Origin of the sequence: Modestobacter sp. DSM 44400, assembly GCF_900107175.1 — a bacterium.
Taxonomy (GTDB): Bacteria; Actinomycetota; Actinomycetes; order Mycobacteriales; family Geodermatophilaceae; genus Modestobacter.
Map to the genome: position 1 here is coordinate 30,170 of NZ_FNOZ01000018.1, position 56,350 is coordinate 86,519.

The 56,350-nt window shown below is 74.6% G+C and carries 55 protein-coding genes, 1 pseudogene and 1 riboswitch; of the genes and pseudogenes, 29 read left to right on the forward strand and 27 right to left on the reverse strand.

The window, feature by feature from the left end; all coding sequences use genetic code 11:
- The 3 genes from BLW04_RS26730 to BLW04_RS12800 all read left to right on the forward strand — a co-directional run.
- On the forward strand, positions 1-387 hold a 387-nt coding region (locus BLW04_RS26730), incomplete at its 5' end, for a hypothetical protein (RefSeq protein WP_217631023.1).
- Between the two features lie 171 nt (positions 388-558).
- Complete coding sequence (locus BLW04_RS12795) at positions 559-2,394, forward strand: dynamin family protein (RefSeq protein WP_091541435.1); 1,836 nt, start codon at positions 559-561, stop codon at positions 2,392-2,394.
- A complete protein-coding gene (locus BLW04_RS12800) occupies positions 2,391-4,244 on the forward strand; it encodes a dynamin family protein (RefSeq protein WP_254781462.1) in 1,854 nt (617 codons plus the stop codon). The genes BLW04_RS12795 and BLW04_RS12800 overlap by 4 nt, the downstream gene beginning before the upstream one ends.
- Positions 4,245-4,639: 395 nt before the next feature.
- Here BLW04_RS12800 and BLW04_RS12805 read toward each other — a convergent pair whose 3' ends face one another.
- Positions 4,640-5,419: an enoyl-CoA hydratase-related protein gene (locus BLW04_RS12805; RefSeq protein ID WP_091541438.1), complete on the reverse strand. Its 780-nt coding sequence runs from the start codon at positions 5,417-5,419 to the stop codon at positions 4,640-4,642.
- Positions 5,420-5,429: 10 nt separating this feature from the next.
- Positions 5,430-6,296, reverse strand: coding sequence for a 3-hydroxyacyl-CoA dehydrogenase family protein (locus BLW04_RS12810; RefSeq protein ID WP_254781464.1), 867 nt, complete (start codon positions 6,294-6,296; stop codon positions 5,430-5,432).
- 106 nt (positions 6,297-6,402) lie between these two features.
- On the opposite strand from BLW04_RS12810, the gene BLW04_RS12815 reads away from it, so the two are divergent.
- The 3 genes from BLW04_RS12815 (at position 6,403) to BLW04_RS12825 (ending at position 9,590) form a co-directional block, all read left to right on the forward strand.
- Positions 6,403-6,828: a PaaI family thioesterase gene (locus tag BLW04_RS12815; RefSeq protein WP_254781465.1), complete on the forward strand. Its 426-nt coding sequence runs from the start codon at positions 6,403-6,405 to the stop codon at positions 6,826-6,828.
- Between the two features lie 138 nt (positions 6,829-6,966).
- Positions 6,967-7,935: a cyclase family protein gene (locus tag BLW04_RS12820; RefSeq protein WP_091541442.1), complete on the forward strand. Its 969-nt coding sequence runs from the start codon at positions 6,967-6,969 to the stop codon at positions 7,933-7,935.
- 8 nt (positions 7,936-7,943) lie between these two features.
- Positions 7,944-9,590, forward strand: coding sequence for an AMP-binding protein (locus tag BLW04_RS12825; RefSeq protein WP_091541444.1), 1,647 nt, complete (start codon positions 7,944-7,946; stop codon positions 9,588-9,590).
- Between the two features lie 453 nt (positions 9,591-10,043).
- Here BLW04_RS12825 and BLW04_RS12835 read toward each other — a convergent pair whose 3' ends face one another.
- From BLW04_RS12835 to BLW04_RS12850, 4 genes are all read right to left on the reverse strand, one after another.
- Positions 10,044-11,738, reverse strand: a complete 1,695-nt coding sequence (locus tag BLW04_RS12835) for an HNH endonuclease signature motif containing protein (protein WP_091541450.1) — start codon at positions 11,736-11,738, stop codon at positions 10,044-10,046.
- A 240-nt stretch (positions 11,739-11,978) separates the two neighbouring features.
- Positions 11,979-12,395: an MOSC domain-containing protein gene (locus BLW04_RS12840; RefSeq protein WP_175484032.1), complete on the reverse strand. Its 417-nt coding sequence runs from the start codon at positions 12,393-12,395 to the stop codon at positions 11,979-11,981.
- Entirely contained in the window at positions 12,392-12,631 is a 240-nt protein-coding gene (locus BLW04_RS12845; RefSeq protein WP_254781466.1) for a hypothetical protein, read from the reverse strand. Before BLW04_RS12845 ends, BLW04_RS12840 begins: the two co-directional genes overlap by 4 nt.
- Positions 12,632-12,760: 129 nt before the next feature.
- On the reverse strand, positions 12,761-14,029 hold the full coding sequence (locus BLW04_RS12850) for an MFS transporter (protein WP_091541459.1): 1,269 nt from the start codon (positions 14,027-14,029) through the stop codon (positions 12,761-12,763).
- A 205-nt stretch (positions 14,030-14,234) separates the two neighbouring features.
- Between BLW04_RS12850 and BLW04_RS12855 the strand changes: the two genes are divergently transcribed.
- From BLW04_RS12855 to BLW04_RS12865, 3 genes are all read left to right on the forward strand, one after another.
- Entirely contained in the window at positions 14,235-15,347 is a 1,113-nt protein-coding gene (locus tag BLW04_RS12855) for a glycerate kinase (protein WP_091541461.1), read from the forward strand.
- A 192-nt stretch (positions 15,348-15,539) separates the two neighbouring features.
- Entirely contained in the window at positions 15,540-17,318 is a 1,779-nt protein-coding gene (locus tag BLW04_RS12860; RefSeq protein WP_254781467.1) for a protein kinase domain-containing protein, read from the forward strand.
- Positions 17,319-17,388: 70 nt separating this feature from the next.
- Complete coding sequence (locus BLW04_RS12865) at positions 17,389-19,269, forward strand: SpoIIE family protein phosphatase (RefSeq protein WP_091541463.1); 1,881 nt, start codon at positions 17,389-17,391, stop codon at positions 19,267-19,269.
- 27 nt (positions 19,270-19,296) lie between these two features.
- Here the strand turns inward: BLW04_RS12865 and BLW04_RS12870 are convergent, their stop codons facing one another.
- Both BLW04_RS12870 and BLW04_RS12875 read right to left on the reverse strand, forming a co-directional pair.
- A complete protein-coding gene (locus BLW04_RS12870) occupies positions 19,297-19,614 on the reverse strand; it encodes a hypothetical protein (protein WP_091541466.1) in 318 nt (105 codons plus the stop codon).
- Complete coding sequence (locus tag BLW04_RS12875) at positions 19,611-20,552, reverse strand: hypothetical protein (RefSeq protein WP_091541469.1); 942 nt, start codon at positions 20,550-20,552, stop codon at positions 19,611-19,613. Before BLW04_RS12875 ends, BLW04_RS12870 begins: the two co-directional genes overlap by 4 nt.
- A 136-nt stretch (positions 20,553-20,688) precedes the next feature.
- Here BLW04_RS12875 and BLW04_RS12880 point away from each other — a divergent pair, with 136 nt between their 5' ends.
- The 4 genes from BLW04_RS12880 (at position 20,689) to BLW04_RS12895 (ending at position 24,991) form a co-directional block, all read left to right on the forward strand.
- A complete protein-coding gene (locus BLW04_RS12880; protein ID WP_091541472.1) occupies positions 20,689-21,972 on the forward strand; it encodes a competence/damage-inducible protein A in 1,284 nt (427 codons plus the stop codon).
- A gap of 173 nt (positions 21,973-22,145) precedes the next feature.
- On the forward strand, positions 22,146-22,535 hold the full coding sequence (locus BLW04_RS12885) for an SRPBCC family protein (RefSeq protein ID WP_175484033.1): 390 nt from the start codon (positions 22,146-22,148) through the stop codon (positions 22,533-22,535).
- Between the two features lie 39 nt (positions 22,536-22,574).
- Entirely contained in the window at positions 22,575-24,203 is a 1,629-nt protein-coding gene (locus BLW04_RS12890; protein WP_091541475.1) for an acyl-CoA dehydrogenase family protein, read from the forward strand.
- Positions 24,204-24,310: 107 nt separating this feature from the next.
- The gene (locus BLW04_RS12895) at positions 24,311-24,991 is read left to right on the forward strand and encodes an NYN domain-containing protein (RefSeq protein ID WP_254781468.1); all 681 of its coding nucleotides are present in this window, start codon (positions 24,311-24,313) and stop codon (positions 24,989-24,991) included.
- Positions 24,992-25,102: 111 nt separating this feature from the next.
- On the opposite strand, the gene BLW04_RS12900 is transcribed toward BLW04_RS12895, so the two are convergent.
- From BLW04_RS12900 to BLW04_RS12910, 3 genes are all read right to left on the reverse strand, one after another.
- Positions 25,103-25,453, reverse strand: a complete 351-nt coding sequence (locus BLW04_RS12900) for a PRC-barrel domain-containing protein (RefSeq protein ID WP_091541478.1) — start codon at positions 25,451-25,453, stop codon at positions 25,103-25,105.
- Positions 25,454-25,552: 99 nt separating this feature from the next.
- Entirely contained in the window at positions 25,553-26,032 is a 480-nt protein-coding gene (locus BLW04_RS12905; RefSeq protein ID WP_091541481.1) for an ATP-binding protein, read from the reverse strand.
- A 92-nt stretch (positions 26,033-26,124) separates the two neighbouring features.
- Positions 26,125-26,466 (reverse strand): STAS domain-containing protein, encoded by a 342-nt coding sequence (locus BLW04_RS12910; RefSeq protein ID WP_175484034.1) that lies wholly within the window; start codon positions 26,464-26,466, stop codon positions 26,125-26,127.
- A 441-nt stretch (positions 26,467-26,907) separates the two neighbouring features.
- On the opposite strand from BLW04_RS12910, the gene BLW04_RS12915 reads away from it, so the two are divergent.
- The 4 genes from BLW04_RS12915 to BLW04_RS12930 all read left to right on the forward strand — a co-directional run bounded on the left by BLW04_RS12915 (position 26,908) and on the right by BLW04_RS12930 (position 30,079).
- Positions 26,908-27,549, forward strand: a complete 642-nt coding sequence (locus BLW04_RS12915; RefSeq protein WP_091541488.1) for an ABC transporter permease — start codon at positions 26,908-26,910, stop codon at positions 27,547-27,549.
- Positions 27,542-28,738 (forward strand): ABC transporter ATP-binding protein, encoded by a 1,197-nt coding sequence (locus BLW04_RS12920; protein WP_091541492.1) that lies wholly within the window; start codon positions 27,542-27,544, stop codon positions 28,736-28,738. The genes BLW04_RS12915 and BLW04_RS12920 overlap by 8 nt, the downstream gene beginning before the upstream one ends.
- Positions 28,735-29,568, forward strand: a complete 834-nt coding sequence (locus tag BLW04_RS12925) for an ABC transporter permease (protein ID WP_091541495.1) — start codon at positions 28,735-28,737, stop codon at positions 29,566-29,568. Before BLW04_RS12920 ends, BLW04_RS12925 begins: the two co-directional genes overlap by 4 nt.
- A gap of 79 nt (positions 29,569-29,647) precedes the next feature.
- Positions 29,648-30,079, forward strand: a complete 432-nt coding sequence (locus BLW04_RS12930; protein ID WP_091541499.1) for a glycine betaine ABC transporter substrate-binding protein — start codon at positions 29,648-29,650, stop codon at positions 30,077-30,079.
- Between the two features lie 73 nt (positions 30,080-30,152).
- Here the strand turns inward: BLW04_RS12930 and BLW04_RS12935 are convergent, their stop codons facing one another.
- Complete coding sequence (locus BLW04_RS12935; protein ID WP_091541502.1) at positions 30,153-31,109, reverse strand: nucleoside hydrolase; 957 nt, start codon at positions 31,107-31,109, stop codon at positions 30,153-30,155.
- A gap of 919 nt (positions 31,110-32,028) precedes the next feature.
- Between BLW04_RS12935 and BLW04_RS12940 the strand changes: the two genes are divergently transcribed.
- Positions 32,029-33,846: a gamma-glutamyltransferase family protein gene (locus BLW04_RS12940; RefSeq protein ID WP_091541506.1), complete on the forward strand. Its 1,818-nt coding sequence runs from the start codon at positions 32,029-32,031 to the stop codon at positions 33,844-33,846.
- A gap of 21 nt (positions 33,847-33,867) precedes the next feature.
- On the opposite strand, the gene BLW04_RS12945 is transcribed toward BLW04_RS12940, so the two are convergent.
- A complete protein-coding gene (locus BLW04_RS12945) occupies positions 33,868-34,974 on the reverse strand; it encodes an aromatic acid exporter family protein (protein ID WP_091541510.1) in 1,107 nt (368 codons plus the stop codon).
- 166 nt (positions 34,975-35,140) lie between these two features.
- Here BLW04_RS12945 and BLW04_RS12950 point away from each other — a divergent pair, with 166 nt between their 5' ends.
- Positions 35,141-37,687, forward strand: a complete 2,547-nt coding sequence (locus BLW04_RS12950) for a SpoIIE family protein phosphatase (protein ID WP_091541513.1) — start codon at positions 35,141-35,143, stop codon at positions 37,685-37,687.
- Between the two features lies 1 nt (position 37,688).
- Here BLW04_RS12950 and BLW04_RS12955 read toward each other — a convergent pair whose 3' ends face one another.
- Both BLW04_RS12955 and BLW04_RS12960 read right to left on the reverse strand, forming a co-directional pair.
- Positions 37,689-38,129 (reverse strand): ATP-binding protein, encoded by a 441-nt coding sequence (locus tag BLW04_RS12955; RefSeq protein ID WP_091541516.1) that lies wholly within the window; start codon positions 38,127-38,129, stop codon positions 37,689-37,691.
- A gap of 210 nt (positions 38,130-38,339) precedes the next feature.
- Positions 38,340-38,876, reverse strand: coding sequence for a DUF1697 domain-containing protein (locus BLW04_RS12960; RefSeq protein WP_091541518.1), 537 nt, complete (start codon positions 38,874-38,876; stop codon positions 38,340-38,342).
- 80 nt (positions 38,877-38,956) lie between these two features.
- On the opposite strand from BLW04_RS12960, the gene BLW04_RS12965 reads away from it, so the two are divergent.
- The 4 genes from BLW04_RS12965 to BLW04_RS12980 all read left to right on the forward strand — a co-directional run bounded on the left by BLW04_RS12965 (position 38,957) and on the right by BLW04_RS12980 (position 42,191).
- Positions 38,957-39,643, forward strand: coding sequence for an ABC transporter ATP-binding protein (locus BLW04_RS12965; RefSeq protein ID WP_091541521.1), 687 nt, complete (start codon positions 38,957-38,959; stop codon positions 39,641-39,643).
- A 7-nt stretch (positions 39,644-39,650) separates the two neighbouring features.
- On the forward strand, positions 39,651-41,213 hold the full coding sequence (locus BLW04_RS12970) for a DUF6297 family protein (RefSeq protein ID WP_091541524.1): 1,563 nt from the start codon (positions 39,651-39,653) through the stop codon (positions 41,211-41,213).
- A gap of 86 nt (positions 41,214-41,299) precedes the next feature.
- The gene (locus tag BLW04_RS12975) at positions 41,300-41,890 is read left to right on the forward strand and encodes a mycothiol transferase (protein WP_091541528.1); all 591 of its coding nucleotides are present in this window, start codon (positions 41,300-41,302) and stop codon (positions 41,888-41,890) included.
- Positions 41,883-42,191: a DUF1905 domain-containing protein gene (locus tag BLW04_RS12980; RefSeq protein WP_091541532.1), complete on the forward strand. Its 309-nt coding sequence runs from the start codon at positions 41,883-41,885 to the stop codon at positions 42,189-42,191. Before BLW04_RS12975 ends, BLW04_RS12980 begins: the two co-directional genes overlap by 8 nt.
- 6 nt (positions 42,192-42,197) lie before the next feature.
- Here BLW04_RS12980 and BLW04_RS12985 read toward each other — a convergent pair whose 3' ends face one another.
- The 6 genes from BLW04_RS12985 to BLW04_RS13010 all read right to left on the reverse strand — a co-directional run bounded on the left by BLW04_RS12985 (position 42,198) and on the right by BLW04_RS13010 (position 46,883).
- Complete coding sequence (locus BLW04_RS12985) at positions 42,198-42,773, reverse strand: thiamine phosphate synthase (protein WP_091541536.1); 576 nt, start codon at positions 42,771-42,773, stop codon at positions 42,198-42,200.
- Positions 42,770-43,615 (reverse strand): thiazole synthase, encoded by an 846-nt coding sequence (locus BLW04_RS12990; RefSeq protein ID WP_091541539.1) that lies wholly within the window; start codon positions 43,613-43,615, stop codon positions 42,770-42,772. The genes BLW04_RS12985 and BLW04_RS12990 overlap by 4 nt, the downstream gene beginning before the upstream one ends.
- Before the next feature lies 1 nt (position 43,616).
- On the reverse strand, positions 43,617-43,823 hold the full coding sequence (gene thiS, locus BLW04_RS12995; protein ID WP_254781469.1) for a sulfur carrier protein ThiS: 207 nt from the start codon (positions 43,821-43,823) through the stop codon (positions 43,617-43,619).
- Positions 43,820-44,932, reverse strand: coding sequence for a glycine oxidase ThiO (thiO, locus tag BLW04_RS13000; protein WP_091541544.1), 1,113 nt, complete (start codon positions 44,930-44,932; stop codon positions 43,820-43,822). The genes thiS and thiO overlap by 4 nt, the downstream gene beginning before the upstream one ends.
- Entirely contained in the window at positions 44,929-45,546 is a 618-nt protein-coding gene (thiE, locus tag BLW04_RS13005; protein WP_091541547.1) for a thiamine phosphate synthase, read from the reverse strand. The genes thiO and thiE overlap by 4 nt, the downstream gene beginning before the upstream one ends.
- Entirely contained in the window at positions 45,543-46,883 is a 1,341-nt protein-coding gene (locus BLW04_RS13010) for a purine-cytosine permease family protein (protein ID WP_091541550.1), read from the reverse strand. The genes thiE and BLW04_RS13010 overlap by 4 nt, the downstream gene beginning before the upstream one ends.
- Positions 46,877-46,986: riboswitch (TPP riboswitch) on the reverse strand. It overlaps the preceding gene by 7 nt.
- 46 nt (positions 46,987-47,032) lie before the next feature.
- Here BLW04_RS13010 and BLW04_RS13015 point away from each other — a divergent pair.
- Genes BLW04_RS13015 through BLW04_RS13025 form a run of 3 tightly spaced genes read left to right on the forward strand, consistent with a single transcriptional unit; the run spans position 47,033 to position 49,954 of the window.
- Positions 47,033-47,629, forward strand: coding sequence for a thiaminase II/PqqC family protein (locus BLW04_RS13015; protein WP_091541553.1), 597 nt, complete (start codon positions 47,033-47,035; stop codon positions 47,627-47,629).
- Positions 47,626-48,249, forward strand: coding sequence for a TenA family protein (locus BLW04_RS13020; RefSeq protein ID WP_091541556.1), 624 nt, complete (start codon positions 47,626-47,628; stop codon positions 48,247-48,249). Before BLW04_RS13015 ends, BLW04_RS13020 begins: the two co-directional genes overlap by 4 nt.
- A gap of 49 nt (positions 48,250-48,298) precedes the next feature.
- Positions 48,299-49,954: a bifunctional 3'-5' exonuclease/DNA polymerase gene (locus tag BLW04_RS13025; RefSeq protein WP_091541561.1), complete on the forward strand. Its 1,656-nt coding sequence runs from the start codon at positions 48,299-48,301 to the stop codon at positions 49,952-49,954.
- Between the two features lie 6 nt (positions 49,955-49,960).
- On the opposite strand, the gene BLW04_RS13030 is transcribed toward BLW04_RS13025, so the two are convergent.
- Both BLW04_RS13030 and BLW04_RS13035 read right to left on the reverse strand, forming a co-directional pair.
- Positions 49,961-51,556: a S53 family peptidase gene (locus BLW04_RS13030; RefSeq protein ID WP_139306835.1), complete on the reverse strand. Its 1,596-nt coding sequence runs from the start codon at positions 51,554-51,556 to the stop codon at positions 49,961-49,963.
- Positions 51,557-51,625: 69 nt separating this feature from the next.
- Positions 51,626-51,829 carry a hypothetical protein gene (locus BLW04_RS13035; protein WP_139306836.1) on the reverse strand — a complete coding sequence of 68 codons (204 nt, stop codon included), beginning with the start codon at positions 51,827-51,829 and terminating at the stop codon, positions 51,626-51,628.
- Between the two features lie 287 nt (positions 51,830-52,116).
- Between BLW04_RS13035 and fabG the strand changes: the two genes are divergently transcribed.
- Positions 52,117-52,872, forward strand: a complete 756-nt coding sequence (gene fabG, locus BLW04_RS13040) for a 3-oxoacyl-ACP reductase FabG (RefSeq protein WP_091541566.1) — start codon at positions 52,117-52,119, stop codon at positions 52,870-52,872.
- Here the strand turns inward: fabG and BLW04_RS13045 are convergent.
- A complete protein-coding gene (locus BLW04_RS13045; protein WP_091541569.1) occupies positions 52,841-53,629 on the reverse strand; it encodes an SDR family NAD(P)-dependent oxidoreductase in 789 nt (262 codons plus the stop codon). The genes fabG and BLW04_RS13045 overlap by 32 nt on opposite strands.
- Between BLW04_RS13045 and BLW04_RS13050 the strand changes: the two genes are divergently transcribed.
- Positions 53,622-54,155, forward strand: a complete 534-nt coding sequence (locus BLW04_RS13050) for a hypothetical protein (RefSeq protein WP_139306837.1) — start codon at positions 53,622-53,624, stop codon at positions 54,153-54,155. The two genes, BLW04_RS13045 and BLW04_RS13050, sit on opposite strands and share 8 nt — an antisense overlap.
- 339 nt (positions 54,156-54,494) lie before the next feature.
- Here the strand turns inward: BLW04_RS13050 and BLW04_RS27560 are convergent, their stop codons facing one another.
- The 3 genes from BLW04_RS27560 to BLW04_RS13065 all read right to left on the reverse strand — a co-directional run bounded on the left by BLW04_RS27560 (position 54,495) and on the right by BLW04_RS13065 (position 55,789).
- A complete protein-coding gene (locus tag BLW04_RS27560; RefSeq protein ID WP_217631024.1) occupies positions 54,495-54,710 on the reverse strand; it encodes a GNAT family N-acetyltransferase in 216 nt (71 codons plus the stop codon).
- Positions 54,711-54,817: 107 nt separating this feature from the next.
- Positions 54,818-55,141, reverse strand: coding sequence for a divalent metal cation transporter (locus BLW04_RS28410; protein ID WP_371327788.1), 324 nt, complete (start codon positions 55,139-55,141; stop codon positions 54,818-54,820).
- Positions 55,142-55,171: 30 nt separating this feature from the next.
- Positions 55,172-55,789 (reverse strand): GNAT family N-acetyltransferase, encoded by a 618-nt coding sequence (locus BLW04_RS13065; RefSeq protein WP_254781470.1) that lies wholly within the window; start codon positions 55,787-55,789, stop codon positions 55,172-55,174.
- 111 nt (positions 55,790-55,900) lie between these two features.
- On the opposite strand from BLW04_RS13065, the pseudogene BLW04_RS13070 reads away from it, so the two are divergent.
- Positions 55,901-56,350 (forward strand): annotated as a pseudogene (locus BLW04_RS13070) (homogentisate 1,2-dioxygenase); the annotation flags it as partial.

Below are 56,350 nucleotides of genomic sequence, written 5' to 3' on the forward strand. Positions count from 1 at the left end.
GTCAGCGACTCGGGCAACGACAACTCCGACAACTCGGACAACTCCACGGACGTCAGCGACTCGGGGAACTCCACGACGGTCCGCGACTCGGGCAACGACAACTCGACGAACGTCAGCGACTCGGGCAATGACAACTCGACCGACAACTCGGACAACTCCACCGACGTCGACGTCCAGGACTCGTTCCAGGACAACTCCGACAACTCGATCGACGACTCGGGCAACGAGTTCACCGACGAGTCCGTGACCGTGCGCGACTCGGGCAACGACTACTCGGACAACTCGATCGAGGACTCGGGCAACGAGTACACCGATGACTCGACCGACATCGACGACTCCGGCAACGACTACTCCACGGAGATCGAGCACAGCGACGTCACCGTCTGATCCAGCGCGATGCCCCGGTGGCGGTTGCCGTAGACGCCACCACCGGGTGAACTGAACGAGGCGCCCGGCTTCCCTCATCCACCTGATGGGGGAAGCCGGGCACTCGGCTGTCCGCGGACTGGCAGGCTGGGGCCCGTACCGACGGCTTGCACTCTAGGAACCTGAGGAGACATGGCGGCATCCCTCGAGCTGCTCGACCGGGCTCTCGGCCTGGCCGGTCGTTGCGACCGACCGGATCTGCACCGCCGGCTGACCGTGGTCAAGGAGCGGGTCCAGACACCCAGCATCCGGGTCCTGGTGGTGGGTGAGCCGAAGCAGGGCAAGAGCTTCCTGGTCAACGCCCTGGTCGGAGCGCCGGTCTGCGCGGTAGGCGACGACGTCGCGACGACGGTGCCGACCGTGGTCCGCCACGGGGACACCCCGGCCGCCGCGCTCGTCTTCCTGCCCCGGGAGGCGAGTGGGGTCACCGCATCGGTTCCCGAGCAGGGCCTGAGCCGGGTGACGGTGCCGCTGGAGCGACTCGCCGGCGAGCTTGCGGGCGGTGCGAGGGCCGCAGACGGATCGGCGCTGGTCCGAGGTGAGGTGCAGCTGCCGCGGAAGATCCTGGCCGGCGGCCTGGAGGTGGTGGACACCGCAGGAGTCGGTGGACTCGGATCGGCCTCCGCCCTCGGGACGGTCGACATGCTGCCGAGTGCCCACGCCGTGCTCGTCGTCTCGGACGCGTCGCAGGAGTACACCGCTCCCGAGATGGTCTTCATCCGTCAGGCCGCAGCACTCTGCCCGAACGTCGCCTGCGTGCTGACCAAGATCGACGCGAATCCCGAGTGGCGGACGATCATGGAACTGGACCGCGGCCACCTCGCCGCGGCCGGCATCCAGGCGCCGATGTTCGCCGTCTCCTCCTCCCTCGAGGTGCTCGCCGTCCAGCGGCAGGACCAGGAGCTGCACGAGGAGTCCGGCGTCGGGGCGTTGGTCAGCTACCTGCGCCGGGAGATCGTCGGCCGGGCCGATTCCCTGGCCCAGCGCTCGACCATGCACGACCTGACGTCGGTGACCGAGCAGCTCGGACTGGCGCTGAACACCGAGCTGACCGCCCTGCAGGACCCGGCCAGCACCGCGGGTCTGCTCGCCGAGCTCGAGACAGCCCGGGCCGGCGTGGACGACCTGCGCCGCCGCTCCTCGCGGTGGCAGCAGTTGCTGACCGACGGTGTCACCGACCTGATGGCCGACATCGATTACGACCTCCGTGACCGGACGCGCGCGGTGACCCGGGAGGCCGACGACGCCATCGAGTCCCATGACCCCGGCCCGCTCTGGGACGATTTCACCGGCTGGATGGACCGCCGCGTGGCCGCGGCGGTGGCCGAGAGCTTCGTCTGGGCCAGCCAACGGTCCGAGTGGCTCGCCGATCAGGTCGTCGAGCAGTTCGCCAAGGACGGCGGTGCGGCCCTGCCCGACCTCTCCATTGGGGACGCCACCGAGATGCTCGGTTCGCTGGTCGAGTTGTCCGACATCGACCGCGGCGTGATGAAGCTGCCGCAACGGCTCCTGATCGGTATGCGCGGCTCCTACAGCGGGGTGCTGATGACCGGCCTGATCACCAGCTTGGCCGGCATGGCGGTGATCAACCCGATCTCGGTCGGCGTCGGCCTGGTCATCGGCAGCAAGGCCTACCGGGATGACAAGCAGCAGCGACGGCAGCGACGGCAGAACGAGGCCAAGTCCGCGGTGCGTCGCCACCTGGACGAGGTCGTCTTCCAGGCCAGCAAGCAGCTGAAGGACCGCCTGCGCTACGTGCAGCGCACCCTCCGGGACATGATCACCGACACGGTCGACGAGATGTCCCGGACCCTGGCCGACGCCGTCAAGGTCGCGCAGCAGTCGGCGAAGGGGGCCGCAGCCGAGCGGGACGCCCGGATGCGGGCGCTGCGTCAGCAGCTGGACCAGATCGAGCGCCTGCGCAAGGACGTCAGCGGGCTGACCGGGAACACGGTCCCCGGCCGGTGACGATCGCGCCCATCGCCGGGGAGGAGGCGACCCTGACCACCGACGTGCGGGCACTGCTGGACCGCGCGCTGCAGGTCTACCGAAACGACCCGGCCGCCGTCACCCGCCTGCGCGCCCAACGCGAACGGCTCGACGAGCCGCTGCGGGTCGCGGTTGCCGGTCGCGTCAAGGCCGGGAAGTCGACCCTGCTCAACGCCCTGCTGGGCGAGCGGCTGGCGCCCACCGACGCCGGCGAGTGCACCCGGGTGGTGACCTGGTACCGACGTGCGCAGACCCCGCGGGTGGTGCTGCACGGCACCGACGGCGACCAGCGCTCCCTGCCGGTCCGGCGCACCAGGGAAGGGCTGCGTCTCGATCTCGCTGGCACGCCCGCCGAGGACGTGGAGCGGCTCGTCGTCGACTGGCCCGCGGCCGGGCTGGCGTCGGCGACCTGGCTGGACACCCCCGGGATCTCTTCGTTGTCGGTCGACATCAGCGCCCGGACCCGGTCGTCCCTGGTGCCCGGTGACCAGCTGCCGGGCGCCGACGCGATCATCTTCCTCACCCGGCAGATGCAACCGGAGGACGTGGCCTTCCTCGCGGCCTTCCAACAGCAGACCGGTGGTGTCGGGGTGCACACCACCACGCTCACCGTGCTGTCCCGTGCAGACGACGTCGGCGCCGGCCGGCTCGACGCGCTGCTTGCGGCCGAGCGGGTCGCCGCGGCCGTGGCGGAGGACCCCGCTGTCCGTGAGTTGACCTCTGCGGTGATCCCGGTCGCCGGTCTGGTCGGACTCGGCGGCCGCACCCTGCGCCAGGCCGACTTCGTCGCCTTGCGCAGTCTTGCCTCCGCCGACCGGGCGGCCGTCGACGGCATGCTGCTGACGGCGGACCGTTTCCGGCGGCCGGAGTCCCCGACAGCGGTCTCTCCGGCCGTTCGGGCCGATCTCCTGGAACGGCTCGGGTTGTTCGGCGTCCGGCTGTCGGTGGCCTTGATCAGAACCGGCGTCGGAAGCGCCGCCACGCTCGCCGACGAGCTGGTGGCGCGCAGCGGCCTGCGGGAGCTGCAGCGGCTGGTGGACGTCACCTTCACCCAGCGCGGTGCGCAGCTCAAGGCCGGCACCGCGCTGCGCACGGTGGAGCGGATCCTCCAGACGACCCCCGCCGAGGGGACCACCGAACTGTGGCGTCAGCTGGAACAGATCTCCAGCGGCGCCCATGACCTGATGGAGTTGCGGATGCTGGCGCAGTCGCGATCGGCCGGCGGTCCCTTCGCCGTCGACGTGCGCGCCGAGGCCGAACGGTTGCTCGGCGCCGAAGGAGACACCGCGGCGGCGCGGCTGGGACTGCCCGAGGGCAGCGACCCGGCCACGCTGCGCCGGGCCGCGGTCGACGCACTCACCCAGTGGCGGGCGCGGTCGGCCGATCCCCTGGTCCGGCGGCCGGCGGCCGACGCGAGCGACATCGTCGCCCGCTCGTGCGAGACACTGCTGGCCGGGCTGGACGGCCTCGGCTCAGCTGCGGAACCGGACGAACCAGGCCCGGGAGCCCCGCAGCGCCAGCGTGACCAGGGCGACGACGAGGAAACCGCCCTGGACGAGGAAGCTCACCCGGTCGACCTCCGCGCCGCCGGCGACGATGCCCTGATCGAGGAGGACGGCGATCAGGCTCAGGAGCCCCCCGCCGGCCAACAGCCAGCGCGCCTTGGACGAGCGGCGCAGTACGAGGACCAGGAACGCCACGGAGACCACGATCAGCCCGCCGGTGCCGGCGAAGAGCCCCCACAAGACGGCGGTCACGCTCGAGTCCAGCAGCTTCGCCGACGCCGTCGGATCCTGTCCGCGCGCCGAGTCGAGCAACCTGAGACGTAGACCGTCGAGGTCGCGCGCGGCCAGGAGCAAGCCGACGATCCCTGCCGCGAAGCTGGCGAGCCACGACCAGACCGACAACCGCAACGCTCCCGGCATCGGTGGTGTCACCCGCGGGCCGGGGGGCTGGAGGTCACTGGTGACCGGAGGGCGCGGGGGCGCAGGCAGCGGCCGCGGGGCAGCAAGGGGGGACGGCGGTAGCCGGTTTGGCTGCGGTCGCCCGGTGGGCGCGGACGTCCCGTCCGAAGCGTCGTGCCGGTCAGTCACGCGATCCCCCTGGAAGCCTGCCGTCGGTATGGGAGCCGGTAGGTCGGTCCGGCCCGATTATGTTCGGCGCGAGACGTGCAGCCGGCCGGTCCACCGGGTTGTACTCCCTCGGTGTGGGGAGGCGCGTCGATTCAGGAGCCGGTGAACTCCGGCGCCCGCTTGGCCAGGAACGCCTCGACCGCCTCCCGGTGGTCCGCCGTACCGCCCAGGGCGGTCTGCAGCCGGGCCTCCAGGGCAAGGGAGTCGGCCAGCGAGTCGGTGGCCGCCGTCGCGAGCACCTCCTTCATCGCCCGGAAGGCCAGCGTCGGCCCCGCGGCCAGCCGGGCGGCCAGCGCGTGGGCCTCAGGAAGCACCTGCTCTGCCGGCACGACGCGGTGCACCAACCCCCACGAGGCGGCGGTCTCGGCCGGGAACGGCTCGGGCAGCAACAGCAGCTCGGCCGCCCGCGACCCGCCGACGCAGTGCACCAGCCGGGACGCCAGCCCGGAGTCGCTGGACAGCCCGATCCCGGCGAACGCGGTCGTGAACTTTGCACCCGCGGCGGCCACCCGCAGGTCCCCGGCGAGTGCCAGGCCCATCCCGGCCCCGGCGCAGGCGCCGTTGATCCCCACCACCAGCGGCACCCGCAGCCCGGCCAGCGCCAGCACCAGCGGGTTGTACTCCTCCTCCACCACCGACAGCGACCCCTCGGCGTTCCCGCGCAGCGACTCGACGTGCTCTCCGAGGTCCTGGCCGACGCAGAAGGCCCGGCCGGTGCCCGTCAGCAACACGGCCCGGACGGCGGGGTCGTCGGCCACCTCGCGCACCAGCGCCAGCAGCTCCCCGCGCAGGACGTGGGACAGGCCCGGTCGCTGCAGCGTGAGGGTGGCGACGCCGTCCGCATCGGTGCGGGTCACGGTTGCTTCGGTCATGGGGAGCTCCTCAGGAGTAGTCGTGGAAGCCGCGGCCGGTCTTGCGGCCGAGCTCGCCGGCGGCCACCTTGTCCCGCAGCAACTGGGGCGGGGTGAAGCGCTCGCCCAGCGTGCCGGCCAGGTACTCAGCGATTGCCAGCCGGACGTCCAGGCCCACCAGATCGGTGGAGCGCAGCGGGCCCATCGGGTGCCGGTAGCCCAGCTCCATCGCCGCGTCGATGGCCTCGGCGTCGGCGACGCCTTCCTCCAGCATCCGGATCGCCTCCAGGCCGAGCAGCACGCCCAGCCGGGAGGAGGCGAAGCCGGGGGAGTCCTTGACCACGACGTCGGTCTTGCCGAGCGCCTGCACCCAGCCGCGGACCACCTCGACCACGCCGGGTGCGGTCTCCGGGGCGACGACGACTTCGACCAGTTTGGAGGCCGGCACGGGGTTGAAGAAGTGCATGCCCAGGAACTGCGCCGGCCGCTGCAGCGCGGCGGCCAGTTCGGTGACCGACAGCGAGGAGGTGTTGGTGGCCAGCACCGCGGCACCGCCGAGGGCGGACTCCGCCGCGGTGAGGACGGCGACCTTCAGGTCGGCCCGCTCCGGCACCGCCTCGACCACCAGCCCGGTGGCGGGGTCCAGGTCGCCGGGGGAGTCGACCAGGGCCAGCCGGGACAGCGCCGTCTCGACGTCCCCGGTCAGCTTCCCGCGGCGGGCCGCCTCCTCCAGCCCGTCCGACACCCGGCCGCGGGCGGCCTCGGCGGCCTCGTCCCCGGCCTCGACCACCTCGACCCGCGCCCCGGTGGCCAGGAAGGACTGGGCGATCCCAGTCCCCATCCGGCCGCCGCCGATGACGCCGACCCGCCGCGGGATCCCGCCCACCTCGTCCGCCACGCTTTCCTCCACCTCGCCGTGACCACCGTTCCCGCCGATCATGTCCTCTGCGTGGTCGCGCGGCGAACGGCACCCCGGCGACCGCCCTCAGACGAAAGGAATCGCCGTGCCATCCGCGACCCCCCGCGACATCGACCCGGCCCGCGTCCAGGCCGTCCTGGACATCCCGCTGCACCGGTTCGTCGGCGTCGAGCTGCTGGACCCGGCGGACCCGCCGGCGGGCATCTGGTTTCCCGTCGGCGTCTCGGCGCAGAACCAGGTGCGCCTGCTCCACGGGGGTGTGGTGACCGCGCTGCTCGACGTCGCGGCCTACCTGGCGCTGCTCCCGCACCTGACCGCCGACGAACACGCCGTCACCCACGACCAGTCGGTGTCCCTGCTCCGCCCGGTGCCCGCCGACCGGCGGGTCGAGGTCGTGGGCACGGTGCTGCGGCGCGGGCGCGCCGTGGCATTCCTGCGCGCCGAGGCGACCGTCGATGGCACGCTCGTGGCCACCGCCCAGGTCACGAAGACCGTCGTCCCGGCCGGCTGACCGGGCTCGCGCTCCCGCAGGGACCCCTGTGACGCACGACACAGCTGGGACTGGTAGAAGTTCACGACACCGACACCGACACCAAGACCGACACCCACGCCCCGCGCAGTGATCGGGGCCCTCTGCCCTGGAGACCCCGTGACCGAGAACCAGACCACCCCTCCGGACCTCATCGACCTGCTCAGGGACGCGCCGACCAACTGGGGCAAGTGGGGTCCGGAGGACGAGGTGGGCGCGCTGAACTACCTCGGCCCCGAGCAGGTGCTCGCGGCGGTGCGGCTCGTCAGTTCCGGCAAGGTCTTCACGCTGCAGCGCCTCATCGGCGACCCGAAGGGCGACCCGGTGTGGCCGGGCCGTACGCCGGCTGAGCGCACCCAGATCCTGGACGAGAGCGATTGGGACGAGGGCGGCAAGGGAGCGGCGTACCCGGGCGGCCTGCACTACGCCGACGACAAGATCAACGCCTTCCTGCAGGGTTCCACGCAGTACGACGCCCTGGGGCACCTCTGGTACGACGGCAAGCTGTGGAACGGCTATGACGCGCGCACCACGGTCGGCGGGCTGGAGAAGGCCAGCGTCGAGCCCATCGCGCAGCGCGGCGTCGTCGGCCGGGCGGTCCTGCTGGACATGGCCTGTTTCCGCGGCAAGAACACCCTGGACAAGGGCGAGACCTTCACCCACGAGGACCTGATGGCCTGCGCGCAGGCGCAGGGCGTGGAGATCCAGAAGCGCGACATCCTCATCGTCCGGACCAACTTCCTGCAGCTGTTCTTCGAGCAGGGCGAGGCCTTCTACGAGGGCTTCAACGAGCCCGGCCTGGTCTACAGCCCGGAGCTCGTGCAGTGGTTCCAGGACATGGAGATTCCCAACCTGGTCACCGACACGATCGCCAACGAGGTGACCACCGACCCCAACAACGGGGTGGCGCTGGTCCTGCACAACGCCCTGATGCGCAACCTGGGCGTGACGCTGACCGAGATCGCCGACCTCGAGCAGCTGGCCGCCGACTGCGCGGAGGACGGGCAGTACACGTTCTTGTACGTCGCCGCCCCGCTGAAGGTCGCCAAGGGCAGCGGTTCGCCGGTCAACCCCGTCGTCATCAAGTAGAGGTCCCGATGAGCGTCTACGACGAGCGGCCATGGCTGGCCCGCTACGGCGACCAGCCGGCCGACTACACCCTGCAGTTCGGCAACGCCCTGGACATGTTCCGGGCCGGGGTGGCCCACGACCCGTCCGCCGTCGCGCTGCGGTACTTCGACGGCAGCGTCACCCGCCAGGAGCTCGACGAGCTCAGCGACGGCCTGGCCAGCGGGCTGCTGGCCAACGGCTTCACCGCCGGTGACCGGCTGGCGGTGTACCTGCAGAACGTCCCGCAGTTCGTCATCGCCATGGTCGCGGCCTGGAAGGCCGGCGGGGTGATGGTCTCGATCAACCCGATGAGCCGGGAGCGGGAGCTGTCCTACCTCCTCAAGGACTCAGGGGCGACGGTGCTGGTCGCGCTGGAGGCGCTGTACGGCGAGATCGGGCGCAGCGTCGTCCCCGACACCGACGTGCGGCTGGTGCTCACGACCAGCGAGCTGGAGTTCCAGACCCGGGCCGACGAGCGGCTGTTCGCCGGGATGACCCGCCAGCGGCACGAGGGCACGACCGACTTCAGCGAGTTCATCGCGGGGCACCGGGGGAAGGTCCCGCCGCCGGTCCAGCTGGCGCCCGACGACGTCGCCTTCCTCACCTACACGTCCGGGACGACCGGGGTGCCCAAGGGCGCGATGAACACCCACCGCAACGTGGTGTTCACCGCGCAGGTCTACCGCGACTGGGTCCGGGCCGGCCAGGACGGCGCGATCTTCGGGGTGGCCCCGCTGTTCCACATCACCGGCCTCATCGGGCACGTCGCGGTGAGCCTGCTGGCCCCGGCGCCGCTGGTACTGGCCTACCGGTTCGAGCCGCAGGTCGTCCTGGACGCGTTGCTGGAGCACCGGCCGACGTTCACGATCGGTGCGATCACCGCGTTCACCGCGCTGCTCAACGCACCCGGCTTCACCAGGGACCACTTCGCCTCGTTCACCTCGATCTACTCCGGCGGCGCGGCCATCTCACCGACGGCGGAGAAGGCCTTCCTGGAGGCCACCGGGAAGCAGGTGCACAACGCATACGGCCTGACCGAGACCACCTCGCCGATGACGGTGACGCCGTTCGGCGCCCCGTCGCCGGTGGACCCCACGTCGGGGGCGTTGTCGGTGGGGGTGCCGGCGCCGAACACGATCGTGCGCATCCAGGGCGATGACGGTCAGGACCTCCCGAACGGTGAGGTCGGCGAGATCGTCGCCGACGGACCGCAGGTCGTCGCCGGCTACTGGGGGAAGCCCGAGGAGACCGCCGCGAACCTGCCCGGCGGGGCCCTGAAGAGCGGCGACGTCGGGTTCATGAACCCCGAGGGCTGGGTGTTCATCGTCGACCGCAAGAAGGACATGATCAACGCCTCGGGCTACAAGGTGTGGCCGCGCGAGGTGGAGGACGTGCTGGCCGAGCACCCCGCGGTCCGCGAGTCCGCGGTCGTCGGCGTCCCGGACGAGAAGCGGGGAGAGACCGTCAAGGCGTTCGTGAGCGTCAAGCCCGGCGCCACCGTGACGCCCGAGGAGCTCATCGCGCACTGCAAGCAGCGGATGGCTGCCTACAAGTACCCGCGCAGCGTCGAGCTGGTGGACGAGCTGCCCAAGACGGTCACCGGGAAGATCCTGCGCCGGGAACTGCGCGGCTGAGCGCTCGCTGACCAGCCGCTCCCCGGCCCGTCGACCGAGTGCCCGCGACGGTGACCTGCGGGCGCACCTCACCGTCGCGGCGGTCGCCCACCGGTGAAGGTTCCGCGACAGGCGGCACTTCGCGCGCCGATTCCGCGCCGACTACGGCCTGAGCCCCTGGCGAGTGGCGAGTGCTTGGCCGCTGATCCAACGCTCGGCCGCCACCACGGACACCAAAGCGAGCTCCACCGCCGCGACCGAGTCGCAGGCTGACCGGCCGGTGCGCGGCGACGGGCCCAAAGGCTGATCCAGGTTCGCCATGATGCGTGCGTCCCTGCGCTCCCTGGAGCGCGACCACGCCATCCGCTGGTTGCACGTGGAACAGCTCGCGGAGCACGTTTCCGCGGGCCCGGACGCCGTCCATGCCGGGCCGGACATCGCCGCGGACGGCTGGCCGCCCGTTGGGGCAGGCGGTCAGAACGGCGGTGGATCGTCGGCCGGCGACCCGTGCCCCGCCATGATCGGGGTGAGCAGGAGATCGTCGGGCAGGCCCAGGCCTGGTGGTCGGGTGCTCCGGGTGACGCCGCTGGGGGTGGTCACCTCCAGCCCCCCGTCGGGGCTCATCCGGTAGCTCCAACCGGGCGCATGGGTCTTGATCCGGTGGTGCCGACGACAGAGACAGCACAGGTTGGTGCAGTCGGTGGGACCCCCGTCGTCATGGGGGATGACGTGGTCGATGTCGGTGCGGCCCGCCCGGCGACGGCAGCCGGGATGGCGGCAGGTGTGGTCGCGGGCGTGCACGAACCGCCGCTGCGCGGGAGTCGGTTCATAGCGATCGACCGGCGAGGGGCGGTCCAGCACCGAGCAGCCGCAGGGTTCCTCCGCCGCGGCGTGGTGCGCGGGGGGCTCGGGGCAGCCGCGTCGGGCAAGCCGTTCCAGCTCCGTGCGGGTGACGGTGGCGCGCAGGGCGCCGGTGCGGGGATCGACCAGGGAAATGTCGAGGCTGCCGCCGGACGGCGCCTGCAGCCCGCCGGGGCACAGCGCGTCCAGCTCGGCCAGGAGCTGGCGCAGCTGAGCCGCGGTGATCGGCTGCCCGTCGACCCATCCGGTCTCCGACGATGCGGTCGGACCGGCCCCCGCCGTCATCGGCGCGCCGTCGCGACATCCCGGTCCGGACGACTCAGCCGGCTCGGCGCCACCGTCGGGCGGCTGAGCGCCACCACCGGCCGGGCAGGGGCGCAGGCCGCCGAGTGGGGCGAACACGGTCAGGTGGGCGGTGATCGCCTTCCGGGAGGCGTCCCAGGGGCGCAGGATCAAGTCTGCGAGCACGAGGGCCCGCAGCTGGCCGATCGGTCGGGGATCCCCGTCGGCCTTCAGCATCCGGGCGTAGGTGTCGGTCACCTCCCGGCACGCGCTCGCCACCGGGGCCGTCAGGTCGGTGACCAGCTCGGTCATCCCGTCCCGGGTGGCGCGCACCGTGACGTCGGCGTTCCGCTCCGCCCGCTTCCGACGCCGGTCCGCGGCTGCCGCATCGACCTCCAGCAGGGCCGCCGCCGTCCGCTCCCTGAGCAGCGCCGGCAACTCCCCGGCCGCAGCCCGCTCGACCGCCCGGGCCGCCACCTCGGCGATCACCGCAGCGGCGACCGGCCCGCCGGCTCCCACGGACTGGCCGCGCAGCACGCTCACGATGGCCCGGGCCCGTGGCTCGTCGATCCGCCCGTCGGCAAGCGCCTCCCAGACGCCCGGCACCTCTCGGACCATCGCGACGGACCGCTCAGCCAACCCCACGGCTGCGGCCCTCGAGCAGCCCACCAGCAGCGCCAGCTCGTCGGGCAGGAACTCGCTCACCCCGGTCGGCACCCGGTCGGGCACCCAGCCCTCGCCGGCGTGCCCCGGTTGTTCGTCGGTCAGGTCAGCATCGTCCGGACGGCGCGACGTCAACTCCGCCACCACCGCGGCCTCGTACGCCGCCAGCTGCGCCTTGCCCCGTCGCACAGCGGCCAACTCGCCGGCCAGGCCCTGGTCGTCGAAACCCGACGGGTCGAGGAGATCGGTCAGTCGCGACGGCCTCCGCTCTGCCCCTGCCGGCGCATCGCCCGGGTGCTCGAGCGACAGCGGGGCAGCCGGCGACACCGTCACCGTGACCCGGAAACCCACCGCCTCGAACACACCGCAAACCTATGGGAGGGGTACGACGATTCTGGCCGAGATGAGTGCGGCAGCGACAGACTCCGCGTGGGGAGCGGACACCATGGCCGGACGGGTCGAACCAGCGCTGGGCTCCCGGGCAGCAGACTTCTCCCGGGCCGCTGCCGGGAGGACGGGCTCATCCGTTCGGAGCGGGGACGTGGCCGGGCCGACGCCCAACCGGTTCAGCACTGCGTCGTCTGCAGGCACGGCGTTCAGTGGTCAGATCAACCGTGCGGTGTCCCCGCACCGGACGTGCCCACCGCGCGCCACGTGTGCCTGGAGGCCGAAGAGCACGTCGTGGTGTCGAGCGATCGTCTTCAGGATCGGCAACTCCTCGACCTGGCCGGGTACGGACAGGTCGGCCATCCGGCAGCGGGGCATGCCGGGACCCAGGGGTGAGGACCAACTCGTCCCCGAGGGCGAGGTCGCGCCCGTGCCAGCTGTTCTCCACCGGCTCCGGCCCGTGGTCGCCCCGGTGTCCAGCACGACATTGGCCCGGAACCGGCGGGCGTCGATCGGCCGGCCGATCGGCTCGGCGACGCTGGAGGTGGTGATCAGGTGTACCGGGGACTCGTCATGGTGGGGGACGTCGGTCTCGCGCCGGAGCTGGACCGGGCGGCCCAGGACTCGGCTCAACGACTCGTCCGTCGTTGCGTCGCCGGCGCGATGCGCGATGCCGTCCGGGCCGGTGACCACGGGGAACGGGCTGCCGTCGCAGGTGGGCTGGTAGGCCAGTAGTCCGTCGATCCGGCGGAAGCACCGGGTGGTCTTGCCGCTGCCGATGCCGCCGTCTCGGTGTAGACGCCCCAGCAGCGATCGCCGGCAAGGCCTCTTGGGCCGACGTGGACGCTCTCGAGGTCCTCACCCTGCAACGACTTGACCGGATAGCGCGTGAGAGATGCGACCGGCCGACCAGCACGGCCGGACGCTAGTCGACGGATGAGGTCCTGGGCGCGCGGCGTCCCGAGCCGACTTCGACCGATCGGCTACGGCCGGGTCGGTCAATCGGCTATGGCCGGGTCGGTCATCGCCGCCCGGCGGAAGCCGGACAGGCGCAGCGCCAGCGCGGTGACCGCGATGCCGGCCGCCCCGATGACCAGCGCCGACCGGGACGACGCGACGCCGGCCAGCACTCCGCCCAGCGGGGCGCCGACCACGATGGCTGCCCGGTTGAGCGAGCGCATGGTGGCGTTCATCCGGCCCTGCAGCCGGGCCGGGGTGACCGCCTGCCGGTAGGACAGCCCGAACGGGCCCTCGGCGCCCAGGCCGAACCCGAAGAGGAACTGCCCCAGCCCCGCCGCCGCGACCACGCCGGCCGTGCCCGGAGCCCAGACGGCGGGCAGCAGCGCCACGACCGTGAAGCCGGCCGCCTGCACGAGCCGACCGCCGGTCAGCGTGCCGGCGAGACCCAGCCGGCGACCGATCCGCGCCGAGGCGCCGGTGCCGAGCAGCACGCCGACGCCGGCCAGGGCCTGGGTCACCCCGAGCCCGACCGCGCCGACGTCCAGTTCCAGCAGTGCGTAGGGAACGTAGACGGTGCCCAGCAGGCCGTTGAACACGAACCAGGCGTGGGTGCTCAGCGCGAGCGGTCGCAGCGTTGGATGCCGGTAGACCCACTGCAGGCCCTCGCGCAACTCGGCCAGCACGGCGGTGGCGCTGCGGACCGACCGCGGTGGGCGGGGATCGTCGAGCGGCGTGGTCAGGATCAGGAGCCCGGACACCAGGTAGGACACCGCGTCCACCAGCACCGCCACGGGCGCGCCCAGCCAGGCGACCAGCCCACCGGCCAGCAACGGCCCGGACGTCTGGGCGACCGCGTCGCTCTGCTGGAGGCGGGTGTTGGCCCGGGGCAGCGCGGCGCGGGGGAGCAGCCGGGGCAGGAAGGACTGGTGGGCGGCGTCGTTGGCCACCGACAGCGCACCGAAGACCAGCAGCAGGACTACGAGCGACCCCACGCCGAGCCGGCCGGTCAGCGCCAGGGCGGGCACCGAGCCGATGACCACCGCGCGCCCCAGGTCGGTGGCAACGAGCAGCGGCTTGCGGCGGACCCGGTCGGCCAGCACCCCGGTGACCAGGCCGAGCACCAGGTAGGGCGCCCACCGGGCCGCGTTCACCCAGCCGACGTCGATCGCCGAGCCGTCGAGGTCGACGACCACGAGGACGCCGATTGCGAGCGACGTGACGTACGTGCCGAAGGCAGAGACGGTGGACGCCGCCCAGAACCGCCGGAAGCCGGGGTGCTGCCGCAGGCGGACGTCGGTCTCAGTCAGCGGTCCGCCGCCGTTCCGATGGGCACGCCGAGCAGCTTTCCAGCCGTTGTGCGCTCATCGTCGCCGGAACGCCCGTCCAGGCGACGACGAGTGCACATCGGCGGCCCCGGTTCGGGTCGCTCAGCCCACCGGCTTGCCGCGCGGCACCGGGACCGGCCAGGCTCGCGGCCATGCCGTTCGCCTCCGCCGCTCCCGACGACGACCGATGAGCAGGCTCCGGGTGGTCATCGCCCCCGACTCCTTCAAGGGCACCCTGGACGCCGCCGCGGCGGCCGACGCGCTGGCCGCCGGCTGGCGCAGTCGCCGTCCGGACGACGAGCTGCTCACGCTCCCACTCGCCGACGGTGGCGAGGGCACCCTCGACGCGCTCGGCCACGACCTGCCGGACGGTTGCTGGCGCACCACCCCGGTGAGCGGCCCCGACGGCCGGCCGGTGCAGGCGGTCTGGCTGCTGCTGCCCGACGGCACCGCGGTGGTCGAGATGGCCCGGGCGGCCGGCCTGCCGCTGATGAACGAACCGGACCCGTTGCACGCGACCACCCGCGGGCTGGGCGAGCTGCTCGCCGCGGCTGTCGCCGACCCCGCCGTCCAGCGGGTGATGCTGACCCTCGGCGGCTCGGCGACCACCGACGGCGGCACCGGTGCGCTGGCCGCTCTCGGAGCCCGGTTCCTCGACGCCGCCGGCGCGGAGCTGCCCGCCGGGGGCGGCGCCCTCGCCCGGCTGGCTTGCGTCGACCTCGCCGGGCTGACCCCGCCGCCGGCCGGGGGCGTGCAGTGCCTGGTCGACGTCACGGCGCCACTGCTCGGGCGGCTCGGCGCGGCCGGGCAGTTCGGGCCGCAGAAGGGCGCCTCGCCGGACCAGGTCGCCGAACTGGACGCCGCACTCGCCCGGCTCGCCGGTCTGTTGGACGGCGACCCGGAAGCGCCCGGCGCGGGCGCGGCCGGCGGCACGGCGTTCGGCTTCGCCGCCTGCTGGGGTGCCGAGTTCGTCAGCGGCGCCGACGCGGTGGCCGCCGCCGCGGGTCTGGACGACGCGCTCGCCGACGCCGACCTGGTGCTGACCGGGGAGGGCCAGTTCGACTCCCAGTCACTGCGCGGCAAGGTGGTCGGTGCGCTCGTCGCCCGGGCCGGCGCGGCGGGGGTGCCGGTTACCGTCGTCGCCGGCCGGGTGGTCGTCGAGGAGGACCTGCCGGTGGCCCGTGCCGTCTCGCTCACCGAGCTGGCCGGGTCCCCGGCGGAGGCGATGGCCGAGCCGGCCCGCTGGCTCGCGGAGGCCGGGACGCTGCTCGCCGAGGGCGCCGACACGCCGCCCGGCTGAGCTCGGGAATGATCGACGCCGGAGGTCCGTCGGTCGAGACGTTGTCCGAACGGTTCCGGACCTGAACTGTCCCGGAACTCCATGTGTCGGCAGGCGGCTGGCAGGGCACCCAGTGCCTGGACGTCCAGCAGGCCAGTGTGGGTCGGCGCTCCGGGCGCGGCGGTCGAGGAGCAAGGGGAAACGACGGACGTGGTGGAGCCCACGAGGACCGGCCTCGGGAACCGCTACGAGCTGCGGGGTCCGCTGGCCACCGGTGGCATGGGCCAGGTCTGGCGTGCGCACGACCGGCTGCTCGGCCGAGCGGTGGCGGTCAAGGTGCTGCGCAGCGAGCTCACCGGCGACCCCCTGTTCCGGGCGCGCTTCCGGGCCGAGGCGCAGCATGCCGCCGCCCTCAGCCATCCCAACATCGCCGCGGTCTACGACTACGGCGAGGTGCAGGCCACCGACGGCTCCGGCGAGTGCCTGGCCTTCCTGGTCATGGAACTCGTCGAGGGGGAGTCGCTGGCGGTCCTGCTCGCCCGTACCGGGGCACTGTCCCCCGACGGCACCCTCGGTGTGCTCCGGCAGACCGCCGCCGCGCTGGCCGTCGCGCATGAGGCGGGCGTCGTCCACCGCGACGTCAAGCCGGGCAACGTGCTGGTCAGCGCGGACGGCACCGTCAAGATCACCGACTTCGGGATCGCCTGGTCGGCCGGCAGTGTGCCGCTCACCCAGACCGGTCAGGTCGTCGGCACCGCCGCCTACCTCTCCCCCGAGCAGGCCGCCGGCAGCCACGCCACCCCGGCCAGCGACGTGTACTCCCTCGGCATGGTCGGTTACGAGTGCCTGACCGGCCACAAGGCGTTCGAGGGCGACAACTCGGTGGCGATCGCGCTGCGCCAGCTGCGTGACAAGCCCGCACCGCTGCCCCCTGAGGTCCCCGAGGGGGTCCGTACCCTCATCGAGCACGCCCTGGTGAAGGACCCGGCCCACCGCTGGCCCGACGGCGCCGCGTTCGTCGCCGCCATCGACGACGTCCGCGCCGGTCGTGCGCTCCCGCCGGTGCAGCACAGCGACACCCTCAGCTTCTGGCTGGTGCCCGGTGGTCCGCTGGACACCGGCGCGACCGCCGAGCGCAGCGGTGGACCGGCCACCTCCGTCGGCGCGGACACCGGTGCGGCCACCGGCACCGGTGCGGGCCGGCCGCGCGCCGTTGTGAGTCCGCCGCCCGTCCGGGCCGGTCAGCGCGTCGGCCGCGTCCTGATCCCGCTGGTGGCCCTGCTGCTCGGCGCCGGCGTGGCCGTCGCCGTCGTCCAGAACCTCGACCCCGGCGGCTCCGAAGTGCCCGTCGCGGCCGCGCAGGTCGCCGCTCCGGCGACCGGCGGCAGCTCCGGCGGTGTGCTCATCGACGCGGACGACTACCTCGGCCGCCCGGTCGACGACGTGGAGGCCGAGCTGACCGCCCGCAGACTGCTCGTCGACACCCAGCCCGTGGTGACCACCGACACCGACCCGGGACTGGTGGTGGCGGTCTCCCCCTCGGGCAACCGGCTCAAGCAGGGCGACGAGGTGCTGGTCAGCTACGCCGTCGCCCCCCGCGACGACGGGGGCGCTCCAGCGGATGCACCGGTCGAGTCGGTGCTGCAGCCGCCGGTCGACCCGACCCGGTCGACCGAGGCCGCGCCGACGACGACGACGACGGTGCCGACAACGACGGCACCGGCTCCGACGCCGACGCCGACGCCGACGCCGACGCCGACGCCGACGGCACCGACGACGACCGCCCCGAGCGACGAGGGCACCGTGAGCGACGGCGCTCCCGGCACCGGGACCGGGACCGCCGGCGGCGGGACCGGGAGCAGCTCGTCGTCCAGCTCCAGTTCCTCCTCGACCTCGTCGTCGAGCGCCAGCGCCAGCAGCGCGACGGCCAGCCCGACGACCGGTTCCGACCGCTCGGCCGGGGCGGGCGCCACCGGCGGTTCGACCGGCTGAGCGGCGCGTGCGCGGCGATAGGGTTCCCGGCGCGGCACCGTGGCGTGCTGCGGACGGGCGCGGAGGGGCCGTGGACAGCCAGCCGAACGGACTCGAGGTCGCGACGCCGGGCGCGGCGGCGACCGACTACGCCGCCGTCTTCTGGGCGATGCCCACGCCCTACCTGGTACTGGCCCCCGACCTGGTGATCGCTGACGCGAACCCCGCCTACCTGGCCACCACCGGCCGCTCGCTGGACGAGATCGTCGGGCGGCCGGTGTTCGACGCCTTCCCCGGCAACCCGAAGGAGGTCGACGCCGACGGTGGGGTGGGGAACGTCCGGGCCTCGCTGGAACGCGCCCGGGACACCGGCCGCACCGATGTCATGCCCGTCCAGGAGTACGACTTCCCCGACGGCGTCGGTGGGTTCACCAAGCGCTTCTGGAGCCTGATCAGCATTCCGGTGCACGACTCCGCCGGCCGCTGCCGGTACCTGCTGCAGCGGGCCGAGGACATCACCGGCTACGTGCACCAGCAGGGCCGTGCGGGCGACCCGGAGGGTCAGGAGGCCTGGCGGCGGCGGGCGCTGGACGTGCAGGCCGACCTCTACGCCCGCGGCGTGGAGCTGCAGGCGGCCCGGAGCGCGGAGGCGGTGACCGCCCGCCGGCTGGCCGCGCTGGCGCGGGTATCGCTGCAGGTCAGTCAGGCAGAGACGGTGCAGGAGCTGATCCGGGTGGTGACCGAGGGCGGCCTCGTCGCGCTCGGCGCACACGGCGGGGCGGTCGCCGTCCCGGCGGGCGATCAGCAGGTCCGGCTGGTGATGAGCGAGGGGCTGCGGCCCGCCGCCGGCGGCGGGGACGGCGTGCTGCCCTGGGACGCCCCCTACCCCGGCTGCGTGGCGGCCCGGACCGGCGAGTTCGTAGTGCTGCCCGACCGGGCGGCGACCGAGGCATTTGCCCCCGAGATGCGCGAGGTCATCGACAGTACCGGCGCGGAGTGCTGGGTGGCGCTGCCGCTGGAGAGCGCCGGACGCCGGCTGGGCTCGCTGAGCGTGGCCTGGACGGCGCCGCGGACGGTCACCGATGACGAGCTGGCCCTGCTCGTCGCCTTCGCCGCTCAGTGCGCGCAGGCCCTCGAGCGGATTGGCACCCGGGAGACCGAGCAGGTGGCGCACGCCGCCGTCCGGGGCATGGCCGAGGCATTGCAGCGCAGCCTGTTCACCGCGCCCCCGGAGCCGGACCACCTGGAGATCGCCGTCCGCTACCTGCCAGCGGCCTCGCTGGCCCAGGTGGGCGGCGACTGGTACGACGCCTTCCTGCTGGAGGACGGCCGGACGGCACTGGTGATCGGCGACGTCACCGGCCACGACAGCTACGCCGCCGCAGCGATGGCCCAGGTCCGCAACGTGCTGCGGGGCGTCGCGCACAGCAGGCGGGACAGCCCGGCGGCGGTTCTCTCCGCCCTGGACCGGGCGATGCGCGACCTGGAGGTGGGCACGCTGGCCACTGCGGTGCTGGCCACCGTCGAGCAGGGCCGGGACGAGGCGGCCGAGGGGCTGCGGGTGCTGCGCTGGTCCAACGCCGGGCATCCGCCGCCGATGATGGTGGAGACCGACGGCACGGTCACCGTCCTGGAGTGCGAACCGGACCTGCTGCTGGGCGTGGACCCCGACGTGCCCCGAGCAGACCACGAGGCGGTGCTGTTCCCGGGCGCAACGGTGCTCTTCTACACCGATGGGCTGGTCGAACGCCGCGACGCGACCTTGGACCAGGGCATCGCCTGGCTCAGCGGCGCGCTGGCGCAGTGCGCCGGTCTACCGCTGGAGGAGGTGGGCGACCGGCTGCTCGGGGAGCTGGCCGGCTCGGTCGAGGACGACGTCGCGCTGCTGGCCCTGCGCGCCCACCCGGAGGACCGGCCCCGGCCGCCGTCGGCGGGCAGAACCCGCGTTCCCGAGGGGCACACCGCCACCTGACGAGGTGATCTGGGCGTCGTGCCGCGGTCAGCGGCCGGGCAGCACCCGGCGGCCGTCGGCGCGCAGACCGGCCACGAGGCAGAACACGGCTGCGGCCAGCGCGAGCCGGCCGGGGCTGGGTGAGACCCCGCCGACCACCACCCCGGCCGCAGCGACGAGGACGGCGACCGGCAGCAACCGGTCCCGGCCCCGGGTGAGCCCCAGCCCGACCAGCCCGACCGCGGCCACGATGGCCACCCGCGCCGGCGCGGCGGTGCCAGCTGCCAGGGCCGACCAGGGCAGCCCCAGCGAGAGGGCGCCGAGCGCCCCGGCCGCGGCGAGCCACCCGCCGAGGCGCCGACTCATGCGCCGGGACCGCTGCCCGGTCCGGCCTGGGCGCGGCCCGGGGCCAGCCACACCGCGGCGGCGGCGAGCGCCAGCCCCGCGCTGAGCAGGAAACCGCGGTCACTGGCCACGAGCGGCAGCGCGACCAGCACCCAGAAGGCGGCCAGCCCGATCACCGCGCCCAGGCCGATGTGCCACGTCGTCCCGGGGCCGGGTGCGCCCGGCAGCCAACGGGCGACCAGGGGCAGCAGGGCGACTACGGCGGCAACGGTGGCGAACGCCGACCAGGTCGGCACCACTGACCACAGCGAGGCGTTGCCGAAGTCCCGCGCGAGCCCCAGCTCGAGCAGCACCAGGCCGAGGACCCCGAGTCCCAGGCCGGCGAACACCGCCCGGTGCTCGGCCGCCCCGCCCGGCAGGCCGCCGGTCAGCTTCGCGCCCAGCCGCTTGGCGTTGTGGCCGGTGCGTGAGGGGCCGCCCTCGGCCGGACCGGCGGCGGGCAGTTGGCCGGTGGTGGTGGCCGCGCGGCTGCCGGCCGGCGGGGGAGCCGACGTCCCGAACCCGGGCACGAAGTCGACTGGGCCGGTGGCCCGGGCCGACCACGCGGCGTCGGGCGCCGGCTCCTGCGGCGCGGCCGGCTGCGGCCACACCTGCTGCTCGGGCGGGACCGGCTGCGGACGGAAGGACGGCGGTGACATCTGCGCCGGCGGAACGGGTGGCGGCGGGGTGGTCGCCGGCCCCGGGGCGGGTGCCGGTGGGGCCGTGTGCGCGCCGCCCGGATGCCAGCTCGCCTCGGTGCTGAAGGCGGGCCCGGGGGGCGGCGGAGCGGGTGCCGGTGCGGCGGGCGTCACCGGCGCCTGCGGCTGGACCACCGGGATCTGCTGGGTGCGCGGGCCCTGCGGCTCGCTGGGCTGCTGCGCCGGCTGGTCCTCCGGACGCGGCGGGTGCGGCTGGCTCATGGCGCCACCGTAACGGCGCGGCCGCCCGGGGCCGTGCACGTGCGCGAGGCCGCGCCGGTCTGGACCGGTCCGTGCGGGTCCGCACCGGTCCTGCGCCGGTCTGCCACGTACCCGCCGGCGACCTAGGGTTCGGTCCGTGACAGTGCGCGCAGGGATCGTGGTCACCGGCACCGAGGTGCTCACCGGCCGGGTCAGCGACCGCAACGGCCCCTGGCTGGCCGAGCAGCTACGCACCCTCGGCGTCGACGTCGGATCGGTGGTGGTGGTCGGCGACCGCCCCGAGGACCTGCGGTCCGCGCTGACGTTCCTGGCCGGCAGCGGGCTTGATCTGCTGGTGACCAGCGGCGGCCTGGGGCCCACGGCCGACGACCTCACCGCCCAGGTCGTCGGCGACGCGCAGGGCCGCCCGTCAGCGGTCGACCCAGCTCTGGAGCAGCGGATCGGCGCGATCGTCGAGCGGCTGGTGGCCCGCCGGGGGTGGCGGACGGACCCGGCGTCGACCGCGGCCGGGGTGGCCAAGCAGGCCCGGGTGCCCGAGGGAGCCACCGTGCTGGAGCCGGTCGGCACCGCTCCCGGCCTCGTCGTCCCGGTCGCCGCGGGTCGCAGCGGACCGCCGGTGGTGGTCCTGCCCGGCCCGCCGACAGAGCTGCAGGGCATGTGGCCCGCCGCGGTGGCCGCAGCCCCCGTCCAGGCGGTGCTCGCCGGGGCGACCGAGCTGCGGCAGGAGACCCTGCGGTTGTGGGGCACGCCGGAGTCCGAGCTCGCTGCGACGCTCCGCCGGGTCGACGACCAGGTCGCCGGGCTGGAGATCACCACCTGCCTCCGGGACGGCGAGCTGGAGATCGTGACCCGGTTCGGCCCGGACGCCGCCCCGGCCTACGAGCGGCTGACCGCGGCGGTGCAGGCGGACTTCGGCGACACGCTCTTCAGCACCGGCCCGTCCGTGGACGACCTGGTCGCCGGGGCGCTGACCGACCGGGACTGGACGGTCGCCACCGGCGAGTCGTGCACCGGCGGCCTGCTGTCCTCCCGGCTGACCGCGCGGGCCGGCTCCTCGGCGTGGGCGCTCGGCGGGGTCACCGCCTACGCCAACTCGGCCAAGCAGGACCTGCTCGGCGTGCCGGCGGCCACGCTGGCCGAGCTCGGCGCGGTCAGTCCCGAGGTGGCGCTGGCGCTGGCCGAGGGCGCGCGCCAGCGGTTCGGCGCGGACGTGGGCGTCGGGATCACCGGCATCGCCGGACCGGGCGGCGGGACGGCGGACAAGCCGGTGGGCACCGTGCACCTGGCGGCGGTGGGGCCCGAGGGGCGGGCGGCCCGCTCGCTCGTCGTCCCGGGGTCCCGCGACGCGGTGCGCCAGCGGACCACCACCGTGGCCGTGCAGCTGCTGCGTCAGCTGCTGCTGGGCGGCCCGCCGGCCTGAGCGTCGTTGCACGTGGAACCCGCGCCGTCCCGTTCCGATTGTGTTCCTCCAGCGTTCCGGTTTCCCGGGGCGTTCCGCTGGTCATTCCCCACGTGGCCGGGATCATTCTCGGGGGCGGATCCCGGCCGACCCGCCCGGGTGTCGTCCGGCACCCGGGTGGGCACCACCCACCCGTGACGACGCTGACGCTGCACGCGACCGGTGCCGCCACACCGGCCGAGGCCTGGGACCGCTACGCGGTCTTCGCCCGGTGGCCGGGGTGGTCGCCGCAGATCACCGCGGTGGACGCCGACGCCGACCGCATCACCCAGGGGGTGACCGGCCGGGTGCGGGGACCGCTGGGCGTGGCGGTGCCCTTCGTCGTCGACGAGGTGGATGAGGCGTCGCGGCAGTGGACCTGGTCGGTATACGCCGGACCGGTGCGCCTGCAGCTCACGCACTGGGTGTCCGCCGGGCCGGACGGCGGTGCGACGACCGGGCTGCGGGTGCGCGGCGCCGCCCCGCTGGTCGCCGGGTACGCCCCGCTGGCGCTCGTCGCCCTGAAGGGGCTCGTCAGCGCCTGAGGGAGAGCTGGGCGCCGGCGCCTCTCGTACCGTGCGGCCATGAGCACCACGCACGAGGTGACCAACCAGGCACCCCCGCTCATCGGGCACGACCCGATCGCCGGCGACGCCGCCCTCGCCGAGGCCTGCCTGTGGCACGCCGACGCCGCCACTCTGGCCTCCTTGGCCGACCTCGGCCGGCTGGCCGGCAGCGAGCAGGCGCAGGAGTGGGGCCGGCTGGCCAACGAGAACCCGCCGCGGCTGAAGACCCACGACCGCTTCGGCCACCGGGTGGACGAGGTCGAGTTCCACCCCGCCTGGCACGAGCTGATGGGCGCCGCCGTCGGGCACGGCCTCGCGGGTACTCCCTGGGCCGAGGCGGCTGCCGGCGACCGACACGCCCACGTCCGCCGGGCGGTCGGCTACGTCGGGTGGACGCAGGTCGAGATGGGGCACGGCTGCCCGGTGACGATGACCTACGCCGCCGTCCCTGCGCTGCGCCGCGCACCGGACCTCGCCGAGGCGCTCGAACCCGGCCTGACCAGCCGCACCTACTCCTGCGGCCTCGCCGACCCGGCCGGCAAGGCCGGACTGGTCGCCGGCATGGGCATGACCGAGAAGCAGGGCGGGTCGGACGTGCGGGCCAACACCACCCGGGCGACCCCGAACGGCGACGGCAGCCACTCGCTGACCGGCCACAAGTGGTTCACCTCGGCCCCGATGAGCGACCTGTTCCTGGTGCTTGCCCAGACCGCCGACGGGCTGTCCTGCTTCCTGGTGCCGCGGGTGCTGCCGGGCGGGCAGCGCAACGTCTTCCGGCTGCAGCGGCTCAAGGACAAACTCGGCGACCGGTCCAACGCCTCCTCCGAGGTCGAGTTCGACGGAACGACGGGCTTTCTGGTCGGTGAGCCGGGCCGCGGCGTCCCGACGATCATCGAGATGGTCAACACCACCCGGTTGAACTGTGTGCTCGGCTCGGCGGCCACGATCCGGGCCGCCCTCACCCAGGCCCTGCACCACACCCGCCACCGGTCGGCGTTCGGCGCCCTGCTGGTCGACCAGCCGCTGATGCAGAACGTGCTCGCCGACCTGGCGCTGGAGAGCGAGGCCGCGACCGCGATGGGTATCCGGCTGGCCGCGGCCCAGGACGCGGGGGAGGCCGACTTCCTGCGGCTGGCCGGCGCGGTGGCCAAGTTCTGGGTCTGCAAGCGCACCCCTGGCACGGTGGCCGAGGCGCTGGAGGTGCTCGGCGGCAACGGCTACGTCGAGGAGTCCGGCCTGCCCCGGCTCTACCGGCAGGCGCCGCTGAACAGCGTCTGGGAGGGCTCGGGCAACGTCATCGCCCTCGACGTGCTGCGCGCCCTGGGCAGCCGTTCGGCCGCCCTGGCCGCGGTCACCGCCGAGCTGGAGCTAGCCCGCGGTGCCGACCCCCGCTTCGACGCCGCGGTCGCCCGACTCGGCGCCGAGCTGGCCGACCCCGACCAGCTGCCGATGCGCGCCCGGCGGATCGCCGGGCAGCTCGCACTGTGCCTGCAGGGGTCCCTGCTGCTCCGGCAGGCACCGGCCGCGGTCGCCGACGCCTTCTGCGCCAGCCGGCTGGACGGCGACTGGGGTGCGGTCCTGGGCACCCTGCCGGCCGGAGTGCCGGTGCGCCGGCTGGTCGACCGGGCCGCCGTCGTCCCGGCCTGACGGTGGGCGCGCTGACCGACCGTGGCCGCCGCGGCGCCCGGCGGGCGACGGCCCCGGCCGGGCCCCCGCGGCCCGGTACGGCTTCCCCCGACCGGCACACTGGGCCGGTGACCGAGACCCTGGAGCCCGGGACCCTGCCTGCGGACGGGTACGGCGAGCCGGCCCTCCTCGGCGACCGATCCGCGCTGGACCTGCTGGTCTGGGACGCCCCGAACATCGACATGACCCTGAGCAACGTCATCGGCGCGCGCCCGACCGCCGCCTCCCGGCCGCGGTTCGACGCGATCGCCGCCTGGTTCGTCGACGGGGCCGGCGACGCCGAGGTCGAGGCCTGCGTCTTCGCCAACGTCCCGCCGCAGAACGCCACCTCGCTGCAGCGCTGGGTGGAGGCACTGCGCAGCTTCGGTTACGCCGTGTTCGCCCGGCCCAAGACCCAGCCCGACGACGACATCGACCAGTCGATGCTCGACCACATCAGCGTCCGGACGCACAGCCACGAGCTGCGCCGCTTGGTCGTCTTCTCCGGCGACGGGCGGAACTTCGCCGAGCCGCTGGAGGACCTCGCCCGGTCCGGCACCGAGGTCGTCGTCGTCGCGTTCAGCGAGGTCGCCGGGTACGCGATCAGCTCGGAGCTGATCCGCTTCATCGACATCGAGGACGTTCCCGGCGCTTTTGCAGCACCGCTGGACCGGGTGCGGCTGGACGCACTGCCCGTGGACGGCGCGTGGCTGCGGCCGACCAAGAGCCTGCGCGACGCCGCCGGCGTCTTCACCGCCCGACGGGGCTAAGTACCGCTGGCCGCCTCCGGCCCCGTCCGGGGCTTCCCTGAGCGTGCGAAGGGCTGCGGGGCGGGGTCCTTCTGCCGAACTTGCGAGGGGTGCGGAGGAGGCGGTCCTTTTCTAGCGGCGGGCCAGCCGCCGGACGCCGCTGGGGGTGTAGGGCAGCGAGTAGTGCGCGAACACCTCGGGCTCGCGGTCGGCGGTCAGCTCACCGTCGGTGTCGATCGACGGGGCGTCCTTGACCAGGTCCTTGCCGACGGTGACGCGCAGGTGGTCGGGGGCCACGGTGGCGCCGGTCAGCGGCACGAAGGTCAACTTGTGCCGGCCGATGATGCCGGTGGTCACCGAGGCGAAGAACGGCTCGTCGGTGGTGGTGTCGACGTAGATCGCCTCCAGCGTGCCGATCTTGCTGCCGTCGGGGTCGACGACGTTCGAGCCTCGCCAGTCGCGGATGTTCTTGGCCGGGAACACGGGCACTCCTTCGGTGGGGGACAACTGGTCTCCCCGGTGCCCCCGCCGGGCGACGGGCAACCCTCGCGGGTCGGCGTCGTCGCGGAGCGCTCCCCTGCCTCAGTCGTTGACCGACGAGCTGCGCGGCCGCGGCACCGCCGCGACCTCCAGGCCGGAGGGCAGGGACGCCCACACGTGCTTGCGCCCGTCTTCGCTGGTCCACCCGAAGTCCAGCGACAGCTGCGCGACCATGGGCAGGCCCATGCCGCCCAGCGCCGGGTCGCGGTCGACGGCCGGCTTCGGCGGGCGGTCGGGCGCCTCGTCGCTCAGCACGATCAGCCAGCCCGCGGCGTTGGCGACGATGACCGCCTGGACGGCGCCGCCGCCGTGCCGCAGCGCGTTCGACGACAGCTCCTCGAACACCAGCAGCAGGCCCTCCCGGGCGTCCTCGGTGGAGCGGGACGCCAGGGACGGGTGCGCGAGCCGGGCCCGGAGGTCCATCCGCACGCGCGAGGCGTCGTGGACGGTGGGCAGCTCCCACCGCCAGACGTCGCCGCGCTCGGAGGGGACCGGCGCCGACGGCCAGACCAGTCCACTCACAGGGCCTCCCTCGCCGGGGCGGTGTCTCCGCCGGGGACCATGGTGGCGGACGACGCCCGGGCGTGCAGCGCGTGGGGGTCGCGCGCGCCCCGTCAACGCCGCGGCGGCTGCTCCGGCCCGTCCGCGCCGGTGGGCATCCCTGACACGTCGAGCCGGTCGAGCAGCCCGGTCAGCTCGAGTGGACCGGTGACGACCCGGCTGGTGGCCACGACCCGGACGTGCTTGCCGGCGGCCTCGGGGTGCTGGCCGAGCCAGACCAGCGCGGTGACCCCCGCCGAGCCGAAGAACGTGACCCCCGACAGGTCGAGGGTGAGCAGCCGGTCGGTCCGCCGCAGGGCCCGCAGCAGGGTGTTCTGGAGCAGCGGGTTGCTCGCGGCGTCGAGCATGCCCGTCACCGCCGCCACCACATGGCCGGGCTCCGGTCCCTTCGCCACGGTCACCTCGAAGGGTGCCGCGTCGCCGTCCGGTGCAGAACTGTCCGTGCTGATGAGTCCTCCCGTGCCGGCGGCCGCCCGCCCCGTCCCCGTCGTCGAGGGTGCCTGCTGGCCGGTCCAACGGGCACCCATGATCCCCGGCAGCCCTCCGCAGCGGGCTGCCGAGCGGGACGGTCCGTCACGACATCGTCGTGTTCGTGGACTGCCCCTTGTGAATCTTCTGTGGCACGGTGTCCTCCGGTCGCCAGGTGGCCGGTCGCCTCAGGGGTGGCCCGAGGCCGGGGACGGCCCGCGGCGTCCCCGCCCTGTGCGGGTAGTTCTGACAACCCGCACACCGGCAGGGATCCCCGGGGCGCCCGTGCGCCGCGGGACGAGTGCGCCCGGCGACCAGTTGGGTGCCCGGTCGCACGGACCGGGTGCTGGAGGAGAGGACGTGCGCCGATGTGGGACTACCTCGTCGACCGGCGTGGGCTGATCGCCTTCCAGGCGGTGCAACACGTCAGCCTGGTGGTCCAGTGCGTCGTGCTGGCCACCGGAATCGCGATCGGCGTCGCTGTGCTGTCCTACCGCAGCCCACGCATCTCCGGATTGGCCAACGGTCTCTCGGCGATCGGGCTGACCATCCCCTCGTTCGCCCTTCTTGGCCTGCTGCTGGCGCCCTTCGGTTTCGGCATCACCCCGGCGGTCATCGCGGTCGTCTTCTACGCGTCCCTGCCGATCCTGCGCAACGCCGTCGTGGGTCTGGCGGGCGTGGACCAGTCGTTGGTGGAGTCCGCCCGCGGGATCGGGATGAGCAGGCTGGCCACGCTGGTCCGGGTCGAGCTCCCGCTGGCCTGGCCGGTAGTCCTGGCCGGCGTGCGGGTGTCCACCCAGATGGTGATGGGCATCGCCGCCGTCGCCGCCTACGTGCTCGGGCCCGGCCTCGGCAGCCTGATCTTCTCCGGACTCTCCCGGCTGGGCGGCGCGAACGCGCTGAACGCCACGCTCGTCGGGACCATTGCGATCGTCCTGCTGGCCCTCGTCCTGGACGTGGTGCTCGTACTGGTCGGTCGGCTGACCACCTCGAAGGGCATCCGTGTCTGAGACCATCGCCGAACGCAGCGACGAGCGGCCGGGCAGTGGCCCGACCGCGGAGGCACGCCACGTCAGCGGGGTGTCGATCCGGCTGGACGGCGTCACCAAGCAGTACCCCGGACAGCGCACTCCCGCCGTCGATGCGGTGAGCCTGGAGATCCCGGCCGGGCAGATAGTGGTGTTCGTGGGGCCGTCCGGCTGCGGCAAGACGACGCTGCTGAAGATGCTCAATCGGCTCATCGAGCCCAGCGGCGGCACGATCTACCTCGGCGACGAGGACGTGACCGGGCAGAACGCCGACCAGCTGCGCCGCCGGATCGGGTACGTCATCCAGGCCGACGGGCTCTTTCCGCACATGACCGTGGGCACCAACGTCGGGCTGGTTCCGAAGATGCTCAAGTGGGGCAAGGAACGGGTCGCCGCCCGCGTCGACGAGCTGCTCGACCTCGTCGGCCTGGACCCGGAGACTTACCGGGACCGCTACCCGAAGGAGCTGTCCGGCGGGCAGCAGCGGCGGGTCGGCGTCGCCCGGGCCCTCGCCGCCGACCCGCCGGTGCTGCTCATGGACGAGCCGTTCGGCGCGGTCGACCCGATCACCCGGCAGCGGCTGCAGGACGAACTGCTGCGGATCCAGGAGGAGCTGGGGAAGACGATCGTCTTCGTCACCCACGACTTCGACGAGGCCGTCAAGCTCGGCGACCGGATCGTGGTCTTCGACGTCGGGGCCCGCGTGGTGCAGTACGACACACCCGAGGCCATCCTCGCCGACCCCGCCGAGGACTACGTCGCGGACTTCGTGGGCGCCGGCGCGACGCTCAAGCAGCTGACCCTCACCCGCGTCGGCGACGTGGAGCTGCGGCAGCCGCAGGTGGCCCGGGTCGGCGAGGACTCCGCGCCGGTCGTCCGCCGCGCGCAGGCGGCCGGTGACCAGTACGTGGTGGTGACCGACCGGCGCGGCCGGCCGATCAGCTGGCCGTCGCTGGCCGAGCTGTCGCGGACCTCGACCGTGCCCGACACCGTCGACGAGCACCTGCCGGTGGTCGGCCTGCACTCCACCCTCAACGACGCACTGGACACGATGCTCGCTGCCAGCCAGGGCGGCGTCGTCGTCACCGGCCGGGACGGCGTGGCCGGGGTGATGGTGGTGGAGACCGTGATGGCGGCCATCCAGCAGACCCGTGGCGAGGCCCAGGGATGACGGCGCCCATGCCCGCGGGGGCCCAGGCGTACCCGGAGACCGAGACCGACGACCCGCAGGCCGCGGTCCAGACCCGGAGCCGGGCCCGTTCGGCGTCCGGCCGCGGCGGATGGCGGGGCCTGCTGGTGCAGCCGGTCCTTATCGCGGCCGGCACGCTGGCCTTCGTGCTCTGGCGGGCCACCGCCGAGCTCAGCGACACCGAGACCCGTCAACTGGGCTGGAGCGCCCTCGGTCGCAACATCGTCGACCACCTGCAGCTGACCCTGGTGGCCGGCGTCCTGGTGCTGGCCATCGGCATCCCGCTCGGGGTGCTGCTCACCCGCGGTCCCTTCCGCCGCGCGACGCCGCTGGTGCTGGCGGTCGCCAACACCGGTCAGGCGGCGCCGGCGATCGGGCTGTTCGTGCTGCTGGCCACCTGGCTCGGCTTCGGCTTCGGCTTCCGCTCGGCGGTGGTCGCCCTCGTCCTCTACACGGTGCTCCCGGTGCTCCGGAACACCATGGTCGGCCTGGAGGGGGTCGACGCCCGGCTGGTCGAGGCCGGACGGGGGATGGGCATGAGCGCCCTCGCCGTCCTGTTCCGGGTCGAGCTGCCGCTGGCCGTGCCGGTGATGCTGGCCGGCGTGCGCACCGCGCTGGTGCTGCTGGTGGGCACCGCCACCCTCGCCACCTTCATCAGCGGCGGGGGCCTGGGACTTCTCATCACCACCGGGGTCAACCTGTCGCTGGACGCCCTGCTGGTCAGCGGCGCGGTCCTGGTGGCGTTGCTGGCCCTCGCGGTCGACTGGGTCGGCCGGGTCATCGAACACCTCGCCCGACCGAAGGGACTCTGAGTGCGTTCCACGAGCACCACGCTGGGCATCCTGACCGCCGCCACCGTGCTGCTCAGCGGCTGCGGGCCGCACGTTCTGCGTGGAGAGCGAGTTCGCCAGCCGCAACGACGGCTTCGTGCCGATGCTGGACGCCTACGGGCTGAAGCTGGGTGACCCACAGGGCGTGCCGCGGGACAACGTGCGCACGCTGGACACCGGGGCGGTGTACGAGGCCACCGACCAGGGCGCGTGCAACTTCGGCGAGGTGTTCACCACCGACGGCCGGATCGAGTCGCTGGACCTGACGGTGCTCGAGGACGACCGGGACTTCTTCCCGGCCTACAACGTCGCGCCGGTGGTCTACACGCAGACGCTGGAGGAGCACCCCGAGATCGCGGGCATCTTCAACCAGATCACCCCGTTGATCACCGACGACGTGATGCGCGACCTCAACGCGCGGGTGGACGTCGAGGGCGAGCAGCCGGCCGACGTCGCCTACGACTGGATGCGCAGCGAGGGCCTGGTCAGTTGAGGCGGTCAGTTGAGGAGCACGGTCAGTTGAGGAGCACGGTCAGTTGAGGAGCACGGTCAGTTGAGGAGCACGGTCAACTGAGGCCGGCGGCCAGCCGCTCCAGCCGGCTGACCAGGAACTCCACCGCCGCCGCGCTGTCCACGCCCTCGGCCACCGAGATCGCGGTGGGCGCGGTCGACACGGTGCGCCGGTCGACCAGGGTCTGCCCGCGCCCGGCGCCGTGCCCGGTGTCGACCACCACGTCGCGGCGGACGACGTCCAGGGTGCCGGGGACGATCGCCTCGGTCAGCGCCAGCGCGTCGTGCACCACCACGCCGTCGGTGCCGTAGCTGCTCCTGGCGTGGTCCAGGTACCGGGCCAGGACGGCGGCGGCCTGGGCGCCGACCGGGCCGGCGGCGGCGAAGCGGGCGATGCCGTCCTCGGGGAGCACCGTGGGCAGCGTGACGTCCAGGCCGACCATCACCGTGGGCAGCCCGGCGCGGAACACCACGGCGGCGGCCTCGGGGTCGGCCCAGACGTTGAACTCGGCGGCAGCGGTGACGTTGCCACCGCGGGTCGCCGACCCGCCCATGACCACCAGCCGGCCGATCCGGGCTGCGGCGTCCGGGTACACCGACATGAGCAGCGCGATGTTGGTCAGCGGCCCGATCGCGGCCACCGTGACCGGCTCCGCGCTGAGGAACAGCAACTCGGCCAGCGCGGCTACCGCCGGCCGGGGGTCCACCGCGGCCGGCGACGGCGGCAGCACGACGCCGCCCAGCCCGGCCGCTCCGTGCACGTGCCCGGCGCGCTCCAGCTGGGGGTGGACCAGCGAGGACCGCGCCCCTCCCGCCACCGGGACGTCGCTGCGCCCGGCGAGGTGCAGCACCCGCAGCGCGTTCTCCGTGGTCTGCGCCAGCTCGACGTTGCCGTGCACCGTCGTCACCAGCCGCAGGTCGACCTCCGGGCTGGCCAGCGCCAGCAGGATCGCCAGGGCGTCGTCGATGCCCGGGTCGGTGTCGATCACCAGCGGGATGGGGGTCCGGGCCACCCGGTCATCCCACCAGACGCCCGCGACACGCCGGCGTGTCGTCGGGGCGGCCGAGGTGACCGGCGCCGTCCTGCCGGGCTGACCTGGCCTTTCCCGTCAGGGTGTCGACAAGTGACCGGCCGGGGAGGCGGTCAGCGGGCCCCGCGGGAGGTCTGCGCAACGGTTCGGTCACGCGCCCGCCGCGGGGTGTCCGGATCGGGGGTCGCGGAGCCCCGCCGTCCGTAACTTCTTCCTTGCCCGCGGTCCCTTCCCCGGCCGCGGCAACTCTTCCCAGGAGGGAGCACGACATGGCGATCCACCCCGCCCCACTCGACAGCGCTGTCGGCCCCCTGGTGCACCCCGCTCCCCGGTCGGCCCGGACGCGCAGCGCCGCGCGGTCCGCCGGACTGTGGGGCGCCGGCCCCGACGGCGAGCGGCTGGCCCGGGGCGGCGCGCCCCGCGTGCACCGGCTGGGCACCCCCGGCGCGCAGGTTTGGCACCGCGCCCCGGAACCCGAGCGCGAGACCCCGGCGCCCGCCGCCCGCCCGGTCCCGGCCCGGCCGGTGACGGCGCATCCGGGATCGAGGGCCGTCGAGAGCTTCCTCGCGCGGGCCACCGACCTGCTCGCCGACCTGCGCTCCCACCCGCTGCCCGCGCTGCGGCGCCGGTCGCCCGTGCGGACCCTGCTGGCCCGGGTACGCACCGCGGTGCGGTCCGCCGGCTCGTGGGGCGCCGGACCCCGCGGCGAGCGGCTGGCGTGGAACCGGCCGGTGGCCCCGCGCGCGTACCGGCTCGTCGTCCCCGAGCTGCGCCATCGCGTGCCGGACGTCGACGCCCCGGTGCCGATGCGGGAGCTGCCCAGCACGCCGACGGCGCCCCCGCAGCCCCGCCGGACGACGTTCCGGAGTGCGCCAGGCCCCGCAGTCCTTAGGGTGACTACGTGTTCACCACGCGCCCGGAACTTGCCGGCACATTCGGGATGGTCGCCTCGACGCACTGGCTCGCCAGCGCCGCAGGGATGGCGACCCTCGAGGTCGGCGGGAACGCCTTCGACGCCCTGGTCGCTGCGGGCCTCACCCTGCAGGTCGTCGAGCCCCATCTCAACGGCCCGGGCGGCGAGGTCCCGATCCTCTTCGCGCGGGGAGGGCAGGGGCCAGGCGCGGGGAGACCCACTGTCCTGTCCGGTCAGGGGGTCGCCCCGGCCGGCGCGACGATCGAGGCCTACACCGACCTCGGTCTCGGGCTGGTCCCCGGCACCGGTCTGCTGGCAGCCACCGTCCCCGGCGCTCTGGGCGCCTGGCTGACGCTGCTGCGCGACCACGGCACCCTGCCGCTGGACGCCGTCCTGCGCTTCGCCCTCGAGTACGCAGAGTCCGGTCACCCGCTCGTCCCGCGGGTGGCTGCGACCGTGGCCTCGGTCTCCGAGCACTTCCGCACCCATTGGCCTACCTCGGCCGCCACCTGGCTCGCCCCCGACGGAGCACCCCCCACCGCCGGCCGCCTGTTCCGCAACCCGATCCTCGCCTCGACCTACCGCCGACTGCTCGACGCAGCGCGCGGTCCCTCCCGAGAGGCACAGATCGATGCGGCACTGGCGGCCTGGTACACGGGGTTCGTCGCGGAAGCGATCGACGAGTTCTGCCGGTACCCGACGATGGACGACTCCGGTCGTCAGCACCGCGGGTTTCTGACCGGTCAGGACTTGGCCAGCTGGACGGCGACGTACGAGCCGCCGGTCACATTGGACTGGCAGGGGTGGACGCTCGCGAAGGCCGGGCCATGGTCGCAGGGCCCTGCGCTGCTCCAGGCGCTGGCGCTGCTGGACGGTCTCCCGGCAGCAGGTCCCGACGCTCGGTACGCCTCCGCCGTCCCCGACGCTGAGCTGGTCCACGCCAGCGTCGAGGCGGTGAAGCTGGCGATGGCCGACCGCGAGGCCTGGTACGGGGACGTGGCCGAGGTGCCGGTGGAGGACCTGTTGTCCGCGCAGTACACGCACGACCGGCGGGCGCTCATCAGCGACCGGGCCAGCAGGGAACTGCGGCCCGGCTCGCCCGGTGGGCGCCCGCCGCGGCTGCCCCGCCACGTGGCGGACACCGCGGCGGGCATCCGGCGCTCGGTCGGCGAGATCGCCGGCGTCGGCGAGCCGACCGTCGACACCCGCGGCACGACCCGCGGCGACACCTGCCACGTCGACGTCGTCGACCGCTGGGGCAACATCGTCTCGGCCACACCGTCGGGGGGCTGGCTGCAGAGCTCGCCGATCATCCCCTCGCTGGGCTTCCCGCTAGGCACCCGGGCACAGATGTTCTGGCTGGAGCCCGGCCTGCCCAACTCCCTCGCCCCCCGCAAGCGGCCGCGCACCACCCTTACGCCGTCACTGGCCTCGCGCGGCGGCGTCCCCACGCTCGCCTTCGGCACCCCCGGCGGTGACCAGCAGGAGCAGTGGCAGCTGTGCTTCTGGCTGGCCCACACCCTGGGCGGCCTGGACCTGCAGGCGGCCATCGACGCGCCGGCCTGGCACACCACGGCCTTCCCGTCGTCGTTCTACCCCCGCGACATGACTCCGGGTGAAGTTCTCGTGGAGTCCCGGCTCGGCGAGGCGGTGATCGCCGACCTGCGCGGCCGCGGCCACGACGTCACGGTCTCCGACGCGTGGTCGCTGGGCCGGCTGTCGGCGGTGTCGCGCGACCCGGAGACCGGCATCCTGCGGGCCGGGGCCAACCCGCGGGGCATGCAGGGGTACGCCGTCGGGCGCTGAGCCCGTCCCGGTGGCCCCGGTTCAGCCGGGGCTCTCCTCCTCGGCCAGCTCCTGCGGGATCACCGCCGCGAGGGACCGCTGGACCACCAGCACCAGGCTGCCGGCCGCGAGCAGATCCGTGCCGGTGTACCGCCGGTGCCGGTGGACTGCGGCGAGCAGGTCGTCCACCGCCGTGTAGGCCGACCGGGTCACGTCCGGATCGGCGAGGGCGTCGTCCACCGACCGCAGCACGGCGGCCAGCCGGCGCAGCGCGACGGCGGCCGGCGGGCGCAGCCCGGGTCCGAGTGCGACGTGGTCGACGTCCCGCTCGGCCACCTCGTTCTCGATGACCAGCTGGGTGAGCTCCTCGACGAGGAAGGCCAGGCTTCCGAGCGCGCGGGCCTGCTCGTACTGCCGCTCGGCACTCTGCCGGTAGTGGCGCGCCCGTCGGTTGCCCCGGCGCGCCTGCTCGGCCAGTTCCACCGCCGAGCGCATCTGGGCCAGCACCGGGTCGATGGGGCGCATCCCGTCGTGCCACTCGGTCTGCGACGGAGGACCCGCTCGCTCCAGACCGCCGGCCAGCATGTCCAGCTGCTCGGCCAGGAGGTCCCGCAGGCGGCTGAGCTCGACCTGCGCGGCGGCCAGCGGCAGCGGCGGGAACGCCGCGGTCACGGCCAGTCCCACTGCTGCGCCCAACAGGGTGAGGCCGGCATAGCCCATGACGTAGCCGACTGGATCACTGCTGCCGATGATCAGCGTGAACAGCGCCGCCGTCGGTACCCAGCTGGCCGAGCTGCCCAGCCGCGACCAGCCGGCGAGCAGCACACCGGCGGCTACGACGAATGCGATGGTGACCAGGTTCGGGGCGGCGAGCGCGTCCACCAGCAGAGCCAGCCCGGCGCCGAGCAAGATCGCGGCGACCGTCTGCAGGGCTTCCTTCGCCGAGCCGGCGAGCGAGGTCGACGTCGCGATCACCGCGCCCAGCGGGGCGTAGTACGGGTACTCCCCGGCCGGACCGGGGACGACGAGCGCGATCGCCCAGGCGATCGCGGCGGCCAGCGCCGCCTTGAGGGCCAGCGCCCACCGAGGATGCCGGGCCCAGGTACGCAACAGCGTGCCGCGCCGGCGACGGTCGTGCTGCGGCTCCACCGGCTCATCCTGCGTCCTCGGCCCGCGCCCGGCTCGGCCCGCTGGTCGACGGCAGGACAGGTCGCGGGGGCAGGCGACTCTCCCACCGGGCATGATCAGGAGGAAGAACGCGGGACGGGGAGCAGACCTACGCCCGCGCCGACCGATCGGAAGCGGGGGACGGGTGATGTCGCCGCTGGATCGGGACCGGGTCGTTGCTGCCCACCGGGTCGCGCTGTCGTCGGTCGGCTCGCGGGGCCTGCAGCGGCTCACCGACCTCACCGTCCGGCTGCTCGATGCGCCGTCGGCCGGGGTGTCCGTGGTGGACGACGTGCAGACCGTGATCGGCGTGACCGGGTGGTCGGCCGGGACGGTCGGAACGAAGATCCCGTTCGCCCAGTCCCTGGGCAGCGTCGTCGTGGCGCATCGCGAGCCGTTGGTGCTCGGCGACGCCCGGACCGATCCGCGGACGAGTGGCCTACCGCGGGTCCGCAGCGGCGAGATCGTCGCTTACCTGGGAGTGCCGTTGGTCCAGCCGGGCCGCGGGCACGTCGTCGGGGTGCTGGCCGTGTTCGGCCCCCAGCCCCGCGCCTGGACCGACAGCGACGTCGCCCTGCTCGCCCAACTGGCCGAGTCGGTGTCCACCGAGCTGGAGCTCACGGCCGTCACGACCGAGCTGGAGGCCGCCCGGCTGCGCTGGGGGCTGGCGATCGACTCCGCCGGGATCGGCAGCTTCGACTGGGACCTCGTCACCGGCGCGCTGTCCTGGGACGACCGCCTGGTGGAGCTGTTCGGCTACGAGCGGGCCGATCTCTCCGGGACCCTCGACGACTTCATGACCCGGCTGCACCCCGGCGACCTCGAGCGGGTCTCGGCGGCCCTGCAGTCGGCCCTCGACAGCTGCGGGATTTTCCAGGAGGAGTACCGCGTGGTGCTGCCCGGCGGCGACCTCCGCTGGGTGCAGAGCCGTGGCCGGGCGTTCGCCGGTGCGGGCGGGAACGCCGTCCGGTTCCTCGGTGCCGCCTACGACACGACCCGTTCCCGCCACTCCGACGCCCAGGTCGCCCGGGTGCTCGAGTCGATGCCCGCAGCCTTCTTTTCCCTCGGCCGCGACTGGAACTTCACCTACGTCAACGTCGAGGCCGAGAAGCTGCTGGGGGCCGACCGTGACCAGCTGCTCGGCCGCACGATCTGGGAGCTGTTCCCCGCCGCGCTGGACAGCACGTTCGAGGTCGAGTACCGCGGTGCGATGGCGTCCGGCGAGCCGACGGTGTTCCAGGCGTACTACCCGCCGCCGCTGGACAGCTGGTACGAGGTCCGGGTCTGGCCGACCTCCGAGGGGTTGTCGGTCTACTTCCTCGACATCACCGAACGGCGGGCGGCGGACGAGCGGGCCCGGCGCAGCACCGAGCGGCTGGCCCTCATCGCCGAGGTCACGGCGGGCTTCTCGACCAGCCTGGACGGCGGCCGCCAGGGGCTGCAGGCGCTGGCCACCCTGGCCCGCGCCGTCGTCCCGGTGCTCGGCGACTGGGCGATCGTCAGCGTGATCGAGGAGGACGGGCGGCTGCGGGATGTCGCCAGCTGGCACTGGGACCCCGACGTCCGGGACGCCGCGGCGCGCTATGCGCAGCTGCGGCTGGCGGCGCTCACCTCCACCGCGCCGCTCGTGGCCGCACTGAGGACCGGGGAGGTGATGACGGTCGCGGACGTCCCCGACGCGGTCGGGCGCACCCTGCCGCCGGGCGAGGTGCGGACCGTCTTCGACCGGCTGGCGCCGCAGACGGCCGTCGCACTGCCGTTGAGTGCGCGCGGTCACATCGTGGGGGCGCTGACCGTGTACCGGTCCGCCGACCGGCCCGCCGCAGACGCCGAGGACGTCGCCACGCTGCGCGAGATCGCCGACCGGGCGGCGCTCGCGCTGGACAACCTGCAGCTGTACGAGCAGCAGCGGGGGATGGCCGCGGAACTGCAGCGCAGCCTGCTCACCGACCCGGTGCAGCCCGACCACGCCGAGATCGCCGTCCGGTACTCGCCGGCCCAGCGGGCCGCCCAGGTCGGCGGCGACTGGTATGACGCGTTCCTCCAGCCCGACGGCGCCACGATGCTGGTGATCGGCGACGTGGTGGGGCACGACACGGTCGCCGCGGCTGCCATGGGGCAGCTGCGCGGGCTGCTGCGCGGCATCGCCTTCCGCGGCGGCGCGGGGCCGGCGGAGGTGCTCGGTGACCTGGACCGGGCCGTGCACGGCCTGCAGGTGCACACCCTGGCGACCGCGGCGATCGCCCGCTTCGAGGCCGACGACGAGGAACGTCGGCGGGGGCAGACGCGGCTGCGCTGGTCCAGCGCCGGCCACCCGCCGCTGATGGTGCTCGACCCCGACGGCGCCGTGTCGGTGCTCGCGTCGGAGCGGGCGGACCTGCTGCTCGGTGTCGACCCCTCGGCCCCGCGGCGGGAGCACGAACTGGTGCTCTCCCGCGGCAGCACCGTGCTGCTCTACACCGACGGCCTGGTCGAGGGCCGCGACGAGGAACTGGACGCCGGGATCGAGCGGCTGCGCGGCCTGTTCGCGGAGCTGGGTCCGCGGACCCTCGGAGAGCTGTGCGACGGCCTGGTCACCCGGCTCCGGCCGGCCGGGTCGGAGGACGACGTGGCGCTGGTGGCGATCCGGCTCCACCCGGAGGACCGCCCACGGCCGCCCGAGGCGGGCCCGCGGAGCGTTCCGCCCGGGCAGTGAGTCAGCGGCGGGGCAGCAGCGCCCAGACGCTCTTGGCGGCATCGTCGGAGTGCCAGCCGTGCGCGTCGGCCATCTCTGCGATCAGGTAGAGGCCCAGGCCGCCCAGGCTGGGGTCGCGGCCGACGGCCGGCTGTGGTGGCTGGGCGGAGGCCTGGTCGCAGACCTCGACGAGCCAGGCCCGGTCGGTGCGCTTGACCTGAGCGGTGACCCCGCCACCGCCGTGTCGCAACGCGTTGGAGGCCATCTCGTCGAAGGCGAGCACCACGGCCTCGTCGAGCTCGGCGCCCTTCGGGTCGACGGAGGAGGCCGCGGCCAGTCCGCGGCGCAGCTGAGCCCGGACGGCGGGGAGCTGGGAGACGTGGGAGAGGTCCCACCGCCAGGCCTCCTCGGCCTCGGGAGGAGCGGCGGAAGGCCACTGGAGCGGGGCCCTCTCCTCGGTCACCGGGCCTCCTTGCCGACACCCGTCAGCGGCGTGCCCGTGGGTGCTGCCGCGTTGACGTGTGACCTCGCACGCTCGGTCACACGGTCTCCTCGCACTCGAGCCGTCGAGGTCCAACGGCGACCTGCTGTGTTGGCACGGCCGGGCGTCTTGAAACCCGCAGCCCGGTGTGATTCAGGACACAGGGTCGTCAACGACCGTTCCCACAGCGTCTCATCCGGCGGCCCGCTCCACGAGGGCGGACACGGTGTTCCAGTTCCGCGCGGTCCCGGACACCCCGAGCAGCCGGTCCCACCGCCACAACCCCACCGGTGTCGCCAACACGCCGTCGGGCAGCCACAGGTAGAGCTCGCGGCCGAGCAGGCGGTAGTTCCCGTCGCCGGGACCCGGCTCGGGGAGCGCGGCCACCAGACCCGGGCCCGGCTCGGCGGTCAGGAAGGTGACCAGGTGGCGGGCGGGGTCGGTCCAGGTGCCGGCCAGCGGGTCGGCGGCGAGCACCGCGGCCAGCTCCGACGCGGTACGGACGACGACGGCCACGTCGAAGCCGAACTCGCCCCGGAGCGCCGCCTCGACGTCGGCGGTCAGCTCGGCGGCGCCCCGGTCGGTGTCGAGCAGGACGTTCCCGCTCTGCAGGTGGGTGCGCACGCCGTCGTACCCGCGGGCGGTGAGGAGCTGGCGCAGGGATGCCATGCCCACCCGCTTGGCGCGCCCGACGTTGATGCCACGCAGCAGCACCACGTACCGGGTCACAGCCGAGCACCGTAGGGCATCGGTCACCGCGCCGTCCGCCTCCGACCGGTCCTCAGCCGGGACACCTAAGGTGCGCGGCGATGACCGCCGCCCCGCTGCTGGACGCCGCCGAGCTCTCGGTCGGCTACGGCGAGCTCCCCGTCTGCGCCCCGGTGACCGTCGCGGTCGCCGCCGGGACCGCCCTCGGCGTGGTCGGCCCCAACGGGGCCGGCAAGTCCACGGTGTTGCAGACGCTGGTCGGCCTGCTTCCCCCGCTGAGCGGCACGGTGCGGTTCGAGGGGCGGGACGTCGACGAGCGCGAGGCCCCCTTCCGCCGGGCCGTCGCCACGGTGCTGGACGACGACGCCTTCTTCCCCTCCCTCACCGGTGTCGAGCACCTGCTGCTCACCGCCCGAGGGCACGGTGTCGCGGACCCGGAGCAGGCGGTGGCGGCGGAGATCGAGGCCTTCGGGATGGCCGAGCGGGCCGGTGCTCTGCCCTCGGCGCTCTCGTCGGGACAGCGGCGCCGGCTGGCGCTTGCCGCCGCGCTGGTGCGGCCGTTCCGGCTGCTGGTGCTCGACGAGCCGGAACGTCGGCTGGACGCCCAGATGCGCCGGCGGCTGGCCGCCCGGCTGAGCGCCGTGGTCGCCGAGGGCGCCACCGTGATCTTCGCCAGCCACGATCCGGACTTCCTGGGCGCCCTGGCCACCCGGGTGCTGATCGTGGACGACGACGCCTGCCGGGTGGTCCGGCCGGCTGAGGCCGTCGCCGCGCTGCACGAGGGCTGAGCTGTCCGTGACGTCTCTGACCGCGGACCTCTCCGCCGAACTGGACGGCGCCGGCGTCCGGCGGTTCACCCGTCGGGCCACGGCCGCCCGGGCCGACACCGGCCTGCTGACCCAGGTCGGCGACCTGGTCTCCGCGCTGACCTCGGTCGCGATCATGGTCGCCGTGCTGGCCGGGGTGCTCGCGCGCCTGCGCGAGCGGATCGCCGCCCGGCCTCCGGTCGAGGCGGCCGTGCTGCCCGGCGCGGCAACCGCCGTCGTGGTCGCGCTGGTGCTGGCCGGCGGTGTGGTCGGGTTGCTGGCCCGGCTCGGCCCGGTGAGCGCGACTCCGGCGACGGCGGCCTGGTGGCTGCCGCTGCCGGCCGGGCGGCGCGGGCTGCTGCGGGGAGAGCTGCGCCGGGTCGGGCTGCTGGCCGTCGTGGCGGCGGTCGCCGTCGCGCTGCCGGTGCTGCTGGCCGGTCCGGCCGCGCCCACGACGTCCGGGGTGCTGCTCGAGCTGGCCGTCGCCGCGCTGCTCGCCGCCGCCGTCGTCGGCGGGCTCGCCGTCCTGCAGTCGTCCGGGCGCACCCGGTGGATGGGCACGGTCGCGGGCGGGGTCGCCGCGGTGGCGGTCGTCGTCCCCGCGGTCGGCGCCTCGGTGGCCGCCGCACTGGGCCGGGAGCTGGCGGACGGAACCGTCCTCCCCACACTGCCGAGGATCGGGACGGCGGCGCTGCTCGCCGGGACGGCGGTGCTCGCCGCCGTCGCCCTCGTCGTCGCCGACCGCCGGCTGGGGCGCCTGCCGGCCGGGGCGCTGCGGAACCGCGGGGAGACCGCGCAGTACGCCTCGGCGTCGGCGGTCTCGCTGGACACGCGGGAGCTGGGCCGGGCGCTGGGCACTGTCGTCCGGGCGCCGCGGCGGCCACGCACCTGGGGCTGGGTGACCAGCCCGGAGCGGGCGGTGGTGGCCGCCGACCTGGCCGTGCTGACCCGTTCGCCGTGGCGGTGGGGTCAGCTGGCGGTGGGTGCCGCGCTGCCGGTGCTGGCGGCCCGTACCCGCGGGCTGGGCGAGCTGCCGCCGCTGGTGGCCGTCGCCGCGGCGCTGGGCTGGGGGCTGGCCGCCGTGGCGGTGGGCGAGCCGAGCCGGCGGGGGCACGCCTCCCCGGCTGCCGACCGGGCGCTGCCGCTGGCGGAGAAGGCGGTGGTCCGGGCTCGCGCGGTGGTGCCGGTCGCGGTGCTGGTGGTCGTGTGCGGGGTGTCGGCGCTGCTGGTCGGACAGGGCGCCGGCAGCGCGTGGAGCTGGCTGGCGCTCGGGATCGCCGTCGCGCCGGCGTGGGCGGGTGCGGCGGTGCGCGGCGGCTACCGACCGGAGCTGGACTGGTCGGGGTCGGTGGTGTCCTCGCCCCTGGGGCCGCTGCCCAGCGGGGTGGGGGCGACGCTGGTCCGCGGTCCGGACCTGGGCGTGCTGGGCACCGTGCCGTTCGCCGTCGCCCTGCTGCTGGGTGAGGCCCCACCGGTGCTCGTTGCGGCGCAGCTGGCCTGGTCGCTGGCGATCGCGGCCCTGGCGGTGGAGACCGCCCGCCGGAAGGCGTGAGGCGGCGGCTGGTCGAGGTCATCCCCGTCTGACGACCTGCTGGCATCCGGACGCCGAACGTCCGCATCAGGCCCTACCGTGCCGCCATGACCGACAGCGACCAGCCGTGGGAACCGCCCCTCGCCGGCACCGAGGCCGAGCACGTGACCGGTGCGCTCGACCGGCTGCGCACCACCTTCCGCTGGAAGGTCGACGACCTCGATGCGGTCGGGCTGCGGGCCCGGATCGGCGTCTCCACGCTCGCCCTCGGCGGCCTGCTCAAGCACCTCGCCCTCGTGGAGGACGAGGTCTCCACCGCCCGGCTGAGCGGGGCGCCGATGGGTGCACCGTGGGATGCCATGGCGGGCGCCGGCGGTGGCGACTGGGCGTTCACCTCCGCCGCCGACGACACCCCCGAGCAGCTGTACGCGCTCTGGGACGGCGCGGTCGCCCGGTCCCGCGCGCGGCTCGACGCCGCCATGGCCGACGGCGGGCTCGACCAGCTCGTCCACCTCTCCGGGCCGGACGGTCGCCACGCGAGCCTGCGCCGGCTGGTCTGCGACCTGATCGAGGAGTACGGCCGGCACACCGGGCACGCCGACCTGCTCCGCGAGGCGGTGGACGGACGGGTCGGTGAGGACCCGCCGTCCGGCTGGCGGCCGCTGGGCAACCGCCCGCCGGTGGCGACTGATGGGTGATCCTGGGAGGGACCTCGAGGTCACCGGCGACGTCTGGCACTGGCGGGGCCCGGCGCCGTTCTTCTTCGTTACGGTGCCGGCCGACGAGAGCCAGCACCTGCACGCGGTGTCCACGGCGGTGACCTACGGCTGGGGGATGATTCCGGTCCGGGCGCGCATCGGGGCGACCGAGTGGACGACCTCGCTGTTCCCCAAGGACGGGCTCTACCTGGTGCCGGTGAAGGACGCCGTCCGCCGGGCCGAGGAGCTGGACGAGGGCGACACCGTCACGGTGCGGCTGACCGTGGCCGGCGGGGCCTGAGGGAGTTCAGCGCAGCGCGGCCAGGTACGCCGCGACCAGCCGCGGCTCCCGCATCACCGGCCCCATGACCGCCACTCCGTACGCACCCGCGGCCCGGCAGGCGGTCACGTCGTCCGGACGCACCCCGCCCAGCGCGTAGACCGGTGGCCCGGCCCGCCCGGCCAGCAGCGCGGCCAGGCCGGCCGGGCCCAGCGCCGGCCCGTACCCGGGCTTGGACGGTGTCCCGGCGAACGGGGACAGCATCACCCAGTCGCAGCCCTCCGCCCGAGCCCGGTCCAGCTCCGCGGCGGAGTGGCACGACCGGCCCATCAGCCCCGGCCGCACCGACGGGAACGGATCGGCCGCGGCCAGGTGGACGGCGGGGGCGGGCGAGGCGCCGGCCCGCACCAGCAGCCCGCCCACCGGCGCCAGGACGGCGGCGAGCTGCTCGGCCAGCTCGTCGCGCGCGGCGGCGGGCAGGTCCTTCTCCCGCAGCACGACCGCGCGGGCGCCGGCGTCCACCGCCGAGCGCACGGCCGAGACCAGCTGCCCGGCGCACTGCGTGCGGTCGGTGAGCACCAGCAGCCGGGGGACCCCGCTCACAGGTCGGGCAGCCCCGCCATGCTCGTGGAGGCCTCGGCGTGCCAGCGGCGCGGGATCCGGCCGGCACCCCGGGCCAGCCGGCCGCCTTCGACGGCCTGGCGCATGGCCAGGGCCATCTGGACCGGCTCGCGGGCGCGGGTGACCGCCGAGGCCAGCAGCACCGCGTCGCAGCCGAGCTCCATCGCCAACGCGGCGTCCGAGGCGGTGCCGATGCCGGCGTCGAGCACCACCGGCACGCTCACCTGCTCGCGAAGCAGGGCGATGTTGTGGGGGTTGCGGATGCCCAGCCCGCTGCCGATCGGCGAGCCCAGCGGCATGACCGCGGCGCATCCGGCGTCGGCCAGCCGGCGGCCAAGGATCGGGTCGTCGGTGGTGTACGGAAGTACGGTGAAGCCGTCGGCGACCAGCTGCTCGGCGGCGTCGAGCAGCTCCACCGCGTCGGGCAGCAGCGTGCGGTCGTCGCCGATGACCTCGAGTTTCACCCAGTCGGTTCCGAACGCCTCGCGGGACAGCTGGGCGGTGAGCACAGCCTCCCGGGCGGTCTGGCAGCCGGCCGTGTTGGGCAGCAGCCGGACGCCGCAGCGGCTGAGCACCTCCATCATCGAGCTGCCCGCGGCGGCCTCGACCCGGCGCAGCGCCACGGTGACCAGCTGGGTGCCCGAGGCGCGCACCACTTCCTCCAGCACCTCGAGACTGGGCAGCCCGCCGGTGCCGAGAACCAGCCGGGAGGTGAACGTCTCCCCGCCCAGGACGAACGGGTCGGCCGCCTCCTCGTGCGGGCCCCCTTGCAGGGGCCCGCTGCGAGCTTGCGAGCGGTGGGGGGCAAGGGGGCCCTTCAACATCTCAACCTCCTGCGGTGGGGGCGAGCACCTCGAGGCGGTCGCCGGGGGAGAGCTCGGTCGCCGTCCAGCGGCTGCGCGGCACGACGTCGCCGTTGAGCGCAACCGCGACGCGGTCGTGCCCGCCGCTGCGCGCGGCGACGAGCACCGCGACGGTGGCGCCGTCGGTCAGGTCGGTGGGGGCTCCGTTGACGGTCACCTGGATGCTCATCGGTGCACGAACCTCTCGACGGTGAACGGGACGGCGAGCTCCGGAAGTTCGCCGGTGAACAGCAGCTCAGCGATGACGTCGGCGGTCACCGGGGTCAGCAGCACGCCGTTGCGGTGGTGCCCGGTGGCCAGCACCAGGCCGGGCAGCGCGCTGGGACCGAGCAGCGGGGCGTTGTCCGCGGTGCCCGGCCGCCAGCGGGCGAGGGTCTCGACCAGCTCCAGCTCGGTCACTCCCGGGACGACCTCGATGGCGTCGTGCAGCAGGTCGTGTACCCCGCCCGCGGTGACGGTCGGGTCGAACCCGCGGTCCTCGACGGTGGCCCCCACGATCAGCCCGCCCGCGCCATAGGGCACCAGATAGACGTGCCGGCCGCGGACCAGCGCCCGCACGGTGCCCGACAGCAGTCCCTCGGCACCGGCCAGCCGGAGGATCTGCCCCTTCACCGGCCGCACCGGCAGCGGAGGGACGCCGGGCAGCCCGGCGCTCTCCGCACCCAGCGCCAGGACGACGGTGCCGGCGTCCACCGTGCCGCCGCCGGACAACTGCAGCCCGGTGGCCCGGCCGCCGGCGACCTGCACCGCGGCGACCCGGTCGGCGACGACGTGCACCCCGGCGGCGATCGCGGCGGCCAGAAGTGCGGCGTGCAGTGCCCGACCGTCCACCGAGTGGTCGCCGGCGACCGCCAGGCCGCCGCGCACCCGCGGGGTCAGCGACGGCTCGCGCCGTCGGGTGTCCCGAGGAGTGAGCCGCTCGGCGGGCAGACCCAGCTCGCGCTGGTAGTCGTGCAGCGCGTCCAGTGCCGCGACGTCGTCGGCGTCGAAGCCGACGACCAGGGTGCCGGCGGTGCGCAGCCCGACCGGCAGGCCGCTGGCGGCCTCCAGCTCGGCGGCGAAGGCACCGTAGCGCTGCAGCGAGGCCTGGCACAGCCGCAGCAGCGCCTCCTCGCCATAGGCGGCCTCGGTGACCGGGGCGAGCATCCCGGCCGCCGCGGCCGAGGCGCCGGTGCCGGGGGCGTCGTCCACGACGGTCACCGACAGCCCGCGCTGCGCGGCCCGCCAGGCCACCGCCAGGCCGATGAGGCCACCTCCGGCGATCGCGACGTCGGTCATGCCAGTGCCCGCAGCAACTCGCGGGTGGCGGCAGCCGGGTCGGCCGCGCCGGACACCGCGCCGACCACCGCGACGCCGGACGCCCCGGCAGCCAGCAGCTCGGCGACCCGCGCGGCGGTCACCCCGCCGATGGCGATGACCGGCACGTCGACGGCCTCGGCGACCGCCCGGATGCCGGCCGGACCGAGGGCGTCGGGGAGTCCCGTCTTTGTCTGGGTGGGGTAGGCGGGCCCGACCCCGAGGTAGTCCGCGCCCTCGGCGACCAGCTGCCGGGCCAGCCCGGGCTCGCGCGCCGTTCCGCCGAGCAGGTGGTGCGGTCCGGCGATGCGGCGGGCGGCGGCCAGCGGCAGGTCCCCGGTGCCCAGGTGGGTGCCGTCGGCGCCGACGGCCAGGGCGACGTCGACCCGGTCGTTGACCAGACAGGTCGCGCCGGCCGGCGCGCACAGCTCGACGACGGCGCGGGCGAAGTCGTGCAGCTCGCGGTCGGTGCAGCCCTTGGCGCGTACCTGGACCACCGGGGCGCCGGCGGCGACGGCCGCGGCCACGGCGTCCAGCGCGGCCGGTCCACCGCGCGCGTCGGTGAGCACGTGCAGCCGGCCCAGCGGGCGGGTCATGCTGACCGGCGGGCGCGCAGCGCCCCGGGCAGGACGAGCAACGCGGTGAGGACGGCGGCCACGGCCAGGCTCACCAGGGACGCCGACCACCCGTTGGCCGGGTCGATGCCCAGGTCGGCCTGCCGGGCGCCCCACCACGCCGTCCAGGCCGCACCCACGCCGCCGAAGTAGGTGGGCAGGGTCAGCTGGTAGGCAACGAACCCGGCCAGCCACGGCAGCAGCAGGAGCAGGCGGCCCGGCGCGGTGTCCGAGGTGTCCCAGCGGCCGCGGGGCAGCAGCCAGTAGGCGACGACGAAGACGCCGACCAGCGGTACGAACACCGCGCCGATGAGGAAGAGGAACGGCTCGTAGGCAGCGATGTCGAAGGTCAGCGCCAGCAGCGTCGCGACGGCGCCGACCACGAGCGCGAGCACCCGGCGGTCCGCCCGGGCAACCACGTTCTGCGCCGACACGGCCGTTGAGTACAGGTTGGCGAACGCCTCGTCCAGCTCCACCACGATGAGCACCAGGACGGCGAGGGCGCCCAGCGGCACGGCCAGCAGCGCGTCGACGACGTCCAGCCCTGAGCTGCCGTAGGCCGCCAGCGCCAGCACCCCGAGGGTGAACATGGCGGCGGTGGCGAGGCCGTAGCCGGCGGTCGCGCCGGTGAAGGCGCCCCGCGCGGTGCGGTTGTGCCGGGTGTAGTCGGCGGCGAGCGGGAACCAGGAGACCGGCAGGGCGATGACGATGTCGGTCGCCGTCCAGAACGACGTCGCCCCGCCGCCGTCGATCGGCGGCAGCGGCTCGGCCAGCACCTGGACGAACAGGTAGACGATCGCGGCGAGGGCGGCCCAGACCGCGTAGCGGGACAGCACCCGGACCACGCCCAGCGGGCGCAGCGCCATGGCCGTGGCGAGCACCCCGGCGGCCAGCACGAACGGCCAGCGCGGTGCGCCGAGCGCGCGGGAGGCGGCCTCGGCGATGATCACGATCTCGAAGGTGGCCCAGCCGACGCACTGCACCAGGTTGAGGGCCGTGGGCAGGTAGGAGGCCCGCCGGCCGAGCAGGCCGCGCAGCAGGACCATGGCCGGGACGCCCTCCCGGGCGCCGGCGGCCGCGCCCAGGCCCAGCAGCACCGACCCGATGACCGCGCCGACGACGACCGCGCCGAGGGTCACCGCCAGCGGCCGGCCGGGCAGGACGACGAAGACGGCGGCCACCGGCAGCAGCACGCTGATGCCGAGGTTGCCCCACAGGCCCAGCGAGTCGCGCAGGCCCAGCGTGCGGGCCGCCGGATCGGTGAGGGTGAGGGGTGCGTCGCCGGTCGCGGCGGGACGGAGGGTCTCCGACGTGCTCATCGTGGTGCGCTCCCTACGCCGGCATTACCCGGTCAGGTTCCAGCGGTCGGCGGCGTTCAGCCGCCCTCTCAGCCCGGTCCTCCGAGCTCCCGCACATGGCTTCGAGCCATGACGGAGCCACCTTAGGCGCTCTCGTAGAGTTCCGCCCCGTGCCGGTCGCCGAGCTGTTGCAGCGCCACGCCGAGGCCTGGCGGCGAGCCACCGCGCACCCGTTCCTGGTCGCCGTCCGGGACGGGTCCGTTCCACGCGCCGCCTTCGACACCTGGCTGGTGCAGGACGCCCGCTTCGTCGCCGACCTGCTGGTCTTCCAGGCCCGGCTGCTGGCCCGCGCGCCCCGGCCGGCGCAGGCGGTGCTCGCCGCCGGGCTGGTCTCGCTGGTCGAGGAGCTGGCCTGGTTCGAGGAGCAGGCCGCCGTCCGCGGGCTGGACCTGTCGGCGCCGGCGCTACCGGCGACCGCGGCCTACGCCGGGCTGCTGGCGCGGCTGGACGCCGCCGACGTCCCCACCGCGCTGCTGGCGCTGTGGACGATCGAGCGCACCTACCTGGACGCCTGGTCGGCGGCCAGCCCCGGCGCGCCGGAGTACCGGGAGTTCGTCGAGCACTGGACCGTCCCGCATTTCGCCGGGTACGTGGCCGGCCTGGAGGCGGCCGCGGACGACGCGGGCAGTGCTGCCGGCGACGCGGTGTTCCTGGAACTGGTTGCGGCCGAAACCGTCTTCTGGGACATGGCGGTCGGCGCCTCGTGAGCGGCCTCGCCGTTCGGTTGTGGGCGGAGAACGCCGACCTGGTCGCGGCGGCGCTGGCCCACCCCTTTGTCACCGGCATCGCCGACGGCACGCTGCCGCGGGAGCGGTTCGCCGGCTACGTCGCCCAGGACGCCTTCTTCCTCGAGGCGTTCGCCCGTGGCTACGCCCTGGGCGTGGCCCACAGCACCGACCGGGCCGGGCTGGACGCTTTCGCCGACCTGCTGGCCGGGGTGCGCGGGGAGCTGCGGCTGCACGACTCCTACGCGGGGCGGTGGGGTATCGACCTGGCGACGGTGCAGCCGCTGCTGGCAACGTCGGCCTACACCGACTTTCTGCTGGCCACCGCGTCGCTGGGCGGAACTGCACTGACCTGTGCGGCGATGACGCCGTGCATGCGGCTCTACGCCTTCCTCGGGCAGACCCTGGCACCCCGGGTCGATCCGGGCAGCGGCTACGCGGAGTGGGTCACCACCTACGCCGACGATGCCTTCGAGGAGCTGGCCGGCACGCTGGAGCGGCTGCTGGACGCAGCTGCCGACACCCCGGAGGTCCATCGGGCCTACCGCCGGGCAATGCAGCTGGAGGTCGGCTTCTTCGACGCCGCGTGGTCCGGCGCGTGACCCGGGTCGCCCTGCGCGTCCCGTCGGACCCCTGGGTGACACTGCGCGGGTGACGTCCGTCCTGCTCCGCCGGGCTGCCGGGGCCGTGGAGGCGCGGCAGCTCGCGCCGGACGGGGTGCTCGCCGAGGTCACCCGGCTCGATGCCGCCCGGCTGCCCTCCTTCGTGCGGGAGCGGGAGGCCGCCCGGCCCCGCTGGGTGTGGGACGACACCACCCGCTGGTACCCCGGGCTGCTCGCGGCCGGCATCCGGGTCGAGCGGTGCACGGACCTGCGCCTGTGCCACGCCGTCCTGCGCCGGTCGCCGTTCGTCGACCAGTCCCGGCTGCGCGGCGACGACGTTGCCGGCTGGGACGCGCTGCAGCCGATCGCCGCCCCCGAACCCGCGCTCTTTCCGCTCGACGACCCCGCCGACGCCCTCGACCCGGGAGCCGAGCACGACCGGCAGCAGGCCGCCCTCGCCGCGTCGCCGCAGCGGAGACGACTCGGTCTGCTGCTGGCGGCGGAGTCCTCCGGCGCCCTGGCCGCGGCCGAGATGACGCACGCCGGGCTGCCGTGGCGCGCCGACGTCCACGACCGGCTGCTGACCGAGCTGCTCGGTCCGCGCCCGGCGGCCGGCCGGCGGCCGGTGGTGCTGGACCGGCTGCTGCCGGCGATCCGGGCGGCGTTCGGCGCTCCGGCGCTGAACCCGGACTCACCCGGTGACCTGCTGCGCACCCTGCAGGCGGCGGGCCTGCCGGTGACCGACACCCGCTCCTGGACGCTGGAGCAGCTGGACCACCCGGGCATCCCGCCCCTCCTGGAGTACAGGAAGCTCCTGCGGCTGCTGCAGGCGAACGGCTGGAGCTGGCTGGGCACCTGGGTGCGCGACGGCCGGTTCCGCTCGTACTTCCTGCCCGGGGGCGTCGTGACCGGGCGGTGGGGCTCCTCCGGTGGTGGCGCGCTCTCCGTCCCCACGCAGCTGCGCCCCGCGGCGGTCGCCGACGAGGGCTGGCGGTTCGTGGTCGCCGACGTCGCGCAGCTGGAGCCCCGGGTGCTCGCCGGCATGAGCGCGGACACGGCCATGGCCAAGGCGGCGCGGGCGTCGGACCTGTATCAGGGCATGGTCGACAGCGGTGCGGTGGCGGCCCGCAGCGACGCCAAGCTCGGGATGCTCGGGGCCATGTACGGCGGCACCCGGGGAGAGAGCGGGCGGATGGTCGCCCTGATGACCCGCGAGTATCCGCGGGCGGTCGGGCTCGTCGAGCAGGCCGCCCGCGCCGGGGAACGCGGCGAGGTGGTGCACACCCTGCTCGGCCGGGGATCGCCGGTCCCCGGGGGGGCCTGGGCGGGCACCCTCGACGGCGACGAGCCGCCGGAGCCGGGCGGCTCGACGGAGGAGCGGGACCGCCACCGGCGGGCCTGGGGGCGGTTCACCCGTAACTTCGTCGTCCAGGGCACCGGCGCCGAGTGGGCCCTGTGCTGGCTGGCCGATCTGCGGAACCGGCTGTGGCGGCTGGGTACTTCGGGAACGGTGAGCGACCGCCCCCACCTGGTGTTCTTCCTGCACGACGAGGTCGTCGTCCACACGCCCGCGGAGCTGGCCGACGAGGTCAGCGCGGCGGTGCGCGCGGCCGCGGCCGGCGCCGGCCGCCTGCTGTTCGGTTCCTTCCCGGTCGACTTTCCGCTGGAGGTCTCGGTCGTCGGTTCGTGGGCCGACGCCGGCTGAGCCCGCTCAGCCCAGAGCGGTGCGCAGCCGGACCAGCAGGGCCTCCCCGTCGGGCACGCCCAGCCCGGTACAGGGGTCCCAACCCGGACCGGCGTCGTAGGCGCCGTTGCTGCCGCTGGTGACGTCCCGGAACCCGGCCGCCACCTCCCCGGCCGACAGTCCGGCGTAGATCAGTGGCTGCAGGAGCCCGGGCCGCTGGCCCAAGGCCTCCGCCAGCCGGCAGGTCAGCGCGGACCACAGCGGGGAGACGGCGCTGGTGCCGCCGAAGACGGCGTCGGTGCCGTCGACCCGGACCTGGTAACCGGTCGACGGGTCGGCGTCGGCGGAGACGTCGGGCACCCCGCGCCCGTGTCGGCCGGTGTCGGCGTCCCCGGGCACGCGGACGCCGTCCTGCCAGTCCGGAACGGCGAATACGGCGCTCACCCCGCCGCCGGTGCCGCCCTGCCCGGTGCCGTGGAACCAGACCGTCTCGCTGCTGACCTCTCCGGTGTCAGGGTCGGCGCGCAGCGTCGTGCCGCCGCAGGCCAGGGCGTGCGGGCTGGAGGCGGGGAAGTCGACGTGCGCCTGGCCGTCGGGAGCGTTGTCGGTGCTCCCGTCGTCGCCGGCGGCCGCGCAGACGGTCACCCCGAGGGCGGCGGCGTCGGCCAGCGCCTCGTCCATGGCGGTGCGCGCCTGCGCCGTCCACTCGTCCTCGTTCTGCCCCCAGCTGATGCTCACCGCGGTCGGCGTCGGGTCGGCGTGGACCGCGGTGCTGAGCGCGTCGAGGAACCCGCGGTCGGTGTTGGGCGCGAAGTAGACGACCAGGTCCGCACCGGGGGCCAGCGCGCCGGCGACCTCGATGTCCAGCAGCACCTCTCCGTCGGCGCCGTTCGGGTCGCCCTCGGGGGCGTTGGCCGCACCGTCGACGCCGACCGCGGTGACCGTCGGCGGGTCGGCGAGCCCGATCGTCGTCCAGTAGGCGTCCAGGTCGGCCTGGGTGTAGCCGCCGCCGAGCTCCAGGATGGCCAGGCGCTGCCCACGGCCGTCGGTGCCTGATGGGAAGCGGTAGACCCGGCCCAGCTCCAGCGGGGTGAAGGTGGTGTCGACTGCGGCGGCCGGCCGGAACAGCGCCCGGGCCTGCGGGCGGTCATCGAGACCGAGGACGGCGGTGACCACGCCGGCCAGCGGCGCGGGCACGGCCAGGTCGCCGGAGCGCTGCCGGTGGGGCACCAGCCGATCGGCGACCGGGTCGGGGGACTCCACCCGCGACAGACTCACGCCGAACACCCGCGAGAAGGTCGCCACGTCACCGGCGACCTGCACCCGCCGGGAGGGCAGGTCGACGGCGGTGATCCGAAGGCCCTCCGCGGTCAGCGCCGCCGTCACCGTTTCGGCGTCGGCCGGGTCGGCGCCGTGGGTCTCGGCGAACTCGGCGCGACCCATCGGGGCAGGGCGACCGGTGCCGGCCGGGAGGGCGGTGCGCCGGCGCAGCACGAGGGTCACCTCGAGCGGCGCGGCGTCGTCCAGCGGGCCCGCGGCCTGTGCGGCGGCCACCGGGCGGCGCGCGCTGCCCGGGAGCGTCGGCCGATCGGCTGCCGTGGTGGGGGAGCTGTCGTCTGCCATGCGAGCAGGGTGCGCCAGGGGTCTGACGATCTGCTGGGGGAGCGGCGTGTCGCCGCCCGGCTGGTCAGGTCACGCGGGCCGGGTCGGCGGAGGTGGGGGCAGCTGGGCGGACGCCGGGACGCCGCCGGTCCCCCCGTGCGGCCCGGGCGCCTGGATGTCGGTGCCCTCGACCGCGGGGCCCGGCGAACACCCGGTGAGGGTCAGCGCGGCTGCCGCGAGCAGCCCCGCGGTCGTCCTCCGACACCTGTCGACGTCCATGTCGCCTCGGTCCACCACGAACTCCGGACGGCAGGTCTCTCCGCCCGGACCGCAGCATGGACCCGGCCGTGGGTCTGCGGCGCCGTACCGGCGTCGGGCCCGGGCGGCGACGCAGCTGACCGGCGCGTAGGTGCAGGCCGTAGCAGGGTCCATGCGCAGCGACGTCCCGGTCGAGGACTTCCGGCGGACACCCCTGGCAGGGCCGCGCGGACCACCTGATGAGATGCAGGGTGGGAGAACAGGCTCGGGGACGGCGATTCGGAGCCTCCGCGGGCCATCTGAGAGCTCGACGAGGAGATGCAGTGGCACAGCAGAGGACGGCGATCGTCACCGGGGCAGCGCGCGGGATCGGCGCGGCCATCGCGAAGCGGTTCGCGAAGGACGGCATGGCCGTCGCGGTGCTCGACCTGGACGAGGGCGCCTGCGCGGGCGCCGTCGAGGTGATCCAGAAGGCCGGCGGCGAGGCCCTGGCCGTGGGCGCGGACGTGTCGGACGAGGCGTCGGTCAACGCCGCCGTCGAGCGCGTCGCGCAGGAGCTGGGCGCCCCCACCGTGCTGGTGAACAACGCCGGGATCACCCGGGACAACCTGCTGTTCAAGATGTCCGTCAGCGACTGGGACGCCGTCATGGGCGTGCACCTGCGTGGCGCCTTCCTGATGAGCAAGGCCGCCCAGAAGCACATGGTCGAGGCCGAGTTCGGCCGGATCGTCAACCTGTCCAGCGTGTCGGCGCTGGGCAACCGGGGGCAGGTCAACTACTCCGCGGCCAAGGCGGGCATGCAGGGCTTCACCAAGACCCTGGCCATCGAGCTGGGCCGCTACAACGTGACCGCCAACGCCATCGCCCCGGGCTTCATCGAGACCGAGATGACCGCACAGACCGCCGAGCGGGTGGGCGTGCCGTTCGAGCAGTTCAAGGAGATGGCGGCCAAGCAGATCCCGGTCGCCCGGGTCGGCCAGCCCGAGGACATCGCGCACACCGCGTCGTTCCTGGTCAGCGAGGGTGCCGGCTTCGTGTCCGGCCAGGTCATCTACGTGGCCGGCGGCCCCCGCGCCTGAAGAAGGGCCCCCTCCGCCGGGCCAGGACGGCGGTGAGCGCCGTCCAGGCCCGCACCGGGACCACCCGGGCGAGCTTCATGGTCAGCATCATCCGGACCGGGAATACCACCTCGGCCTTGCCCTTCCTGATCCCGTCGGCAATCGTGCGGGCGGCTTCCTCCGGGGAGACCATGAACGGCATCGGAAACCGGTTCCGATCGGTCATCGGGGTGCGCACGAACCCCGGCGACAGCGTCTGGACGACGACGCCCCGCACGCCCAGCGATCCGCGCAGCGCCTCGAACAGGTTCAGCAGCGCGGCCTTGCTCGCGCCGTAGGCCTCCGAGCCGGGCAGGCCGCGGTAGCCGGCGACCGACGCCATGCCCACGATCGTCCCGCGGCCCTCGGCGAGCATCGTCGGGACGACGGCCTCCAGCGAGTGCACCGTGCCCATCAGGTTGACCTGCAGGTGGTCGGCGAAGGCCTGCGAGTCCCACGGTTCCACGTGGAACTGCGACCAGGTGCCGGCGTTGAGGACGGCGACGTCGATCCCGCCGAGGGCCTCCCGCACCGTCTGACCGGCGGCGACGGTCGCCGCGCGGTCGGTGACGTCCACCGGGACGACGGTCATCCGCCCGGCGGCCACCTCGGCCAGCTTCTCCCCGTTGCGGGCGCTGATCGCCACCCGCGCCCCCCGGTCGGCGAGCTCCCGGGCCAGCGCGGCGCCGATGCCGGACGAGGCGCCGGTGACCCAGATGCGTGCTCCTGCGATGTCCACGCGGCCCAGCCTGGATGATGGGCTGATAGCAGCGCGCAAGGGGTCCCGCCGCGCGCCGTCAGGCGCACCGTCCGGCCGGGTCGGTCCCGGCGAGTTCGTGGTCTACCCGGGAGTGCCGGGCAGGATGTACGAGCTGCTGGAGCGGGTGTCCGCCGCGGCCGGCGACTCACCGGACCGCGGCGACCCGGGCATCAGCCTGGACCGCACCCGGCTGACGCTGCGCTGGTACGGGGAGCTGCCTGCCGACGTGCGGTCGGTCGTCGAGGCCGCGACCGGGTTCGACGTGGCGGTCGAGCAGACCGAGTTCCGGCCCGGTGACCTGCGGGCCGAGGCGGACCGGCTTGCCCGCGAGCACGCGCCGACCGTCACGAGCGCAACGGCCCGTCCGGAGGGCGACGGCATCGACGTCCTGGTCGCACCGGCGGCCGCCGGGGCCGTGGGCGGTCCGGACGACGCGCTGGCGGCAGCCGGAGTCACCAGCCCGTTCCCGTTGGTTCCCGAGGTCGGCGAGGTCCCGCCCGCCTGAGGTGGGCGCTCAGCCGACGGCGGTACGCCCGGCGGAGGAGAGGTCGGCGACCTCGTGCGCCCCCAGGGCGATCAGACGCACGGCCTGGGCGGTCAGGGGGGAGGGGCAGCGCGGGCGACCTCCACGTCGGTGAGCGGGCGGTCCGGCGTCAACGCGGCCCGGCCATCGCGGTTCCCGGACGCGCGCCTTCGGGAAGCGGCCTGATGCTGCTCACCGCCTGGGCGCTCGTCGCGTCCGGCGGCGGGACGGTCAACGGCCGGGTGCGCTCCGAGGTGCCCGCGCCCTGCGAGCGAGCCCGCACCCCGAGCGCGGATCGGTCGGAGTGCCTCGGCGCGGATTTCATTGCACAAGGCGCTTCCGCAGCTGGACGTCCGCCATCCCTTCGACGGGGATGTCTTCGACACGGCCGGTCTCGACGTAGCCGTGCCGCTCGTAGAACCGGGGTGCCTGGAAGGTGAACGAACTGACGATGATCTGGCGGCATCCGCGTTCTCGTGCCACGTGTTCGGCTGCTGCAAGGAGGCGGCCACCCCAGCCCTCTCCGAGCGCCGTCACGGACCCGCAGCATGCTGATCCCGGCGGACGTGCCCCATGTCCAACCGCGGCGGCCGGCGACGAGCAGTCCGCCATCGTCGTCGACTCTGACGGTGATCTTCCGCTGGTCACCGAAGCCCGTCGCCGTGAGGTTGTAGGCGTCGAGTCCAGCGTTCAGCTGTTCGTCGAGATCGTCGTCGCTCTCGCCGATCATCAGGCGGCCGTCGTCGCTCCGCGGCCAGCAGTGCGAACGCGACCACGGCCGTGAGCACGCCACCGATCGGCAGCGGTACTCCGAACAGCAGCTTCAGCGCGACCGCGCCGCCGGCGATCTCGGTCAGGTCGGTGGCGACGGCGACCGCCTCGGCCTGCGCCCACAGCCCCCGGACCACCGGGCGGGGCAGCCGTTCGCGGCAGCAGCTGGCCAGGTCGCGCCCGGTCGCCAGCCCCAGCTCGGACGGGCCGACCCGTGGCCCCCGGGGTCAGGTCAGGCCGGCCTGGCCGGGGAGGCGCACCAGCGTCCAGATCGGCAGCTCGTGGTCCACCGCCGTCCGGGTGCTGGAGGTGACGGCGAAGCCGAACCGCTCGAACCAGCGGACGGCGGTCGAGGTGTAGGCGGTCAGCGCGGCCGGCACGCCGTCGGCGTCGCACCGCTCGAGCACCGGCGCGAGGACGGCGGCACCCAGCCCGGTCCGGCGGCTGGCCCGGCGCGTGCCCACCGCGTCCAGCCACCAGTGCGGCTCCTCCGGCCGGCCTGGGGCGGCCAGCTGCTCGCTGGCCAGCACCACCCGGTGCCGGGAGCCGAAGGCCTTGGGGAGGTCGCGGTCGAGCACCGCCTGCAGGTCGACGGCCGGTGCGGGGGCGCCGGGGGCGGTCCACGCGGCCACGGCCGCGCAGTCGACGGTGACCCACGTCGTCCCGGCGTCCACGCCGGCCAGTCCGGCGCACACCTCCGCCCAGCGGTGCAGCCGCTGCGCGCGGCCGTCCTCGGGGAAGGCCCAGGAGGTCCACCGGTAGTCGGGATAGGCGGCGGCCAGGGTGGCGGCCAGCCGCGGGACGTCCGCCCGGACGGCCACGCGGGCGGCGATCGGGGCGCTCACCGGCAGATCAGACCACAGCCGGACGCCGGCACCCCGCGGCGTACGCCATGCTGCTGGTGGCCCGGCTCCTCCGACCGGACCGGCGACCGCAGTGCTCGAGAGGAGCGACCCGTGGCGTTCTACCGGCAGGTGGGCAGCGTTCCGCTCAAGCGGCACACCCAGCACCGCCGTCCCGACGGTGGGTTGTACTCCGAGGAGTTGATGGGCGAGGAGGGGTTCAGCAGCGACTCCTCGCTGCTGTACCACCGGGGCATCCCCTCGGCGCTGGTCGACGCCCGCCCCTGGGAGCTGCCCGATCAGACGCTGACGGCCAACACCCCGCTGGTGCCGCGGCACCTGAAGCTGCACGACCTGTTCCCCGGAGAGGAGACCATGTCGTCGCAGGAGCGCAGGGCCGTGGACCCGGTGACCGGACGGCGGCTGGTGCTGGGCAACGCCGACGTCCGGATCTCCTACGCCGTGAGCAGCCTGACCAGCCCGTACTACCGCAACGCCACCGGCGACGAGTGCGTCTACGTCGAGCGCGGGACGGCGACCGTGGAGACCGTCTTCGGCGCGCTG

Coding starts and splice junctions, on each gene's coding strand:
- BLW04_RS12875 (WP_091541469.1), bottom strand. CDS start 20,552: ATGAGCCAGCCGCACCCGCCGCGTCCGGAGGACCAGCCGGCGCAGCAG.
- BLW04_RS12795 (WP_091541435.1), top strand. CDS start 559: ATGGCGGCATCCCTCGAGCTGCTCGACCGGGCTCTCGGCCTGGCCGGT.
- BLW04_RS12950 (WP_091541513.1), top strand. CDS start 35,141: ATGTCGCCGCTGGATCGGGACCGGGTCGTTGCTGCCCACCGGGTCGCG.
- thiO (WP_091541544.1), bottom strand. CDS start 44,932: ATGACCGACGTCGCGATCGCCGGAGGTGGCCTCATCGGCCTGGCGGTG.
- BLW04_RS12990 (WP_091541539.1), bottom strand. CDS start 43,615: ATGTTGAAGGGCCCCCTTGCCCCCCACCGCTCGCAAGCTCGCAGCGGG.
- BLW04_RS12870 (WP_091541466.1), bottom strand. CDS start 19,614: ATGAGTCGGCGCCTCGGCGGGTGGCTCGCCGCGGCCGGGGCGCTCGGC.
- thiE (WP_091541547.1), bottom strand. CDS start 45,546: ATGACCCGCCCGCTGGGCCGGCTGCACGTGCTCACCGACGCGCGCGGT.
- BLW04_RS13050 (WP_139306837.1), top strand. CDS start 53,622: ATGTCCACGCGGCCCAGCCTGGATGATGGGCTGATAGCAGCGCGCAAG.
- BLW04_RS13010 (WP_091541550.1), bottom strand. CDS start 46,883: ATGAGCACGTCGGAGACCCTCCGTCCCGCCGCGACCGGCGACGCACCC.
- BLW04_RS12855 (WP_091541461.1), top strand. CDS start 14,235: ATGAGCAGGCTCCGGGTGGTCATCGCCCCCGACTCCTTCAAGGGCACC.
- BLW04_RS12825 (WP_091541444.1), top strand. CDS start 7,944: ATGAGCGTCTACGACGAGCGGCCATGGCTGGCCCGCTACGGCGACCAG.
- BLW04_RS13030 (WP_139306835.1), bottom strand. CDS start 51,556: ATGGCAGACGACAGCTCCCCCACCACGGCAGCCGATCGGCCGACGCTC.
- thiS (WP_254781469.1), bottom strand. CDS start 43,823: ATGAGCATCCAGGTGACCGTCAACGGAGCCCCCACCGACCTGACCGAC.
- BLW04_RS12805 (WP_091541438.1), bottom strand. CDS start 5,419: ATGACCGAAGCAACCGTGACCCGCACCGATGCGGACGGCGTCGCCACC.
- BLW04_RS12915 (WP_091541488.1), top strand. CDS start 26,908: ATGTGGGACTACCTCGTCGACCGGCGTGGGCTGATCGCCTTCCAGGCG.
- BLW04_RS12925 (WP_091541495.1), top strand. CDS start 28,735: ATGACGGCGCCCATGCCCGCGGGGGCCCAGGCGTACCCGGAGACCGAG.
- BLW04_RS12975 (WP_091541528.1), top strand. CDS start 41,300: ATGACCGACAGCGACCAGCCGTGGGAACCGCCCCTCGCCGGCACCGAG.
- BLW04_RS12890 (WP_091541475.1), top strand. CDS start 22,575: ATGAGCACCACGCACGAGGTGACCAACCAGGCACCCCCGCTCATCGGG.
- BLW04_RS12965 (WP_091541521.1), top strand. CDS start 38,957: ATGACCGCCGCCCCGCTGCTGGACGCCGCCGAGCTCTCGGTCGGCTAC.
- BLW04_RS12980 (WP_091541532.1), top strand. CDS start 41,883: ATGGGTGATCCTGGGAGGGACCTCGAGGTCACCGGCGACGTCTGGCAC.